At 65.0% G+C, this 54,769-nt stretch carries 44 protein-coding genes (1 of these 44 running past the window's edge); 18 read left to right on the forward strand and 26 right to left on the reverse strand.

Features of this window, described 5'->3' with window-relative positions; all coding sequences use genetic code 11:
* Window positions 1–2,712: the 3' portion of a translocation/assembly module TamB domain-containing protein gene (locus tag AAV94_RS04300; protein ID WP_046741101.1), read on the forward strand. 1,698 nt of this gene lie to the left of the window's left edge; the window shows 2,712 of its 4,410 coding nt (coding positions 1,699–4,410); its start codon lies beyond the left edge, outside the window; its stop codon occupies window positions 2,710–2,712.
* On the opposite strand, the gene mnmD is transcribed toward AAV94_RS04300, so the two are convergent.
* From mnmD to AAV94_RS04370, 14 genes are all read right to left on the reverse strand, one after another.
* The gene (mnmD, locus tag AAV94_RS04305; RefSeq protein ID WP_046741102.1) at window positions 2,703–4,685 is read right to left on the reverse strand and encodes a tRNA (5-methylaminomethyl-2-thiouridine)(34)-methyltransferase MnmD; all 1,983 of its coding nucleotides are present in this window, start codon (window positions 4,683–4,685) and stop codon (window positions 2,703–2,705) included. The genes AAV94_RS04300 and mnmD overlap by 10 nt on opposite strands.
* Before the next feature lie 20 nt (window positions 4,686–4,705).
* Window positions 4,706–5,062, reverse strand: coding sequence for a gamma-glutamylcyclotransferase family protein (locus AAV94_RS04310; RefSeq protein ID WP_046741103.1), 357 nt, complete (start codon window positions 5,060–5,062; stop codon window positions 4,706–4,708).
* 54 nt (window positions 5,063–5,116) lie between these two features.
* Window positions 5,117–5,941 carry an N-formylglutamate deformylase gene (hutG, locus tag AAV94_RS04315; RefSeq protein ID WP_046741104.1) on the reverse strand — a complete coding sequence of 275 codons (825 nt, stop codon included), beginning with the start codon at window positions 5,939–5,941 and terminating at the stop codon, window positions 5,117–5,119.
* 17 nt (window positions 5,942–5,958) lie between these two features.
* Window positions 5,959–7,362, reverse strand: a complete 1,404-nt coding sequence (locus AAV94_RS04320; RefSeq protein WP_046741105.1) for a formimidoylglutamate deiminase — start codon at window positions 7,360–7,362, stop codon at window positions 5,959–5,961.
* On the reverse strand, window positions 7,359–8,507 hold the full coding sequence (locus tag AAV94_RS04325; RefSeq protein ID WP_046741106.1) for a histidinol-phosphate transaminase: 1,149 nt from the start codon (window positions 8,505–8,507) through the stop codon (window positions 7,359–7,361). The genes AAV94_RS04320 and AAV94_RS04325 overlap by 4 nt, the downstream gene beginning before the upstream one ends.
* Window position 8,508: 1 nt before the next feature.
* Window positions 8,509–9,897 (reverse strand): FAD-binding oxidoreductase, encoded by a 1,389-nt coding sequence (locus tag AAV94_RS04330; RefSeq protein WP_046741107.1) that lies wholly within the window; start codon window positions 9,895–9,897, stop codon window positions 8,509–8,511.
* Window positions 9,894–11,171: an imidazolonepropionase gene (hutI, locus tag AAV94_RS04335; RefSeq protein ID WP_046741108.1), complete on the reverse strand. Its 1,278-nt coding sequence runs from the start codon at window positions 11,169–11,171 to the stop codon at window positions 9,894–9,896. Before hutI ends, AAV94_RS04330 begins: the two co-directional genes overlap by 4 nt.
* Entirely contained in the window at window positions 11,168–11,818 is a 651-nt protein-coding gene (locus tag AAV94_RS04340; RefSeq protein ID WP_046741109.1) for a HutD/Ves family protein, read from the reverse strand. Before AAV94_RS04340 ends, hutI begins: the two co-directional genes overlap by 4 nt.
* Window positions 11,815–13,527, reverse strand: coding sequence for a urocanate hydratase (gene hutU / locus AAV94_RS04345; protein ID WP_046741110.1), 1,713 nt, complete (start codon window positions 13,525–13,527; stop codon window positions 11,815–11,817). The genes AAV94_RS04340 and hutU overlap by 4 nt, the downstream gene beginning before the upstream one ends.
* Window positions 13,528–13,574: 47 nt before the next feature.
* Window positions 13,575–15,131: a histidine ammonia-lyase gene (gene hutH / locus AAV94_RS04350; RefSeq protein ID WP_046741111.1), complete on the reverse strand. Its 1,557-nt coding sequence runs from the start codon at window positions 15,129–15,131 to the stop codon at window positions 13,575–13,577.
* 59 nt (window positions 15,132–15,190) lie between these two features.
* Window positions 15,191–15,970 (reverse strand): histidine utilization repressor, encoded by a 780-nt coding sequence (gene hutC / locus AAV94_RS04355; protein WP_197408004.1) that lies wholly within the window; start codon window positions 15,968–15,970, stop codon window positions 15,191–15,193.
* Window positions 15,971–15,991: 21 nt separating this feature from the next.
* A complete protein-coding gene (locus AAV94_RS04360) occupies window positions 15,992–16,771 on the reverse strand; it encodes an ABC transporter ATP-binding protein (RefSeq protein ID WP_046741112.1) in 780 nt (259 codons plus the stop codon).
* Window positions 16,771–17,598 (reverse strand): ABC transporter permease, encoded by an 828-nt coding sequence (locus tag AAV94_RS04365; RefSeq protein ID WP_046741113.1) that lies wholly within the window; start codon window positions 17,596–17,598, stop codon window positions 16,771–16,773. Before AAV94_RS04365 ends, AAV94_RS04360 begins: the two co-directional genes overlap by 1 nt.
* Before the next feature lie 101 nt (window positions 17,599–17,699).
* A complete protein-coding gene (locus AAV94_RS04370) occupies window positions 17,700–18,599 on the reverse strand; it encodes an ABC transporter substrate-binding protein (RefSeq protein ID WP_231731230.1) in 900 nt (299 codons plus the stop codon).
* An 835-nt stretch (window positions 18,600–19,434) separates the two neighbouring features.
* Between AAV94_RS04370 and AAV94_RS04375 the strand changes: the two genes are divergently transcribed.
* The gene (locus AAV94_RS04375) at window positions 19,435–19,701 is read left to right on the forward strand and encodes an ATP-binding protein (RefSeq protein WP_046741114.1); all 267 of its coding nucleotides are present in this window, start codon (window positions 19,435–19,437) and stop codon (window positions 19,699–19,701) included.
* A 95-nt stretch (window positions 19,702–19,796) separates the two neighbouring features.
* On the opposite strand, the gene AAV94_RS04380 is transcribed toward AAV94_RS04375, so the two are convergent.
* Both AAV94_RS04380 and dcd read right to left on the reverse strand, forming a co-directional pair.
* On the reverse strand, window positions 19,797–20,219 hold the full coding sequence (locus tag AAV94_RS04380) for a hypothetical protein (RefSeq protein WP_046741115.1): 423 nt from the start codon (window positions 20,217–20,219) through the stop codon (window positions 19,797–19,799).
* Between the two features lie 48 nt (window positions 20,220–20,267).
* Entirely contained in the window at window positions 20,268–20,834 is a 567-nt protein-coding gene (gene dcd, locus AAV94_RS04385; protein WP_046741116.1) for a dCTP deaminase, read from the reverse strand.
* A 214-nt stretch (window positions 20,835–21,048) separates the two neighbouring features.
* Here dcd and AAV94_RS04390 point away from each other — a divergent pair, with 214 nt between their 5' ends.
* Genes AAV94_RS04390 through AAV94_RS04405 form a run of 4 tightly spaced genes read left to right on the forward strand, consistent with a single transcriptional unit; the run spans window position 21,049 to window position 24,352 of the window.
* Window positions 21,049–21,690 (forward strand): L-threonylcarbamoyladenylate synthase, encoded by a 642-nt coding sequence (locus AAV94_RS04390; RefSeq protein WP_046741117.1) that lies wholly within the window; start codon window positions 21,049–21,051, stop codon window positions 21,688–21,690.
* Window positions 21,691–21,720: 30 nt separating this feature from the next.
* Window positions 21,721–22,380 carry a site-2 protease family protein gene (locus tag AAV94_RS04395; protein WP_046741118.1) on the forward strand — a complete coding sequence of 220 codons (660 nt, stop codon included), beginning with the start codon at window positions 21,721–21,723 and terminating at the stop codon, window positions 22,378–22,380.
* Between the two features lie 39 nt (window positions 22,381–22,419).
* Window positions 22,420–23,730, forward strand: coding sequence for a tryptophan--tRNA ligase (locus tag AAV94_RS04400; protein ID WP_046741119.1), 1,311 nt, complete (start codon window positions 22,420–22,422; stop codon window positions 23,728–23,730).
* 13 nt (window positions 23,731–23,743) lie between these two features.
* A complete protein-coding gene (locus tag AAV94_RS04405) occupies window positions 23,744–24,352 on the forward strand; it encodes a flavin reductase family protein (protein WP_046741120.1) in 609 nt (202 codons plus the stop codon).
* A gap of 62 nt (window positions 24,353–24,414) precedes the next feature.
* Here the strand turns inward: AAV94_RS04405 and AAV94_RS04410 are convergent, their stop codons facing one another.
* From AAV94_RS04410 to AAV94_RS04420, 3 genes are all read right to left on the reverse strand, one after another.
* Window positions 24,415–24,951, reverse strand: coding sequence for a GDYXXLXY domain-containing protein (locus tag AAV94_RS04410; RefSeq protein WP_052754906.1), 537 nt, complete (start codon window positions 24,949–24,951; stop codon window positions 24,415–24,417).
* Window positions 24,948–26,900 (reverse strand): DUF2157 domain-containing protein, encoded by a 1,953-nt coding sequence (locus AAV94_RS04415; RefSeq protein ID WP_084824735.1) that lies wholly within the window; start codon window positions 26,898–26,900, stop codon window positions 24,948–24,950. Before AAV94_RS04415 ends, AAV94_RS04410 begins: the two co-directional genes overlap by 4 nt.
* A gap of 152 nt (window positions 26,901–27,052) precedes the next feature.
* Window positions 27,053–29,467 (reverse strand): penicillin-binding protein 1A, encoded by a 2,415-nt coding sequence (locus tag AAV94_RS04420; protein WP_084824736.1) that lies wholly within the window; start codon window positions 29,465–29,467, stop codon window positions 27,053–27,055.
* A gap of 244 nt (window positions 29,468–29,711) precedes the next feature.
* On the opposite strand from AAV94_RS04420, the gene AAV94_RS04425 reads away from it, so the two are divergent.
* The 9 genes from AAV94_RS04425 (at window position 29,712) to AAV94_RS04465 (ending at window position 39,363) form a co-directional block, all read left to right on the forward strand.
* A complete protein-coding gene (locus AAV94_RS04425) occupies window positions 29,712–30,794 on the forward strand; it encodes a pilus assembly protein PilM (protein WP_046741123.1) in 1,083 nt (360 codons plus the stop codon).
* Window positions 30,791–31,375 carry a PilN domain-containing protein gene (locus tag AAV94_RS04430; protein ID WP_046741124.1) on the forward strand — a complete coding sequence of 195 codons (585 nt, stop codon included), beginning with the start codon at window positions 30,791–30,793 and terminating at the stop codon, window positions 31,373–31,375. Before AAV94_RS04425 ends, AAV94_RS04430 begins: the two co-directional genes overlap by 4 nt.
* Window positions 31,376–31,399: 24 nt before the next feature.
* Window positions 31,400–32,038 carry a type IV pilus inner membrane component PilO gene (locus tag AAV94_RS04435; RefSeq protein ID WP_046741125.1) on the forward strand — a complete coding sequence of 213 codons (639 nt, stop codon included), beginning with the start codon at window positions 31,400–31,402 and terminating at the stop codon, window positions 32,036–32,038.
* A gap of 1 nt (window position 32,039) precedes the next feature.
* Window positions 32,040–32,573, forward strand: a complete 534-nt coding sequence (locus tag AAV94_RS04440) for a pilus assembly protein PilP (protein ID WP_046741126.1) — start codon at window positions 32,040–32,042, stop codon at window positions 32,571–32,573.
* 11 nt (window positions 32,574–32,584) lie between these two features.
* The gene (gene pilQ, locus AAV94_RS04445) at window positions 32,585–34,678 is read left to right on the forward strand and encodes a type IV pilus secretin PilQ family protein (RefSeq protein WP_046741146.1); all 2,094 of its coding nucleotides are present in this window, start codon (window positions 32,585–32,587) and stop codon (window positions 34,676–34,678) included.
* A 220-nt stretch (window positions 34,679–34,898) separates the two neighbouring features.
* The gene (argG, locus tag AAV94_RS04450) at window positions 34,899–36,263 is read left to right on the forward strand and encodes an argininosuccinate synthase (RefSeq protein WP_046741127.1); all 1,365 of its coding nucleotides are present in this window, start codon (window positions 34,899–34,901) and stop codon (window positions 36,261–36,263) included.
* A 92-nt stretch (window positions 36,264–36,355) separates the two neighbouring features.
* Complete coding sequence (gene gluQRS, locus AAV94_RS04455; RefSeq protein WP_046741128.1) at window positions 36,356–37,294, forward strand: tRNA glutamyl-Q(34) synthetase GluQRS; 939 nt, start codon at window positions 36,356–36,358, stop codon at window positions 37,292–37,294.
* A 145-nt stretch (window positions 37,295–37,439) separates the two neighbouring features.
* Complete coding sequence (gene trmB, locus AAV94_RS04460) at window positions 37,440–38,219, forward strand: tRNA (guanosine(46)-N7)-methyltransferase TrmB (RefSeq protein ID WP_046741129.1); 780 nt, start codon at window positions 37,440–37,442, stop codon at window positions 38,217–38,219.
* Between the two features lie 22 nt (window positions 38,220–38,241).
* A complete protein-coding gene (locus tag AAV94_RS04465; protein ID WP_052754907.1) occupies window positions 38,242–39,363 on the forward strand; it encodes a GGDEF domain-containing protein in 1,122 nt (373 codons plus the stop codon).
* 48 nt (window positions 39,364–39,411) lie between these two features.
* Here the strand turns inward: AAV94_RS04465 and AAV94_RS04470 are convergent, their stop codons facing one another.
* The 6 genes from AAV94_RS04470 to prpC form a co-directional block, all read right to left on the reverse strand.
* A complete protein-coding gene (locus AAV94_RS04470; protein WP_046741130.1) occupies window positions 39,412–40,923 on the reverse strand; it encodes an ABC transporter substrate-binding protein in 1,512 nt (503 codons plus the stop codon).
* Between the two features lie 97 nt (window positions 40,924–41,020).
* Window positions 41,021–42,478: a bifunctional 2-methylcitrate dehydratase/aconitate hydratase gene (locus AAV94_RS04475; protein WP_046741131.1), complete on the reverse strand. Its 1,458-nt coding sequence runs from the start codon at window positions 42,476–42,478 to the stop codon at window positions 41,021–41,023.
* A 263-nt stretch (window positions 42,479–42,741) separates the two neighbouring features.
* Window positions 42,742–43,602, reverse strand: a complete 861-nt coding sequence (locus AAV94_RS04480) for an isocitrate lyase/PEP mutase family protein (RefSeq protein ID WP_046741132.1) — start codon at window positions 43,600–43,602, stop codon at window positions 42,742–42,744.
* A 30-nt stretch (window positions 43,603–43,632) separates the two neighbouring features.
* On the reverse strand, window positions 43,633–44,832 hold the full coding sequence (gene prpF, locus AAV94_RS04485) for a 2-methylaconitate cis-trans isomerase PrpF (protein WP_046741133.1): 1,200 nt from the start codon (window positions 44,830–44,832) through the stop codon (window positions 43,633–43,635).
* 78 nt (window positions 44,833–44,910) lie between these two features.
* A complete protein-coding gene (gene acnD, locus AAV94_RS04490; protein ID WP_046741148.1) occupies window positions 44,911–47,529 on the reverse strand; it encodes a Fe/S-dependent 2-methylisocitrate dehydratase AcnD in 2,619 nt (872 codons plus the stop codon).
* A 104-nt stretch (window positions 47,530–47,633) separates the two neighbouring features.
* The gene (prpC, locus tag AAV94_RS04495; protein WP_046741134.1) at window positions 47,634–48,803 is read right to left on the reverse strand and encodes a bifunctional 2-methylcitrate synthase/citrate synthase; all 1,170 of its coding nucleotides are present in this window, start codon (window positions 48,801–48,803) and stop codon (window positions 47,634–47,636) included.
* Between the two features lie 493 nt (window positions 48,804–49,296).
* Here prpC and AAV94_RS04500 point away from each other — a divergent pair, with 493 nt between their 5' ends.
* The 3 genes from AAV94_RS04500 to AAV94_RS04510 all read left to right on the forward strand — a co-directional run bounded on the left by AAV94_RS04500 (window position 49,297) and on the right by AAV94_RS04510 (window position 53,635).
* Window positions 49,297–51,537, forward strand: coding sequence for a TonB-dependent hemoglobin/transferrin/lactoferrin family receptor (locus AAV94_RS04500; RefSeq protein WP_052754908.1), 2,241 nt, complete (start codon window positions 49,297–49,299; stop codon window positions 51,535–51,537).
* Between the two features lie 78 nt (window positions 51,538–51,615).
* On the forward strand, window positions 51,616–52,821 hold the full coding sequence (locus AAV94_RS04505; RefSeq protein WP_084824738.1) for a ChuX/HutX family heme-like substrate-binding protein: 1,206 nt from the start codon (window positions 51,616–51,618) through the stop codon (window positions 52,819–52,821).
* Window positions 52,822–53,011: 190 nt separating this feature from the next.
* Window positions 53,012–53,635, forward strand: a complete 624-nt coding sequence (locus AAV94_RS04510; protein WP_231731233.1) for a class I SAM-dependent methyltransferase — start codon at window positions 53,012–53,014, stop codon at window positions 53,633–53,635.
* 299 nt (window positions 53,636–53,934) lie between these two features.
* Here the strand turns inward: AAV94_RS04510 and AAV94_RS14580 are convergent.
* Window positions 53,935–54,727, reverse strand: a protein-coding gene (locus AAV94_RS14580) for an IS5 family transposase (protein WP_156454342.1) whose coding sequence is annotated in 2 segments (ribosomal slippage) — window positions 53,935–54,469 and window positions 54,468–54,727 — 795 coding nt in all. Because the reading frame shifts where the segments join, the coding sequence is not laid out codon by codon here.
* Window positions 54,728–54,769: the final 42 nt, after the last annotated feature.

Genomic DNA, 54,769 nt, shown 5'->3' on the forward strand with positions numbered 1-54,769 from the left:
GCCGCAGGCCAGCTCGGCAGCTCTGTGGCCTTCGACGTGGACATCGCCAGCCAGGGCGTGACGGGCAATGCCGCGGGCCGCCGACGCGGTCAGTGGGATGTACGCGCCATCCAGACCAAGGGCCAGTGGACGCCGCAGCAGTTGCAGATCGAGCGCGTGCATCTGGACGCATTCCAGGCGAGGGTCGACTCCAGTGGCGTGCGCGTGGCCCTGCCAGATGCCGCGGAGATCGAAGCTGCATGGACCGCGCAGGCACCGGGGCTGCAGATGCAGGCCGACACCCGCATGCACAAGACCGACGGCAGTGGACGGCTGGAGTTGGACATTGCTTCCGCAGAGCAGTTCGTTGCGTGGCTGCATGACCTGCCAATGGCAGCACAAATGGTACCTGCGTTGCAGGCGCAGGGCGCAACCAGCATCCGCGCCGACTGGCAGGGCGGCTGGCAACAGTGGCTCGAAGGGCTGCAGCGCCCCGCCGCACAGCCGCAGTTGCGCATGCACCTGCAGGCGCAGAGCGATGGACTGCAGCTTGTCATGCCGGCAGCCGAAGGCGCACAGGCTGGCGGCACCGCGATCGACGTACGGTCGCTGGATGTGAACCTGCAAGGCAATCTGGCTGCGGCCACGCTGGCCGCCCGGCTAGATGCCACCGCCAACGGCATTCAGGCCAACGCCCAGGCACAGGCGGCGTTGCGGCAGCAGGGTGGTAGCAGCCAGCCGCAGTGGCAGATCGCGATCGAACGCCTGGCGGGTGCGGCCACATTGCCGCAGCACGCGCAGCCGTGGCAGCTACAGGTTGATGAGGGCCTGCAGGTTACGGTGCAAACGGGCAACCGGTTGCAGCTGACGACAAGTGCAGGCCAGGCACGCCTGATGCCTCCAGCGGAAGTGGCGGCGCGAGGCGAGGCGCTGACACTGCGCTGGGAACCGCTGCGCTTTGCCCAGGCGCCAGGAGGTGCGATCACGCTGCAGACGCGTGGACAGTTGCAGGGACTGGTGCCGGCCTGGATTGACGGGCTGCTTGCCGACAATCCACCGCTGCGCAACGCAGGTGTGCGCTCCACGCTGGTGCTGGACGGCAGCTGGGATGTAGAGCTGGCCGACACCCTGCAATTGCAGGCCGTGCTGCAACGCAGCCAGGGCGATATATGGCTGACCGACGTGCAGCAACCAGCGGGCAGCACCGCCGATGGCCAGCCACCGGGCCTGGCAGCAGGCATCCGCGCAATGCAGCTGCGTGCGCAGTCGCAGGGGCAGGATGTCGAGGTCGCGCTGACCTGGGACACAGCCCGTGCCGGTGTCATCAACGGGCAGGCACGGACCACGCTGGCGCGCCAGGGCGGCAGCTGGAGCCTGCCGCCGCAGGCGCCACTGTCTGGCCGCGTCCAGGCGCAGCTGCCGGACCTGAGTCTGTGGGGGGCCCTGGCACCACCGGGCTGGCGTATCACGGGCGCACTGTCTGCCGACGTTGCACTGGCCGGCACGGTGCAGGCGCCGCAATTGCAGGGCCCCATCCGCGCCGATAGCCTCAACCTGCGTTCCGTACTGGATGGTGTTGACCTGCACGAGGGACAATTGCGCGCAGACCTGCAGGGCAATCGCCTGCTGATCGAGTCGCTGACGTTTCAGGGCGGCACTGGCAGCAACGCCTACGTGCGAGGCCTGAGTGGCAACCGCACGCCAGCGCCTACCGAGCGTGGCAGCATGACGGCCAGCGGCACCATCGACTGGAGCGGCGTGGCCAACGCCGCGCCGGGGCAGACCGGCATTGCCATGGATGTGCGCGCGCAGCTCGATGCCATGCAGGTGCTCGTGCGCAACGACCGGCAGGTCAGCATCAGCGGCGAGCTTGCCGCGGGCCTGAGCGATGGCGCGCTGCGGGTGCGTGGCAATGTGAACGTAGACCGTGCGTCGATCACGCTGCCGGAGTCCGGGGCGCCGACGCTGGGCAGCGATGTCGTGGTGGTTCGCGGCGAGACGGCGGAAAACGAGGTGCCGCTGCCACGCGGGCAGCTCACGACTGCGCAACCGATGGACATGGCCATCACCCTCAACCTGGGGCGGGACTTTGCGCTGCAGGGCTATGGCATCACCACGCGGCTGGAAGGTGAGCTCACCATCCGCAGTGCCACCAGCGGTAATGATCCGGTCAGCATCGTCGGCGAAATCCGCACGGACGAAGGGCGTTACCGGGCTTTCGGGCAGGCGCTGGATGTCGAGACCGGCCTGGTGCTGTTCAGCGGGCCGATGACCAACCCGTCGCTGAACCTGCTGGCATTGCGTCCCAACCTGCCGGACAACATCCGTGCGGGGGTACGTGTCACGGGCACCGCGCTGGCGCCACGTGTGCAGCTGTATTCAGAGCCCACGTTGCCGGAATCGGAGACGCTGTCGTGGGTGGTACTGGGGCGCGCTCCCGGCGCTGGCAGCGATGGCAATGCCATGCAGCAGGCGGCGCTGGGCTTGCTCGCAGGCAGTGTCGGCAACAGTCTTGCGCAGGGGCTGGGTTTCGACGAAGTGGGCCTGAGCGAAAGCGGTGTGTCCATCGGCAAGCGCCTGTCGGATCAGCTGTATGTGACCTATGAGGCCGGTCTTTCGGGCGCCGCCAGCACGCTGTATGTGTTCTATGACATTACGCGTCGTCTGACGGCGCGGGGCGAAACGGGCGAGCAGACGGCCGTGGACCTGATCTACACGCTGACCTACGATTGATGCGGTTTGGAATGCGGCGCGTCTGCAAAGCGCAGACTGCCGATCCGCCGTGCCAGATCTGCCGCCACCGGCAGCGGCTGCGCATGCAGCTGGGCGGTGAGGACTTCCGCGCACAGCCAGGCCAGTGTCAGGCCGCGTGCGCCCAGACCGGCCGCTACCAGCAGGGTGGGATCATTGACCAGTACCGGCCCATACACCGGCGTGCGGTCCGGGACCGTGCAGCGCACGCCGCCCCAGGTCGAGACGGGCGTCGCAAACAGCATGTCAGCCAGCGATTGGCCAGTGGCAGGCATCAGTTTCGCCAGCCTGGCGCGGTTGGCGGCCATTGCCGCGATGATGGCCGCTTCGTCCGGCGCTTCCGTGGGGGCCGCGCGTTCGAACGTGCCGCCACTGATCCACAACCGTTTGGCGTCGTGTAGGCCGCCGGTGGGCACACACACGAACGAACCTTTGCCGTTGACGGGCCGCGCGGGCAGCGGCAACGCTGCATCGGCCGGGCAATGGCCCCAGGCCACCTGGCCGCGCACCGCGTTGAGCGGCAGCGTCAGCCCATCGCAGTGGCCGGCCAGGCTGGTGCGTAGCAGCGTCAGCGCATCGAATGCGGTGGCGATGACCACCACATCTGCCTGCGCCAGCAGCAGGCCATTGTCGCCCTCAAGCTGCCATCGCCCCGATGGATGTGCACCAGCGCGTGTCACCTGCCGCACCGCGCATCCCGTCTGCAGCCGGATGGCCGGGTGGGCGAGGCAGGCCTGTACCAATGCCGCAGGCCTGAGCCAGCCGGCCAGCGTGTGCAGCACGGCGGCAGTGGCCGCTTCAGGTGGCAGCCCGCAGGCCTGAACCTCCTCCTGCAAGGCAGGGCGCGACGAGGGAGGGCCGATCTGGCGATCGGCCGCCGGCAGGCCGAGCTTTTTGCCGATGCGATGTTCCAGCACACCGCTGTCCTGCCAGTCGATGCCGTGGCGCAGCAGTTGTGAGGCAGCATGCCGCATTGCGCGCACCCCGGCGCGGCTCAGGCGCGAAAGTGGCGCATCGTCTGGCGAGATGTGCGGGGCGAACAGCCCGGCCGGCAGGGCAGATGCGCCGCTGGCCGGTTGTGGGCCGCGCTCAAGCACGGTTACGTGCCAACCATGCTCGGCCATGTTGCGTGCCATGCAGGCGCCGGCAATGCCGCTGCCGATCACCACGCAGTGGCGCTGCGGGCCGTTGCGTAACGCAGCCGGCAATGCCAGTGGAGGCCCGTCGCTGCCGGGCCTCTTGCGTACAGGCCACGCGGGCGCGTAACGTGCACGCAAATTATGTTTCTTCGGTGGCGTGCCGGGCACGCGTTCGACCTGGAAGCCGCACTGCGCCAGCGCGTCGCGCACGCTGCGCGCCACGCACCAGGTAGCCAGCTGGGTGTGGCCGGGCACGCTGCAGCGTGCCACGGCCTTGAGCGTGTCTGCGCTCCAGATGTCCGGATTCTTGGCGGGATTGAAGCCATCAAGGTAAATGCTGTCGGCCTGCCAGCCTTCGCTGCGCAGCCACTGGCGTGCATCGCCAATGGCCAGCGTCAGCAGCACGCGCCCGCCATCGAAGCGCAGCCGGTGCACGTCCTGGCGCAGGTCCAGCTCGGCATACTGTGCGGCCAGCTGCTGCGCCAGCGGCAGCAGCGCCGGGTAGCGTTGCCGGGCTGCGCTCAGCAGCGCTGACGCACTGACGGGATATGCCTCTGTGGAGATGAAGTGCAGGCACGTGCAGCGCTGCAGGTCCGCGCGCCAGGCGTGCCAGGTCACGAGAAAATTCAGCCCCAGACCAAAACCGGTCTCCAGCACGCGCCACTGCGACTGGCTCTGCCACGCCCGCGGCAGCCCGCAGCCGTTTAGAAAGCTGCTGCGCGACTGCGTCAGACCGCCGTCCTGATGGCTGTGGTAACGGTCTTCAAATCGGGGCGAGTACGGGCTGCCGTCGGCCAGCCAGTCGAGTTCGGACATGGTGCAGCGGGGAAGGTGATTCAGGCGGCTGCGTCCTGCGTATCCACATACACCCAGGCCTTGCGGCCTGACTGCAGGGGCAGGTAGACACGCCGGTAGGCCGGGCCTTCGTAGGCGTCGGCGCGCAGCAACTCTGCCTCGCTGAGGGTGTAGACCACGCCTGCAATGGGCTGGGCCTGCGGGCCCAGGTAACGCAGTATCGGGTAGCAGGTCTGACCAGTGATGGCGCAAGCCTCATCGGCGATGTCGACGTGCGCTAGTGCGTAGCCTTCGAGCACATCCGGCTGACCTTGCAGCCGGCGGCCGAACAGGTGTTGCTGGATGTCGGCACGTTGCAGCGTGCCATAGGTAAACAGGGAGTGGGTGGCGTCGGTCATGCGATGCAGTGCAGGAGTGGCCGGGGTTGCGACCAACCTGCATTGTGCCGCCAGTCATGCGCCGGCTGGAGCGCGGCGGGCAAAACCCAGCACGGCATGCAGCATCTTCTCCAGGGTTGGCTGGATCTGCGCGGCACGCTCTGGCAGGTAGTCGAAGGGCAGGCTCTCCTGCATGTAGCAGGCCTGCGTCATCTCCAGCTGTACGGCGTGGAAACCCTGGTCCGGGTGGCCGTAGTGGCGCGTGATGTGGCCTCCCTTGAAGCGGCCGTTGAGCACGCTGTCATGGCCCGGGGCCTGACGCGCGATGGCCAGCAACTGCTCGGCCAGCGCGGGCGCGCAGCTGGCGCCATCGGCGGTGCCGATGTTCAGGTCGGGCAGCTTGCCTCTGAAAAAGCGCGGCAGCACCGAGCGGATGGAATGCGCATCCCAGAGTATGGCGATGCCGTGGCGGGCCTTGATGCGATCAAGCTCCTCGCGCAGTCTGGCATGGTAGGGCTGCCAGATGGCGGTGCGCCGTGCGGCGATCTCGGCCTCATCCGGCTGGTCCTCGGCACGTGCGTAGAGCGGCGTGTCGTCGAAGCTGTCGATCGGGCACAGGCCGGTGACGCTCTGGCCGGGGTAGAGGCTGGCGCCATCCGGTGGGCGGTTGAGGTCGATCACGTAACGCGAGTGCGTCGCGATCAGGATCGAGGCATCAAGCTGCCGGGCAAAGGCATACAGCTGCGGCAGGTGCCAGTCGGTATCGGGCAGCTGGCGCGCTTCTTCCGTTAGCCGCGCCAGGATCTGCGGCGGCACGTAGGTGCCCGAATGGGGCATGGAAATCAGCAGCGGGCTGCTGCCCCGGTGGAACACATAGGCGGGTTCGGTGGTGATCGTCATGGCGTGGCAATGCGGTGTCAGTGGGTGATCGCCAGCAACTGGCGGCGCGCGTTGATGAAGGCGTGTTGCAGGTCGTCGTGCAGCGCATGGCGGCCTGCCTGCACCCGCAGGCGGCCGGCACACCAGACGTTGGCGATGGCGCTGCTGCGCTGGCTGCCAAACACATGGCCCGCGTAGGCCAGTTCGGCCGGCAGGCCCGCCAGTGCCACATGCTGCGCATCCAGCGCGACCATGTCTGCCTGCTGTCCTACTGCCAGTCCGGTGATGGAGCGCCCGCTGGCCCGCGCGCCGCCGGCGACGGCCTGCAGTGTCATCGCCGTGGCGACGTGCGGCTGCGTTGGCGTGGCCAGCACGTTGCGCTGCCGCAGCGCCAGACGCTGGCTGTACTCCAGCATCTGCAGTTCCTCGGCGGCATTGACGCAGACGTGGCTGTCCGAGCCGATGCCCCAGCGGCCGCCATGCGCCACCCACAGCGGTGCATCGAAGATGCCATCGCCCAGGTTGGCCTCGGTCATCGGGCACAGGCCAGCGACGGCGCCGCTGCGCGCGGCTGCCTCGTATTCGGCTGGCGTCATGTGCGTGGCGTGCACCAGACACCAGCGGGCATCGACGGGCATGTGCGCCAGCAGCCATTGCACCGGGCGCAGGCCGCTCCAGGCCAGGCAGTCCTCGACTTCCTGCTGCTGCTCGGCAATGTGGATGTGCACCGGCGCATCGGGCAGGAGTGCATGCAGCCCTTCGATGGCCGCGCGCAGGCTCGCAGGTGGCACGGCTCGCAGGGAATGCGGCGCCAGCCCCAGTTGCGCGCCCAGCTCTGCGGCCAGCGGTTGCAGGCCTTGCAGCAGGGCCAGCATGTTGTCGGTGCTGCGCAGAAAGCGCGCCTGATCGCTGCGGGCGGGCTGCCCGCCAAAGCCACTGGTCTGGTAGAGCACCGGCAGCAGCGTCATGCCCATGCCCACGCGTGCGGCCGCGCGAAGCAGCACCTGCGAAAGCAGCGCGTCATCGGCGTAGGGCGCGCCGTCCTGATCGTGGTGGACATAGTGGAACTCGCACACCGACGTGTACCCCGCCTGCAGCATTTCGAGGTACAGCCAGCTGGCGATGGCTTCCAGCTGTTCGGGCGTGAGGCGGTTGGCAAATCCGTACATCAGGGTGCGCCAGCTCCAGAAACTGTCCTGTGCCTGCGTGCGGTGCTCCGTCAGTCCGGCAAAGGCGCGCTGGAAGGCGTGCGAGTGCAGATTCGGCATGCCGGGAATCACCGGGCCGGTGGCACGTGGCACCTCTGGTGGGCAGGTGGCACCGGGTTCGATCTGTGTGAATTCGCCCTGGGCGTTCCAGCGCAACAGTACGTTGCGGGCCCAGCCGCCGGGCAGCAGGGCATCGGCGGCGAACAGGGCGTGGCTGGCATCGGTGCGCGTCATGCTTGCTCCTGTCCAAATGCCTGCACCAGTGCATGCACGAATGCCGCATTGTCGGTGGCTTGGCCGATGGAGACGCGCAGGCACTGGGTGTAGCCGTCTTCCTTCCACGGTTTGACGATGATGCCCTGCGCCAGCAGAGCCTGGGCGATTGGCGCAGCGGGGCGGCCCAGGTCGAGAAACAGGAAGTTCGCCACCGAGGGGGCGATGCGCAGCCCCGCCAGCGGCGCGCCGGCAGCTGCCAGTGTCTGCAGGCGCTGGGCCAGCGCCTCGCGCAGCTGTACGGTCTGCACGACGCTGCGCTGCATGTGCGGGGCATCCTGCCAGGCCGCCAGTGCGGCGTGCTGCGCGGCGCTGTTGAGGTTGAACGGGGTTCTGACCCTGTCGATCAGCGCTGCCAGTTCGGCGCTGCTGGCCAGTCCGTAGCCCACCCGCAGCCCGGCCAGCGCCCACGCCTTGGAGAAGGTGCGCAGCACCATCCACGGCCCCTTGCGCGTGGCCAGCTGCGCCAACACGTCCGGATAGCCATCGGCCAGGCGGGCGTATTCGTAATACGCCTCGTCGATGACCAGCAGGGTGGTCTCGGGCGCGGCCGCCAGCAGACGCGCCATCGCATCGGCGTCGACCATGCAGCCCACCGGATTGGACGGGTTGGGCAGAAACGCCAGCTTGGGCCCGGCGCGCAAGGCCTCGCACCAGGCAGGTACGTCAAAGCCCAGTGCGGCGGTCAGATTCAGCAGCTGCACCTTCGCGCCCATCATCTCCGGGTAAATCTGATGCAGGCCAAACACGGGCCGCTGTGTGACCACGACATCGCCAGGTTGCAGGAAGATTTCGCACAGCAGCTTGATCAGCTCCTCCGAGCCGTTGCCAAAGACCAGGCGTTCTTCGGCCATGCCGGTGCCTTCGGCCAGCGCCTGGCGCAGCTGCGTGGCGTGGGCGTCCGGATAGTCGCCCACATGGGCGGCCAGTGCGGTCAGCGCCTGCGCCACCCTGGGGCTGGGGCCGAACGGGTTTTCATTGCTGCCCAGGCGGATGGTGCGCGCCACACCGTAGCGGGCGCGCACCGCGGCATCGGACAGGCCGGCGTTGTAGACGGGAAGCGGCGCGATTTCCGGCCGCACCAGCGCGTTGAGAAGGGAGGTCATGTCAGTTGAACACCTTGCCGGGATTCATGAGATGCAGGGGATCGAGCGCCTGCTTGATGGCGCGCATGGCCGCGATTTCCTGCGGGCTGCGGCTGGCGCGCAGATAGGGTTTCTTGTGCAGGCCAATGCCGTGCTCGGCCGAGACGCTGCCGCCGAAGGCTTCCACCAGGGCGTAGACCTCGGCCTCCAGCGCCGCTTCCTCGTGGTGCACGCTGGCGCCGTCGGTGGTGATGTGCAGGTTGCCATCGCCGACGTGGCCGAAGTAGAGCGTGGCGTGGCCGGGCCAGCGCTCGTCCAGGCGCTGCTGGCATTGCGCGGCAAACCGGCCAATCTCCGGCAGCGGCAGGCTGACGTCGAAGTTGATGGGCGGATGCAGCTGCGTGGGAAACTCCGCCGGCGCCTCACGCATGCGCCAGAGCTGGCGTGCCTGCGCTTGCGACTGCGCCAGCACGGCATCCGCAACTTCCTGCGCCTCAAGGGCCAGTGCCAGCTGCTCCTGCACCGCTTCCTGCAGCGGGGCGTCGGCATCGCCTTCAATGTCGATCAGCGCCAGCAGCGGGTACGTCTGTGCGAAAGGGGAGGCGCCACCCTGCCAGCGCAGTGCGCAGGTGACAAAGCGCTCCCACATCAACTCGAACGCCGCCACCCGGGCGGGAAACGCCCCTTGCAACCGCTGCAGCAGCGCCAGTGCCTGCTCGAAGGCGGAAAATGCCGCCAGCAGGGTGGTGCGCGCCGCCGGCCGCGGATGCAGGCGCAGCAGTACGCGCGTGATCAGCCCCAGTGTGCCTTCGGCACCGATGAAGAAGTGCTTGAGGTCGTAGCCGGTGTTGTTCTTGAGCATGGGCCGCAGCATCGGCAGCACGGTGCCATCGGCCAGCACGACCTCCAGGCCCAGCACCTGCTCGCGCATCATGCCGAACTGCAGCACGCCATTGCCGCCGGCATTGGTGGCGACGTTGCCGCCGATCTGGCAGCTGCCGCGCGCGCCCAGATCGACGCCAAAGCGCAGGCCGGCCTGTTCGGCGGCCTGCTGGATGGACTGCAGCGTCGCGCCCGCCTGTGCCTGCAGCGTGCCGCTGCGCGGATCGACGGCTTCGATGGCGGCCATGCGCTGCAGGGACAGGGCAATGCCCCCTGCATGCGGCACGGCAGCGCCGGCCAGCCCGGTCAGACCGCCCTGCGGCACGACCGGAATGTGGTGCGCATGGCACAGCCGCAGCACCGCGCAGGCCTCGTCGATGCTGGCAGGGCGCACCAGCGCCAGCGGCCGGACCGGGGGCGTGCCGCTCCAGTCGCTCTGGCAGGCTGCGGGGATGGACTCGCCACGCAGCACGGCATCGGCGCCGACGGCGCCCTGCAAGGCAGCAAGGAAATCGGTGTGGGTGTTCATGCAACATGCTCCGATACAGGTCGCGCGGTACGCGCGATGCGGCCCTGCCGCACGATGGTGCAGTCAGGCTTGCAGCCAAACCAGTAGGCGAGTTCGGCCACTTCCTGCACCGGCCAGAGGACGAAGTTGGCAGGCCGGCCGCGCGCGATCAGGCCGTGGCTGTGCTGCAGCCCCAATGCCTGCGCGGCGTGGCAGGTGATGCCCGCCAGCGCCTCGGGCACGGTCAGGCGAAACAGCGTGCAGGCCATGTTGGCCATCAGCAGCAGGCTGAGCGCGGGCGAGGTGCCGGGATTGTGGTCGGTGGAGACGGCCATCGGCACGCCCGCTGCGCGCAGCGCCTCGATGGGCGGCACCTGCGTATCACGCAGCGTGTAGAAGGCGCCGGGCAGCAGCACCGCGACGGTGCCGGCTGCGCGCATCGCCGCAATGCCGGTGGCGGAAAGATGCTCTATGTGGTCGCACGAGAGTGCGCCATAGCGCGCGGCCAGTGCCGCGCCTTCCATGTTGGAGAGCTGCTCGGCATGGAGCTTGACGGGCAGGCCCAGCCGGGTGGCGGCCTCGAAAACCCGTTCTGTCTCGGCCAGCGAAAAGGCAATGCGCTCGCAAAATACATCCACGGCGTCGATCAGGCCCTCGTTGGCCAGCGCCGGCAGCATCTGCTGGCACACCAGGTCGATGTAGGCGCTGCTCTGGCCGGCGTATCCGGCCGGCAGTGCATGCGCTCCCAGAAAGGTCGTGCGTACCGTGACGCCGCCCAGCGTGGCCAGCCTGCGGGCGGCGCGCAGCTGCTTGCGCTCGTGCGCCAGTGCCAGGCCGTAGCCGGACTTGATCTCGATGGCGCAGACGCCCTCGTCCAGCAGCTGTTGCAGGCGCGGCAGGGCCAGTTCCACCAGTGCGTCCTCGCTGGCGGCGCGCGTGGCGCTGACGCTGGAGACGATGCCACCGCCGGCACGGGCGACTTCCTCATAGCTGGCGCCGGCCAGCCGCATGGCGAACTCCCCCGCACGGTGGCCGCCGTAGACGAGGTGGGTGTGGCAGTCGATCAACCCGGGGGTAGCCAGCATGCCTTGCCCGTCGTGGGTGGGCAGTGCGGCCAAGCGTTCGGGCAGTTGCGCCTCGGCGCCGACCCAGGCAATCTGGCCGTCGACGACGGCGATGCAGGCTCGCGCACCGGGGGCCACGGGCTGCGCGGTCTGCGCCAGATCGGCAGCCAGGCGCAGGTTGCGCCAGCAACCATCGGCGCTGGGCAGGGTGGAAAGGGAGGGTAGGGTCATCGTGGTGGGGCTCCATCGGAATTGGAACGCTGGCGCGCATTGTCCGCCGCTGGCACAAGCACCACCCAGACCAGCCGGGCAGGCGCTGCCATCGGGGTCACGGTCAGCGCGTGGTCGAGGGCATGCCACCACAGGCCCTGATGGCGCTGCAGGGGCCGCCCGCCATCAGGCTGCCAGCTGCCCTCCATGGCCATGCACAGGCCGGTGCTGCCAGCCGGTGCGGTGCAGGCCTGCGCCGCCACCTCGACGCTGGCGCGCCACTGGTCCCGGCGCACCATGACGTTGAAGTCGCGGCAGGCACCTTCCAGCAGCGTGCACTGCAGCGGCGCATCGCCTGCAAAGGCAAAGGGCGCGCCGCGCGGCTCCAGTCGGTGGTCGATGCCCCATTGCGGACTGCACAGGCGCATGCCCGCACCTTCCAGCAGCAGGATGTGGCGGTCCATGCCGCTGAAGGCGGAAAACGGCCCATCGCGGACGACATCGGCCACGCTGATGCGAAAGCCGAAGTTCTCCATGGCACTGCCTGGCGGCCAGCAGACGATCTCGCGGGTCTGGCCGCCGCCGTTCTTCCAGGCACTGGGCGCAAGCGCCGCAAGGTTGAACGGCTGGCACACGGCGGGCCCGCGGTGTGGGCGGGGCTGCGTCATGGCAACATCGGCAGCTTCAGGCCCATTTCGCGGGCCTTGGCCTGCGCGGATGCATAGCCAGCGTCGGCATGGCGCATCACGCCGGTGGCGGGGTCGTTCCACAGCACGCGCGAGAGGCGTGCAGCGGCTTCATCGGTGCCGTCGGCCACGATCACCACGCCGGCGTGCTGCGAGTAGCCCATGCCGACGCCACCGCCATGGTGCAGGCTGACCCAGGTGGCGCCGCCTGCGGTGTTGAGCAGGGCGTTGAGCAGCGGCCAGTCGGAGACGGCATCGGTGCCGTCCAGCATCGCCTCGGTCTCGCGGTTGGGGCTGGCCACCGAGCCGGTGTCCAGGTGGTCACGGCCGATCACGATGGGCGCCTTGAGCTCGCCGCGGCGGACCATTTCGTTGAAGGCCAGACCCGCCTTGTCGCGCTCGCCCAGGCCCAGCCAACAGATGCGCGCTGGCAGCCCCTGGAAGGCGATGCGCTCGCGCGCCATGTCGAGCCAGCGCACCATGTGGGTGTTCTCGGGAAAGAGCTCCTTGAGCTTGGCGTCGGTCTTGTAGATGTCCTCGGGGTCGCCCGACAGCGCCACCCAGCGAAACGGCCCCTTGCCCTCGCAGAACAGCGGGCGGATGTAGGCGGGCACGAAGCCGGGAAAGTCGAAGGCATTCGCCACGCCCTGGTCGAATGCGACCTGGCGGATGTTGTTGCCGTAGTCCACGGTGGGAACGCCCATGGCGTGGAACTCCAGCATGGCCCGCACATGCGCGGCGCAGCTTTCGGCTGCGGCCTGCTTCAGGCGCGCATGCTGGGCGGGGTCGGCCGCCGCCGCGCGCCATTGCGCGACAGTCCAGCCCACCGGCAGGTAGCCGTTGATGAGATCGTGCGCGGAGGTCTGGTCGGTGACGATGTCGGGCCGGAGGCCGCCCGCCCTGGCGCGGCGCGCCAGCTCGGGCAGGATCTCGGCGGCATTGCCCAGCAGGGCGATGGAGACGGCCTCCTTGCGTTGCGTGTGGTGCTGCAGCAGCGCCAGCGCATCGTCCAAATCCCTGGCCTGCTTGTCCACGTAGCGGGTGCGCAGGCGAAAGTCGATCGAGCTTTGCTGGCATTCGATGGCCAGCACGCAGGCCCCGGCCAGGACGCCGGCCAGCGGCTGTGCGCCGCCCATGCCGCCCAGGCCCGCCGTCAGAATCCATTTGCCGCGCAGGTCGTTGCCGTAATGCTGGCGGCCGGCTTCGACGAAGGTCTCGAAGGTGCCCTGCACGATGCCCTGCGCGCCGATGTAAATCCAGCTGCCGGCGGTCATCTGCCCGTACATGAACAGGCCTTTGCGGTCCAGCTCGTTGAAGTGTTCCCAGGTAGCCCACTTGGGCACGAGGTTGGAGTTGGCGATCAGCACGCGCGGGGCGTTCTCGTGCGTCCTGAACACGCCGACGGGCTTGCCCGACTGCACCAGCAGGGATTCGTCGGGTTTGAGTGTGCGCAGGCTTTCGAGAATCTGGTCGTAGCACTGCCAGTTGCGCGCGGCGCGGCCAATGCCGCCGTAGACCACCAGGTCCTGCGGCCGTTCGGCCACGTCCGGATCGAGGTTGTTCTGGAGCATGCGGTAGGCCGCCTCGATCAGCCAGTTCTTGCAGTGCAGCGTGGTGCCAGTGGGGGCGTGGATGACGCGGCTGGGATCGTGCCGGAGGTCTTGGTTGACGGTGGGGTCCTTGGCATTCATGGTATTTCTCCTGGGAAAAGGGGCAGAGGGCTTCAGGCGCGCGGCGTTCACGCTGCGTGGCTGGGCAGGTGGCGGGCGATGGCTGCGGGCCAGTCGCCCTGCAGCGCCCACTGCTGCATGGCCTCGATGTCCGGAGCGAGGTAGCGGTCCTGCTCCAGATAGGGCACGCGGCTGCGAATCAGTGCGTACTGCTGTTCGATGAGGGGCGAGCTCTTGAGGCTGCGGTCGAAATCCATGCCTTGCGCGGCCGCCATGGCCTCGATGCCGACGATGACGGCCGTGTTGCGTGCCATGCCTGCCAGGCGGCGCGCGCCATAGGTGGCCATGGAAACGTGGTCCTCCTGATTGGCCGAGGTGGGCAGGCTGGTGACACTGCTGGGATGGGCCAGGCACTGGTTTTCCGCAGCCAGTGCGGCAGCCGTGACCTGGGCGATCATGAAGCCGGAATTGACGCCGCTGTCGCGCACCAGAAAGGCGGGCAGGCGCGACAGGCTGGTATCCAGCAGCAGCGCCAGACGGCGCTCCGAGATGGCGCCGATCTCGGCCACGGCCAGAGCGATGATGTCGGCGGCGAAGGCCACCGGCTCGGCGTGGAAGTTGCCGCCGGAGATCACGTCGCCGTTGTCGAACACCAGCGGATTGTCGGAGGCGGCGTTGGCTTCGATGCACAGCACCCGCGCGGCGTGCTGGAGGTTGTCCAGGCAGGCGCCCATGACCTGCGGCACGCAGCGGATGGAATAGGGGTCCTGCACCCGGCCGCAGTCGGGGTGGGAGGGATCGATCTCGCTGCCGTCGAGCAGCGCGCGCACGGCCTGGGCCACGGCGATCTGGCCGGCCTGGCCGCGCGCGGCATGGATGCGGGCATCGAATGGCTTGACCGACCCCTTGATGGCTTCGAGCGTCAGGCAGCCGGCGATCAGCCCGGCGGCGAACACGCTCTCGGCCTGGAACAGCCCGGCCAGCGCCAGTGCGGTCGAGACCTGGGTGCCATTGAGCAGGGCCAGCCCTTCCTTGGGCTCCAGCACGAACGGCGACAGGCCTACAGTAGCCAGGGCCTCGCGCCCGGAGACGAGCTGGCCATTGACCTTGGCCTGGCCTTCGCCGATCAGCACACAGGCCAGATGTGCCAGCGGAGCCAAGTCGCCCGAAGCCCCGACCGAGCCTTGCGATGGGATGTGCGGCACGACATCGGCATTGGCCAGCGCCAGCAACGCCTGCGCCAGCGCCGGGCGGGCGCCGGAGTGGCCGCGCGCCAGACTGATGGCCTTGGTGGCCAGCACCAGCCGCACGACCGCGTCGGGCAGCGGCTCGCCGGTGCCGACGGCGTGCGAGAGCACCAGATTGCGCTGCAGGTCGGTCAGCCGCTCGGGCGCGATTTTGGTCGAGGCGAGCTTGCCAAAGCCGGTGTTGATGCCGTAGACGACCTGGTCCTGCGCCACGATGGTCTGCACGTGCTGCAGTGCGGCCTCCATGTCCGCGACGGCGCTGGGAGGCAACGCCAGCTGCGCGCCGCCTTGCCAGATGCGGCGCAGCTGCGCGAGGCTGACGTGACCGGGTTCAAGCACAAGGGGGACGGCAGGAGCAGGGGAGGATGGCGGATTCATGTCTATGCCTGTCTATACATGTGAAACGGGTGGAAGGGGTTGCCGTGGCGGTGTGTGCCTTAACTGCTCTGCGCCGCACCGTCTGTGCGGAAGCGGCAGCCGAGCCGATAGCGCATGCCAGGGTGCATGCAGTGCACCCAGGTGACAGGCACATCGCGCTGCCAGGTGCGGCGCGTGAGCAGCAGGCACGGCTGGTCGGCCTGCATCTGCAGCCACTGCGCCTGCTGCGCCGTGGGCAGCACGGCATCGACGACGTGTTCCATCTGGTCGAACGGAACGTTGCGTACCAGGTAGTCCGAGGGCTGCACGCAGGAGAAATCCTGCTCCATGAAATGGGGCACGACCTTGGGATTGACGTAGCGGTCCTCCAGTTGCACGGGCACGTCGTTTTCGTAGTGCACGCCGATCAGGTGAAAGACCGAGCTGCCGATCATGGTCTGCAGCGCCGCAGCCACCTCGGCGGAAGCCGACTCGCGCCGCACCTGCAGCAGGGCGAAGCGGTGGTCATGGCCGCGCTGGCGGATTTCCTCGGCGATGTTGGCGATCTGCAGCAGCGTCGATTGCGGCTTTTCTTCTGCGACGAAGGAGCCCACGCCCGCAACGCGCACGATCAGGCCCTGCTCGGCCAGCTCGCGCAGTGCGCGGTTGGCGGTCATGCGAGCAACGCCAAACAAAGTCACCAGCTCCTGCTCCGATGGCACGCGCGCGCCCGGCGGCAATGCCCCGCTGGCAATCCTGTGCACCACGTAGTTCTTGACACGCTGGTACAGCGCCAGCGGCCGCTCGTGCGGCTTGGCAGGCGGATGCGGCGCGGGGGCAGCGTGCAGGGAGTCGAGCATGGTGGCGTTGTGAATGGACCTTCAGTGCGCGGCGGCAGCCAGTGCCTCGGCGCGGATTTCCTCGGTCAAGCGCGCCTTGAGCGCCATGAATTCCGGCGAGGTCTTGACCGTGTAATGGCGCGGGTGGGGCAGCTCGACGGCGATGTCGGACTTGATGCGGCCGGGGCGGGCGCTGAAGACCGCGACGCGGTTGGCCATGAAGATGGCCTCGTCGATGTCGTGCGTGACGAACAGCACGGTCTTGCGCTCGGCCTCCCAGATGCCCAGCAGCAATTCCTGCATCAGCACGCGCGTCTGGTTGTCCAGCGCGCCAAAGGGCTCGTCCATCAGCAGGATCTTGGGATCATTGGCCAGCGCGCGCGCGATCGCGGTGCGCTGCTGCATGCCGCCCGAGAGTTGCTTGGGGTAATGCTGCTCGAAGCCGCGCAGCCCGACCTTGGCGATGAAGTAGTCGCTGCGCTCCTTTTGCTGCGCCGGTGGCATGCCTCGCTCGCGCAGGCCAAAGCGGATGTTCTGCTCGATCGTCAGCCATGGAAACAGGGTGTAGCTCTGGAACACCATGCCACGGTCGGCACCGGGGCCCTGCACCGCCTGGCCTTCCAGCAGCACCTGCCCGCTGGAGGGAAAGTCCAGCCCGGCCACGATGCGCAGCATGGTCGACTTGCCGCAGCCAGAAGGCCCGAGAATGGTGACGAAGTCGTTTTCCTGCACCTCGAAATCCACCGGCAACAGGGCCTGGGTAGCAAGTCCCTTGGGGCTGATGAAGGTGCGCGAGACGCCTTGGATGGACAGCAGGCTCATTACAGGGCACTCCAGGCAAACAGACGGTGGTTGATGGTCTTGAAGAGAAAGTCGGAGAACAGGCCGATGATGCCGATCACGATGATGCCGAAGATGATCTGCCCGGTGTTGAGCAGCGCCTGGCTGTCGGTGATCATGTGGCCGATACCGGAGGAGGCACCGATCAGCTCGGCGACGATGACGTAGGTCCAGGCCCAGCCCAGCACCAGCCGCAGGCTCTCGGCGATACCGGGCGCTGCCCCGGGAATGAGCACGCGCCGCACGATGCCGGTGTTGCCAGCGCCCAGCGTGTAGGCGGCCTCGACCAGATCCCGGCGGGCGCCGCCCACCGTGACGGCGACCATCAGCGTGATCTGGAACACCGAGCCAATGAAGATCACCAGCAGCTTCTGCAGCTCGCCCACGCCGGCCCACAGAATCAGCAGGGGGATGAAGGCGGAGGCGGGCAGATAGCGGCAGAACGACACGAAGGGCTCGCAGAAGGCCTCCACCGGCTTCCACGCGCCCATGGCGATGCCCAGTGGCACTGCAACGGCGGCGGCCAGCACGAAGCCGCCCATCACGCGCCAGACCGTCATGGCCACATCATGCGCAAAACCGTACTCGGTAAACAGCAGCACGCCCTCGCGCAGCATCGTGATGGGACTGGCCAGAAAGGTCGGCGAAACGAAACCGCCCAGCGTGGCCAGCGCCCAGACCGCAACGAATAGCACGAAAAATGCCGTGCCCAACAGCCATTTGAGCTGCGGCCTGACAGGCTCCAGCGGCACCATCAGGCGGCGTCGGGTGCGAGCGGGGGCAGCAGCGGGAGGGGACTGGACGGGCATGTCTTTGCGTGTTGCAGCGAGAAGGGAAGTGGGCGCTGAGGTGGTGGCCATGGGTGTCAGCAGGTAGCGGCAGAAAACGGCCTGGGCTGTGTGTCGACGCGTCAGTTGACGATGCTGGCGTCATACATCACGTCGTAGTTCTCCGGCATGCGGCGGATCACGCCGGCCTCATGCAGGATGGCGGCGGCATCCTGCATGAAAGGCACGAGCTCTTCGGCGAAGAACTTCTGGTTGGTAGCCTTGTCGGCCCAGCGCAGGTAGGCAGCGGACTGCGCGAACTGCTCGCCAGTCTGCTTGACGGCAGCGCCCATGATTTCATACGCCTTGGCCTGGTCGGTGGCGATCATCTCCAGCGCGTCGAAGTACGACTGCGCCAGTGCGTGGGCGGCGTCGCGGTTCTCTGCCAGCCACTTGGGATCGCACCCCACCGTGTCCATGATCATCGGGTACTCGATGGTGGTGGCGAGAATCTTGCCAGCCTCGGGGTTGGCGCGCACGGTCGAGAGGTAGGGCTCGTACGTCATGGCGGCATCGTGCTGCCCCGCAACGAAGGATTGCGCGGCCGCCTGCGGCTCCAGCGAGACGGTCCTGACGTCCTTCATCGTCATGCCATTTTTGTTGAGCATCCAGGCCAGGCTGAAGTAGGGCGCCGTACCCGGGGCACTGACCGCCACGGTCTTGCCCTTGAGGTCAGCGAAGCTGTTGATGGTGTTGCGCACGGCGATGCCGTCGGCACCGTAGGACTTGTCCAGCTGAAAGATCTGCACGATGGGCACACCGTTGGTGTTCCACGCCACATGCGTCTCGACCGTGGTGGCGGCGCACTGGATGGCGCCGGAGGCCAGCGCCAGATGGCGGTCCTTCTGCGGGATCATCTTGAGATCCACATCCAGCCCGTTCTTCTCGAACAGCCCTGCCTCGGCCGCCAGCGTCAGCGGCGCAAAGCCCGTCCATCCCGACATGCCCAGGGCGATCTTGGTCTCCTCGGCTTGCGCCGCCATGTGCGTGGTGCTCGCCAGGGTGAGACTGGCGGCAGCCAGAATGCGAAGCGAAGTGCGGAAGCGGAAAGAAGACTCAGGCATGGGGCTCTCCAGTTGCTGGTGGATGACGGTCAGGGAATGCAATCGCGGCGGGTGGGCATGTCTATACAGACGGCGGCGACAGAACAGCGCACATGCCCGGTCGATCCAGCCCGTGCAACGCAGCGCATTGCGCGCAGGCCCTCCCGGGGAAGAACTGCTGATTACCGCGGATGGCACTGCGCCGGATCGACAGCACTTCTCCAGCAAGCCTCATGCCAATTGCCGCATCCACCTGGCCTGTCTATACAGATAGCTTCGCACTGGATTGCATATGCCGCATGCATGCACTGCACGGGTGCAGCTGCGCACTCAAGTGCGCCATTGTTGTGCGCAAAGCAGGCAAAGGATGGTGTTGCGCCCGGCCTGCCAGGATGTGCACGACCTTGGGAAGGCGCGGCTTGCGCGCAGGCTCAGCTGCAGGTCCCGGCATTCCGCGTTGTAGTTTGTCGCGGCGTTTGTCCACTGCGCGCTGGGTACCCTTGCACGATCCTTTCCTGTGTCGCGTTGACCCACCAGGCGATGGAGAGGCAAGCTATAAGCCGTGCTGGGTGCGCAACCCATGAAAAGATCGTAAACAGGTTCTGAGAGCTGGCGTAGAGCTCCCGGCGTGCGCCGCATTGCTCCGTCAGCGGCGTGCTGCTGCGCCGCAAGTGCCCCTCGTTGGGTGGCCCCGCCTGCGGTGCGCATCACGTTTCCTGGCGGAAAAGGTTGAAGGGCAAGATACTTTGCAGGTGCACGGAATTAGATCGTGCGTATGGTGTCAAATCACAAGTACGGGGGGATTATCCCGGGGCTGACGCGTTTTCTGGAAGAGGCGTTGACGAATGTGCTCAAGCACAGCCATGCCGCGCACCTGCAGGTGGTGATGGGCGCTACCGAAGATGGCGCGCTGTCATTGGTGGTGCGTGATGATGGGCGAGGCTTCAATGCAGAGGAATGGCTTGAGTATCGGCATGGACAGCATGCGGCGCCGAGTGGAGCGCATTGGTGGTGTACTGGCGGTCCGCTCAAGGCCCGGTGAGACGCTGTTGGAGGTTCAGCTGCCGGGCGGCGGCCTCGCTGCGGACGTGGCCGGCGCCGCAGGCGCGGGGCAATCCGCTGACACGCTGGCGCAGCCTACGGGCAGGGCTGGGGTGGCTCGCTAGCGGCCTCGGGCCGACCCAGTTGCCAGTGTTTCAGGCGTCCGGCCACGAAGGTGGCGTCGACCCAGGCACCACCGGGGTCGCGCCAGCGGTAGGTTTCGGTATCGCCGCAGGCGTGCAGCAGGTCACCCAGCGCACGCGTTTGCTGAATGACCTGCAGCATGGTGCGGCCTTCGCGCAGTTGCGCATTGAGCATGACGGCACTGCCGATGCAGCCTTTTGGGGTGTCGGCCGCAGCACGCAGCGTGCGCGTGATGCGCATCACATACAGCAATGTGAGAAACACGATGGCGCCGAGCACCAGCAGCAGCCCGCCGATGCCGCGATTGGCGTAGCCGACGACCAGCAGGACGGCGGCAGTGGCCAGCAGCGCGAAGGCTTTGAGGTGGGGCGTCATGCGCGCAGGGGGCTGTTTCGGCGAACAGGTGCTGTCAGGGCCTCAGTGTCAGGTGCGCGGCAGCGTAACGCCCTGCTGGCCCTGGTATTTGCCGCCACGGTCCTTGTAGCTGATCTCAGGCGGCTCGTCGCCTTCAAAGAACAGCACCTGCGCGCAGCCCTCGCCCGCATAAATCTTGGCCGGCAGGGGCGTGGTGTTGGAGAACTCCAGCGTTACGTAGCCTTCCCATTCCGGCTCGAATGGGGTGACGTTGACGATGATGCCGCAGCGCGCGTAGGTGCTTTTGCCCAGACAGACCGTCAATACGTTGCGCGGAATGCGGAAGTACTCGACCGTGCGCGCCAGGGCAAAGCTATTGGGGGGAATGATGCAGTAGTCGTCCTCGAAGTCGACGAAGCTCTTTTCGTCGAAGTTTTTCGGATCGACGACGGTGCTGTGGATGTTGGTGAAGACCTTGAATTCCCGTGCGCAGCGGATGTCGTAGCCATAGCTGCTGGTGCCGTAGCTGATGATTTTCTTGCCGTCGATGGCGCGGATCTGGCCGGGCTCGAACGGCTCGATCATGCCGTGCTGTTCGGCCATGCGGCGGATCCACTTGTCGCTCTTGATGCTCATGGCTGTTCGCCTGGTGGGTAGGGGAGGTTCTCGAATCACGCGATTCTAGGGCCTGTTGCCGCGTCGCTGGATTGGCGCGCCCGCGTGGAATGGGTGAATACGGCACAGGCGCTGGCCACACCGGCGCTTCACACTGGGGCACAATCACGACTGGAAAAAGCCGACGGCTGCGGACAGCGCGTCGGCGCATTTTTTTCTCCACGAGGTGGTTGGCATGGCGCAGTATTTCGAAGTTCATCCCCAAAATCCGCAGCCGCGCCTGCTCAGGCAGGCTGCGGCGTTGCTGCAGCAAGGTCGGGTACTGGCGATCCCGACTGACTCAAGCTATGCGCTGGTGTGCCGGCTTGACGACAAGGCGGCCGCCGAGCATCTGCGGCGCATTCGCGGGGTGGACGACAAGCACTTGCTGACGCTGCTGTGCAAGGACCTCTCGGAGCTGGCCAGCTATGCCCGGGTGGACAACCGCCAGTTCCGCCTGATGAAGGCGGCAACGCCCGGCCCCTACACCTTTGTGCTGGAAGCCAGCAAGGAGGTGCCGCGCCGTGTCAGCCATCCCCAGCGCAAGACCATTGGCCTGCGCGTGCCCGATCACGCCGTGGTGCGCGAGCTGCTGACCATTCTGGAAGCGCCGTTGCTTGCGAGCACGCTGATCCTCCCGGGCGAGCAAGAGCCGCTGAGCGATGCGCAGGACATCCGCACGCGGCTGGAAAAAGGTGTCGCGGCGGTGATCGATGCGGGGCCCGTAGCGATTCGTCCGACCACGGTGCTGGACCTGACGGCCATGGAGGGCGGCGGTGAGCCCGAAGTGCTGCGTGCCGGGCAGGGCGATCTGGCGCGATTGGGCCTGCGGGCCTGAGGTGGTGCGCTTTCTGCGAGAATCGACGGCGTGAATCCAGACTCTCTTATCCAATCCATCGCCATGATGGCGATTCCGGTGCTGTTTGCCATCACCATCCATGAGGCAGCGCACGGCTATGCCGCCCGGCACTTTGGCGACCGCACCGCCGAGATGCTCGGGCGCATCACGCTCAATCCGCTCAAGCATATCGACCCGATCGGCACCATCGTGATCCCGCTGGTGATCTTTCTGGCCACCAGCGGTAACTTCATGTTCGGCTATGCAAAACCGGTGCCGATCAACACACGTAATCTGAAGAATCCACGCAGCGACATGGTCTGGATTGCGCTGGCGGGGCCCGTGTCCAATCTGGTGCAGGCGGTGCTGTGGGCCATCGTGCTGGGGCTGCTGTTTGCCGCGGGGATGTATGAGCGGTTTTTCATCGGCATGGCGCAGATGGGCGTGATGGTGAATCTGGTGCTGGCCGTGTTGAACCTGTTGCCGCTGCCGCCGCTCGATGGCGGCCGCGTGGCGGTGGGACTGTTGCCCTACAAGCCGGCCGTAATGCTGTCGCGGCTGGAGCCGTTTGGCTTCCTGATCGTGCTGGGCCTGCTGCTGGTCGGTGTGCTCGAGCGCTTCTGGCTCTCGCCACTGGTGGGGGCGCTGGCAGCCGTCATCCTCGCGCCGCTGCACTGGCTGCTGGGCTGATGCGCGTGGGCAACCGGCGGTGTTCCAAATGAGACTGCAATGACTATCCGTTATCTGACTGGCATCACGCCATCGGGCGTGCCGCACCTGGGCAACTATGCCGGGGCGATTCGGCCTTCCGTGCGCTCACAAGGCAAGGCTGATGTCGATAATTTCTACTTCCTGGCCGATCTGCACAGCCTGATCAAGTCGCAGGATCCGGTGCGTACCCAGCGCTCGACGCTGGAGATCGCTGCGACCTGGATTGCCTGCGGACTGGATCCGGAGCAGGTGACGTTCTATCGTCAGAGTGACATCCCGGAGATCCCGCAGCTGACCTGGCTGTTGACGGTGGTCACCGGCAAGGGCCTGCTCAATCGCGCGCACGCCTACAAGGCTGCGGTCGACAAGAACCTGGAAGGAGGGCTTGATCCCGACGCCGACATCACCGCAGGGCTGTTCATGTATCCGGTGCTGATGGCTGCGGACATCATGCTGTTCAGCGCCCACAAGGTGCCGGTCGGGCGCGATCAGGTGCAGCACATTGAGATGGCGCGCGACATGGCTGCGAGCTTCAACCACATCTACGGGCAGGGTCGCACGCTGCTGGTGCCGCCGGAAGCGGTTATCGATCAGAACGTGGCCACGTTGCCGGGGCTGGACGGACGCAAGATGAGCAAGAGCTACGGCAATACCATCCCGCTGTTCACGCCGCGTGAGCAGTTGCGTAAGCTCATCATGGGTATTGCCACCGATTCTCGCGCGCCGGGCGAGCCCAAGGAGACCGAAGGCTCGGCCATCTTCCAGCTCTACCAGGCTTTCGCCAGCGAGCAGGAGGCGCAGGCCATGCGCCAGGCGTTTGCCGATGGCATTGCTTGGGCAGAGGCCAAGCAGCAGCTGTTCGAGCGGATTGATGCGGAGATTGCCCCCATGCGGGCGCATTTTGACGCGCTCATGGCCGATCCTGCGAGGATTGAGACGATCTTGCGCCGCGGGGCCGAGAAAGCCCGCGCAGTGGCGACGCCGTTTCTGGCCGAGCTTCGCCATGCCGTGGGCCTGCGGGACCTGCGCGATGTGCCCGCGCAGGCAGCGCCTGCCATCAAGGCGAAGGTGGAATTGCCGCAGATCAAGCAGTACCGCGAGCAGGACGGGCTTTTCTACTTCAAGCTCACCAACGCCAAGGGTGATGTCCTGCTGCAGAGCAAAGGCTACGCCAGCGGGCGCGAGGCGGGCGCTGCCGTGCGGCAACTCAAGGAGCAGGGCGCAGCCGCTCTGACTGCGTTGGCGCCCGTGTTGGAGGATGCCGATTTGCAGGCGCCGTCGCTGCTGCAGGCGCTGCAGGCGCTGGTGACGGCACACACCGCCGAGTAAGCGAGGAGACGCCGTGAGTGATGCTGCCGATCGGTTGTTGAGTGCCTTCAGCCAGCGCCATTTCCGTGATGCACTGGGCAGCTTTGCCACGGGGGTCACCATCGTGACCACGCTGGACGCCTCCGGCGCCCCTGTGGGGTTGACCGTCAACTCCTTCGCATCCGTGTCGTTGCAGCCTCCGCTTGTGCTGTGGAGTCTGGTGCACACGGCATCCACGCGTCAAACCTTTCTGGCGAGCAGCCACTTTGCAATCAACGTGCTCGCGGCCGACCAGTTGATGCTGGCCCAACGCTTTGCCACGCGCGGCATTGACCGCTTTGCCAATCTTGCCACTGTTGCTGCGCCAAGCGGCGCACCCTTGCTGCCTGGCGCGCTGGCGTGGTTTGACTGCCGTAGATATGCAGAGCATGAGGCAGGCGACCATACGATTTTCATCGGCGAGGTCGAGCACCTGGGCTACCGGGGTGCCAACCCGCGCGAGCTGCCAGCTGCCGCACCACAGCAGCGGCCGCAGGCACTGGCTCCATTGATTTACCACCGCGGCGTCCTGCATCAGGACGGGATGCTGCAGTCGGCGCAGACCGCAGCGCCGCCTCCCGATTCGGGCCAACAGGACGGCTGAAGGTTGTTGTGCAGGCCTGGCGTGCCATCGCGCCATGACGTGGCCATGGCATAAACAGGTTCCTAGAAGTGGTTGTAGCCCAGCGGCTTGAGGTCCTCATCTGTCAGCGCCACCAGCAGGGCATCGCCATCAGGGGCCACGCGCAGCATGGCCCACGCAGCGGCTGCGTAGCGGTCGGCCGTGCCTTCCTGGAAGAAAAAGGCGTTCGGGCCGAGCGTAGGTTGCCCATTGCGGTAGCGAATGCGCAACGCCAGCAAGCCAGCGGCGACTTGGGACGTCTCACCCCAGCCAACGAGGGTTGCGCGGCGTCGGGTGTCGAGGCGGAAATACGCAAATTGCGGCATATTGGCGGCGGGCATTAGCGGATCGCGCGCGTAGTACAGCGTGATGGCCAGCGATTCCTCCTCGGTGTAGCGCAATGCCATATAGTCTCCCTGCATCAGCGCCCGCGGATCTGCCGCGTTCAGCTGACGGTAGACGATCTGTCCCTGCGAAAGGGTGCGCTCATGCTGGCGGACAGTCCAGCCCGCCAGCGCGAGGACCGCGCAGACTGCGGCCATCAATGCGATTTGCCAGTGACGACGACGGATGGTGATCATGCGCCAGCCTCCGGCGACCTGTGTCGCCTCGCCAGCAGCGCCGCGACACCCACGGCGATACCGCCGACCAACAGCATGCTGACCGCACGAGTGCGTAGCGAAAGGTGCATGTTGTAGTAGTAAAGCGCAACAATCCCCACTTGTGCCAGCGTGGTCAGTGCCAGCCATACCCTTTGGCCGCGTGCGAACACTACCAGCGCCAACGCGTGCGCCAGAAGTAGTGCCGGCATCGCATAGCTCAGGGTGGCTGCCACCGCCGAGGCCAGGCCGAGCAGCCATCGGCTGGGCCTGTAGGGCCTTGCCAGCAGCCACGCTGTCACAATCCACACCAGCGCAGTTAATGCGTGCAGTACGGCTGCTAACTGGGGAGAGACGGCAAACGTCACTGGAGAATCAAATGGCGTTTCGCCGATCGCTACCAGGCCAGTAGCGAGCAGGCTGCAAAGCGTCATGGCATGCTGCAGTGCTTTCGCCCATGCTGCAGGATGCGGCACTCGCAGCCAGAGCACAAGCGTCGCAAGCGTCATGCACAGGGCAAGGGGAAGCAAAGCAGCGCCTTGCAGCACCAACCAGACCAGCGCGAGCAGGATGGCCGTGACCAGGCACAGCAAGCGATGCGCGAACATGCCACCAAGTAAAGCGCAGAGCAGCGCAATACAGGCGAATGCCAGCAGTAGCTCTTCGCCGGGGTGAGATTGCAGCAATACCGTCACACACAGGCAAAGCTGGCCGGAGAGTGAGCAGGCAAACCCAATCTGGCGAATGAAGCTGCCGCGGATTGCATGGGTACTTTGCATCATCAGCAAGCCGCAAGCGATGGCGATGATGCCCAGTAGCGTCGCGACGGCCGGCTCTGTCCGCTGAAACAGGATGAAGAACGCAGCGACGCACAGCAGCGCCGAGGTCCAGGCTGCGACGGCCATCAGTGCTGAAAGCCACCAGGGCGTCGATGGCTCAGGAGCGGGGTCGGTCTGCGCGCGGCACGTAACATGCGCCGCTGCGTGAGGGCGTAGGCGCCACACGCGTGTAACGTGATAAACCGCTGCGCTGCTCGCCAGCAGGAGCATGCCAGCCGCCGCCAGAAGCCAATTGGGTGGCAGGCGCTCGACGAGCAGGACCAGCCCCACCGTGATTGCGGCGAGGTAAGCAATGGCCAGGGCCAGAGCATCCCGTGCGCGCCATGCCAAGAGCCAGGCCGGAGCCACCAATGCTGAGAACAATGCGACGTACCAGAGTGTGTCGCGCTGCGATTGTGCGGCGGCGACTGCCCCTGCACCCAGTGCCAGAGCGTACAGACTGATCTGCAGGACACGTGGGTGCTGCGTTGAAAACGCTCTGGGCCAGAGTCGCACCAGCAGCCAAAGTGCTGCGCATAGCAATGCAACGGCGGCCATGGCCGTTGCATCGGCGCCTCTTGGCGGCATCCAAAGGTCCGCTGCAATGTGGTGCGCTGCTTGCCAGGTATGGAGGGCCACGCTGCACACGACAACCCACAATGCCCAGCAGGCACGTGAGCGCGCCAGTGCCGCAACTGGCAGCATGGTAGCGGCCCAGGTTGCAAACAGCTGCCAGCGGTCCGCGCCGGTCTGGTAGATCTGTCCGACCAGCGCGAGCAGGGCACCAATGCACAGGGCAGTGACGAGGCAGCCGACGCGCCATCCGATGCCATGCGGGCGCTGCACGGCCGTTGCCGCTGCGACAGATAGAAGAACGCTCGCAGCCACGCCAAGTCGGACAAGCCGGTGCAGGTCCTCCCAGTTGTAGGCGACCATGAAGATCAGCCCGCTGGCGCAGAGTAGGCCGCCGCCTGACAGTAACGATGCGAAGATAAAGGCGCGCCACTCACGAAGGCTTGGGATAGGTGAAGGCGTTCGCAGCCAAAGCCGCCCCGGCATCGGCTCTGCCGTAACCGAGCTTTCGGAACAAGGAGGCGGCGGCAGAGCAGGCATAGGGAAGGCAATGGCAGCAATTGCACTGAACGAGAAGCTTTGCTGCCGAATCTAGCGCGGGTGGACCTCGTGTTGTGTCAGGAAATACGCAGTGCCACCTTCTGCGCCCAGGCGGTAGCGAGTTGCGCTACCGGCCGGGTTCCTTCACAGCCTCAGTTGCGAAAGAGCTCGAGAATCTGCGCACGCTCCTGCGGCGTCGGGGCGGTGAAGCCGCCGCTCATCGACGGGGCGTACAGCGTTTCCATGCCAAGGCTGGCAATGCCGCGCCCGCCCGAAAATTCCGTGTAGGCCCAGTCGCTGCCGTCGCGGGTCACCCTGCTGGGCGCCTTGATCTCCTGCACCGGCACATCCTGCAGGGCATGCCGCATGAACTGCGTCCAGATCGGCAGGCTCAGACCGCCACCCGTTTCTCTGCTTCCCAGGTTACGCGGGGTGTCGTAGCCGACCCAGGCGACGGCAACCAGCGATGGCTGAAAGCCCGCAAACCATGCGTCGTGGGCGTCGTTGGTGGTGCCGGTCTTGCCGTAGAGGTCGGGGCGTTTGAGGGTCTGGCGCGCCCGCGCGCCGGTTCCCGCGCGCATCACGTCCTGCAGCATAGTGCTGACGATGAACGCGTTGCGCGCGTCGATGGCCTGCGGCATCTGCTCCAGCGGCTTGGGGGTGGTGCGTGAGAGCTCGCGGCCGCGGTGATCGGTCACGCGTTCGATCAGCCATGGATCGACCAGCCTGCCACCGTTGGCAAATACGCCGTAGGCCGCAGCCATCTGCAGCGGTGTGACTTCTCCCGCTCCGAGCGCCATCGGCAGCACAGGGGCAATACGACGGGTGTCAAAGCCGAAGCGACCCACCCATTGCTGTGCGGTCTTGGGCCCGATGGCCTGGATGATGCGTACAGTCGGAATGTTCTTTGAGCGCATGAGCGCGGTACGCATGGTGATCGCGCCATCGAATTTGCGATCGTAATTGCGCGGCTCCCATGCTTGACTGCCCGTCACGGATGCGTCGAAGTACATGGGCGAGTCGGCGATCAGCGTCGCGGGCATGAAGCCCTGCTCCAGCGCCGCCGAATAGATGAACGGTTTGAAGGCAGAACCCGCCTGACGCACGGCCTGCGTGACGTGGTTGAACTTGTTCTTGTTGTAGTCGAACCCTCCTACCAGCGCGCGGATGGCCCCGGTTTTGGGGTCCATGGCGACGAAGGCGCCTTCCACTTCCGGAAGTTGCGTGAGTTCCCAGGTGCCCTTGGCGGTCTGCAGTACGCGCACTACCGCACCCGGGCGGATCCGGATGTTGGCCGGTGCCTTGTCCGCCAGGCCCGATTGCACCGGCTGCAGGCCCGCGCCGGTGATTTCCATCTGCTGCCCATCGGCGCGCACGACGACCACCTTCTGGCGCGAAGCCTCCAGCACCACTGCCGCAAGCAGCTCGCCATTGTCGGGGTGTGCTGCCAAAGCCTTGTCGATGACGTCCTCCAGCTCCTGCGGATCCTGCGGCAGCGTCACGAAAGCCTCCGGCCCCCGATAATGCTGGCGGCGTTCATAGTTCATGAGTCCGGCACGCAGCGCGCGGTGGGCCGCCTCCTGGTTGGAGAGCTCGATGGTGGTGTAGACGTTCAGGCCGCGCGTGTAGGCTTCATCGCCAAAACGTTCGTACATGGCCTGGCGCACCATCTCTGCGACAAACTCTGCCCGCACGGGGAAATTGTTGATGCGTGGGCGCGGCCGCCAGTCCTCGGCGCGGGCCTGCTCCGCCTGCTCGGGCGTGATGAAGCCGTTCTCGACCATGCGGTTGATGATGTGCAACTGCCGGGCCCGGGCGCGTTCGGGGCGGCGAATCGGGTTGTACAGCGAAGGCGCAACGGGCAGTCCCGCCAGCATCGCAGCCTCCGCAATCGTGATTTGCTCCAGCGGCTTGCCGTAGTAGGTTTCCGCTGCCGCGGCAAAACCATAGGCACGGTTGCCCAGAAAGATCTGGTTCATGTAGATCTCGAGGATCTCGTTCTTCGAGAGCATGTGCTCAAGCTTGAGCGTCAGCAGCACCTCGTAGATCTTGCGCGTGAAGGTACGCTCTGACGACAGGTACATGTTGCGCGCCACCTGCATGGAGATGGTCGAGGCGCCCTGGCTGCGCAGGTCACGCAGGTTGGCGAGAATGGCGCGCGCAATGCCGCGATAGTCCACTCCGCTGTGCTCGAAGAAGCGCGCATCCTCGGCGGCGAGGATGGCGTGCTGCATGACCAGCGGGATGTCCTCGATGGGCGTGAGCCGGCGGCGCTCCTCGCCAAACTCGCCGATCAGCGCCCCTTCGGCCGAGAATACGCGCAATGGCAGCTTAGGCCGGTAGTCAGCCAGATCCGAGACATCGGGCAGTTTGGGATAAATGGTGGCCACCACCACCACGCCGATGGCAGCCACGGCCAGCACGCCTGCGGCGATCAAGCCTGCAAGCCACAACAGCACGGTGACGACGAGCGGACGTTTGGAGGCAGCCGAGCTGCCAGACGATGAGGCCGGAGAGTGACCGGGCCTCTGGCGACCAGCGCCATTGCGGGAGTTGTCTGAAGGCATGATGGGCAGATTGTGCCAAAGCCTGTAAAAAGGCAGAATGTTAAATGTTGTTACCAATGTGCGCGGTTGCTATCCGTTGACAACAACGGCCCGCAAGCTCTGAAAGAATAACGACTATGCCGTCGGATTTTGACAACAGGGCAGCGTCCGTGCGGGCGAGTTGGTTTGCAGCATCTTGCGGGGCTGCTAGGATACGTGTCAACTTGTACATTTTGTTGCTCTATTTAACAGAAAAGGGGAGCGTGTGGTCGCCGCAAGATCTTTGTTCGGTGCCAAGCAAGCGCCTTTGCTGGGCATCGACATCAGCGCATCCAGCGTGAAGCTGGTCGAGCTCAGTGGAGGGCGCCGCGACGGCAAGATCACGCTGGAGCGTGCCGCAATAGAGCGTCTCGAAAAAGGCTGGGTGTCGGAAGGCAATATTGAAAATTTCGACGAGGTGGCAGAAGCACTGCGGCGACTGATCAAGAAAAGTGGCACCCGCACCCGCAATGCGGCTCTGGCGCTGCCGTCGTCGGCAGTCATAACCCGCAAGATTGTTCTTCCTTCGGGGCTGTCGGAAGAGGAGCTGGAGATCCAGGTGGAATCCGAGGCGAGCCACTACATCCCTTTCTCCCTGGATGAGGTGAGCCTGGACTTTTGTGTCGTCGGGCCCTCCAAGAGTTCCAGTGACGACGTTGAGGTGCTCATCGCTGCATCCCGCAAGGACCGGGTACAGGATCGACAGGGCCTGGCCGAGGCTGCGGGCCTGAAGGCGGTGATACTGGATATCGAATCGTACGCCTCGCACCTGGCGGTGACCCGTCTTGCGCAGGCCTGGCCCAAGTCGGCCGAGGCGCCCATCGTCGCGGTGTTCGAGATCGGTGCCACCAGCAGCACCATGCTGGTGGTGCAGGGCGATGACCTGCTTTTCGAGCGCGAGCAGGCCTTTGGTGGCGCACAGCTGACGCAGGCCATCAGCCGCCATTACGGCATTTCGGTGGAAGAGGCCGAAAACAAGAAGCGCGCCGGAGAGATGCCGGACGACTACGCGGCCGCCGTGCTGCGGCCTTTCGTGAACAATCTCACCCAGGAAGTGGTGCGGGCCTTGCAGTTGTTTTTCACCAGCACGCCATACAACGCGGTGGACAGAATTCTGCTCGCGGGGGGCACCGCCATCGTCAACGGGCTGGCCGCTGCGGTGACCCAGGCCACGGAGACAGTATGCCAGGTGGCAAGTCCGTTCGAAGGTATGGAAATGGGTGGTAGCGTGCGCATGAAGTCCGTGATGCGGGAGGCGCCCAGCTATCTCACCGCCTGCGGTCTGGCGCTCAGGAGGTTTGATCAATGATCCGCATCAACCTGTTGCCGCACCGGGAGGCGGCCAAGAAGGCCCGGAAGGAATCCTTCATGGCTTCCTGTGTGCTGGCAGGCATCGTTGGAATACTGCTGGCTGGCGGCGTCTACCTGTACTTTCAGAGCCTCATTTCCGATCAGCTCAGTGCCAACAGCCTGATTGAGCAGGAGAACGCCCGCATCAAGGCGCAGATCCGGGAAGTGGCCGAGATCGAGGCCGAAATTGCCGCGCTGAAGGCGCGCCAGGCAGCGGTGGAGAACCTTCAGTCGGAGCGCAATTTGCCGGTCGAGCTGATGAATCAGATCATTCGCGAGGTGCCCAACGGCTCGTACGTCACGTCACTCAACCGTGCGGAAAGTGTCGTATCGCTGTCTGGCTTTGCGCAATCGAACCAAACGGTGTCGCAGCTGCTGCGAAACATCTCCGAGAACATGCCCTGGAACACCCAGCCGCAGCTGATCGAGACCAAGGTCGCTACGGTGAACGTGGGCGGGGACACGCCCCGTCAGGTATACGGCTATTCCCTGAACTTCCGGCTGGACAAGCCTGAGCAAGAGCAAGAACAGCCGCGTTGACCGCCGAATGGGGAATCGAAGCTTATGAAAAACATCCTGTCGCAGTTCCAGCAGACCAGTGGACGAGACCCCTGGCTGTGGCCGATTGCACCCAAAGCATGCGTCTACGTCTTCATTGCCGCTGGCGTGCTGGTGCTGCTGTGGTTCCTGTGGTTATCCGGCTATCGCGATCAGCTGGAGTCGGCGCGCGCGCGTGAGGCCAGCCTGCGCACCGAATTCAGCCGTGACTACGCCAAGGCGGTCAATCTTGAAGCGCTCAAGAGCCAGAAGGAGCAGGCGATCCAGTACGTCAACCTGCTTGAGAAGCAATTGCCCAACGAAGCGGAAATGGCGGCGCTGCTGTCCGACATCAACCAGGCTGGCATCGGGCGTGGCCTGCAGTTCCAGCTGTTCAAGCCCGGTGCACAGCAGGTGCGTGACTATTACGTCGAGCAACCCATCGAGCTGGTGGTCGATGGAACCTACGATGCGATCGGCGAGTTCGTCTCCGACATTGCGCACCTTTCGCGCATCGTAACCATCGGGAACATGGAGATCCGGGGGGCCGCTGACCGCGCCAGCGATCGGCTGACCATGCGGGCGATCGCACGCACGTACCGTTACCTCAGTCCGGAGGAGGCAAGCCAGGCGGCCGCCAACGCCAAGAAAGGCGGGAGGAATTAGCATGAAGGGCCGCTACTTTTCATGGACTGCGGCGCTGGCGGTCGCAGCGCTGCTGGCAGGCTGCGCCGACTCCCGGCAGGAGGCTGTCTCACAGTGGATGGCGCAGGAGAAATCGCGGGCGGTGCCCAGAGTGCAACCACTCGATGAACCTTCGGTGTTTCATCCCACCGCCTATGAGCGTGGTGATGCACAGGACCCGTTCGCCTTCCAGAAGCTCGCCAGTGTCTTTGCGACCGGTCAAGCCCGGGAGGACACCCGACTGATCGAACGCCATCGCAACCGTCGCAAGGAACCGCTGGAAGCCTATCCACTGGATTCGATCGAGATGGTCGGTTTCATGCAGCGCGGTGGTGCACCCACGGCGTTGGTGCGCGTCGACGGACACCTCTACCAGGTCGGCACCGGGGCTTTCCTGGGGCAGAACAATGGCGAGATCGTCGCCATTACCGAGACGCAGATTCAGCTTTCCGAAGTGGTCCAGGACGCAACCGGGGACTGGGTGGCGCGCAGCACAGTGCTTGAGCTGCAGCAATGATGGAGAAAAACATGGCGAGAATTTATTTGAACAGCGTTGCGCGTCGAGCCCACTGCCTGTTTGCGGCCTGCCTGCTGGGGGCGAGCTTTTCGGCACTGGCCGCGGACATCGTCTCGGTCAGCGGCTCTCAGCGCGATGGGCGCGAGATTGTCGAGATCCAGCTCAGCGAGCCCATCAACTTCGATCCGGTCGGCTTTGTCGTGCATACCCCCGCACGCATTTCTCTGGACTTTCCGGGGGTGGGGGTTGCGGATGGGCGGCAGAACGTCGAAGTCAATCAGGGTAATCTGCGAGCCATTCAGGCGGTCGAGGCCGGTGAGCGCTCGCGTGTGGTGCTGAACCTGCGCGAAGCCACGCCCTATCAGGTGCAGCGCGCAGGCAGCACGGTGCTGGTGCAGCTTGGAGCTCCGGCGATGGTGACTGCGCGCGCCCCGGCCTCGGTAGTGCCCTCGGCACACGCTCCGATGGCGGCTGCCGGCACGCTGCAGGGGCTGGATTTCCGGCGCGGCGTTGATGGTGCGGCGCGTATCGTGTTGGACCTGCCGACCAATGGGGTCAGCGTCGATCTGCGCGAGGAGGGCCGCAAGCTGGTGCTGGAGCTGCCCAACGTGGCGCTGCCCGATGCGCTGAGAAACCGGCTTGACGTGACCGATTTCGGCACGCCCGTCACGTTCGTGCAGGCAATCCAGACGGGCAATTCCACGCGTGTGGAGGCCGAGCTGGAGGGGGACTGGACACACAGCGCCTACCAGGCCGATGGCCAATATGTGCTGGAGGTACGGCGCATCGAACCCGACCCTACGGCGCTGACGCAGGGCGTCGGGTTCACCGGTGAGAAGCTGTCACTGAACTTCCAGAACATCGAGATCCGTGCGCTGCTGCAGGTCATTGCCGATTTCACGAACTTCAACATCGTCACCTCCGACACCGTGCAGGGCGCGCTGACCCTGCGGTTGCAGGATGTGCCGTGGGACCAGGCGCTGCAGATCATTCTCGACGCCAAGGATCTGGGCTATGAGCGCAATGGCAACGTGCTGTGGGTTGCGCCCAAGGAAGAGCTCAACGCGCGCCGGCAACGCGACTATGAGGCGCAGATTGCGCTGGAGCAACTGGAGCCGCTGCGCACGCAGATCTTCCAGCTCAACTATGCGCGTTCGGAGGTGATTGCCGACCAGCTCATCTCGTCGGGCAACAGCTCGGTGGGCGAGGGGCGCAGCAACCGCTTCCTGACCAATCGCGGCTCAGCCATTGCGGAGCCACGCACCAACCAGTTGTTCGTTACGGATACGCCCTCCAAGCTCGAAGAGGTCAGTCGCCTTGTCGCCAGCTGGGACGTGCCGGTGCGGCAGGTGCTGATTGAGGCGCGCATCGTCGAGGCATCGGATAGCTTCGGGCGCAACCTGGGTGTGCGGCTGAGCAGCGGCAATCTGAGTGCCAACATCGGTGGCAGCGACAGCAACCGGATCGGCTTCGGCAATTCCTATTCCGGCGACAACCCCGGCTCCGGCTCGCTGTACGACCTGGGAGCCAGCGGCTTTGGCGAGAATGAGTCCGCCGCGTCATTTGCCCTGTCCATCTTCAATTCGGCGGCCAACCGTTTCCTCAATCTGGAACTGTCGGCGCTGGAGTCCACTGGCGATGGCCGGGTGATCTCGAACCCGCGGATCGTCACGGCCGATCAGGTCGAAGCCTTCATCGAGCAGGGTACCGAGATTCCCTACGCCTCCACCGCGCCGAACGGGGCGACCACGGTGGAGTTCAAGAAGGCCGTCATGCGCCTGGGCGTCACGCCCCAGATCACGCCGGAGGGCAACGTCATCCTGGATCTGGAGGTCAACAAGGACAGCCCGAGCGTGGCCGGACAGGGTGCGGTCGATACGAAGAAGATTACGACACAGGTGCTGGTCGAAAACGGCGGCACGGTTGTCATCGGCGGCATTTTCGAGCTGACGGAGCAGACCAACGTGACCAAGGTGCCGTTCCTGGGCGATCTGCCGGTGGCCGGCTACCTGTTCCGTCGCACCGAGCGCTCGTCGCAGAAGAACGAGTTGCTGGTGTTCATCACGCCCAAGATTCTGACCGAGCAGAACACCATGCGCCGCTGACGGCCTGAGGACAGCCCCCAAGCAGTTGACAAGCGGGGCTGATGGCGCGCGCGAAGAACGCAAGCAGATTCTGAAAGAGCCACGAGAGGCGTCGTCATCATCGGGTCGGCTTCTCATGCAGGGCTGCTTGCGCTCGTAAAATTAGCGCCTTGGCAAAAGGCGCACGCGCCACCCCGTCATTGCCTGCGACGCATTCCTCTGGCTACCGAGTAAACCTCTCATGTCCAACACCATTCTCCAATCCATCCCCGCCGGCCAGAAGGTCGGCATTGCTTTTTCTGGCGGCCTGGACACCAGTGCTGCGCTACTGTGGATGAAGCAGAAAGGGGCGCTGCCCTACGCGTATACCGCCAACCTCGGTCAGCCCGACGAGACCGATTACGAGGCCATCCCCAAAAAGGCGCTGGCCTACGGCGCGGAGAAGGCCCGTTTGATCGACTGTCGCAAGCAGCTGGTGCACGAGGGCATCGCCGCCATCCAGGCTGGTGCCTTTCACATCAGCACGGGCGGCGTCACCTACTTCAACACCACCCCACTGGGGCGGGCGGTGACCGGCACCATGCTGGTGGCGGCGATGAAGGAAGACGATGTGCACATCTGGGGCGATGGCTCGACCTTCAAGGGCAACGACATTGAGCGGTTCTACCGCTACGGCCTGCTGACCAACCCGCAGCTGAAGATCTACAAGCCTTGGCTGGACCAGCAGTTCATCGACGAGCTGGGCGGCCGCAAGGAGATGAGCGAGTTCCTCATCGCCAACGGCTTTGACTACCGGATGTCGACAGAGAAGGCCTACAGCACCGATTCCAACCTGCTGGGAGCCACCCACGAGGCCAAGGACCTGGAGTTTCTGAGCAGCGGCATCCGCATCGTCGAGCCCATCATGGGGGTGGCATTCTGGAAGCCCGAAGTGGAGGTCAAGGCCGAGGAGGTGACCATCCGCTTCGAGGAGGGCCTGCCCGTTGCTCTCAACGGCCGAACCTTTGCCGACAGCGTGGAGCTGTTCCTGGAAGCCAATCGCATCGGCGGGCGCCATGGCCTGGGCATGAGTGACCAGATCGAGAACCGCATCATCGAGGCCAAGAGCCGCGGCATCTACGAAGCTCCGGGCATGGCGCTGTTGCATGCGGCCTACGAGCGGCTGGTCACCGGCATCCACAACGAAGACACGATTGAGCAATACCGTATCAATGGACTCCGGCTGGGGCGCCTGCTGTACCAGGGACGCTGGTTCGATCCGCAGGCCATCATGCTGCGCGAGACGGCCGAGCGCTGGGTGGCGCGGGCGGTGACTGGCGAAGTCACGCTGGAACTGCGCCGCGGCAACGATTACTCCATCCTCAACACCGAATCGCCAAATCTGACCTATGCGCCGCAGCGGCTGTCGATGGAGAAGGTCGAGGATGCGCCATTCAGCCCGGCCGATCGCATCGGTCAGCTTACCATGCGCAACCTGGACATCGTGGATACGCGCGACAAACTCGGCATTTACGCCAAGGCCGGGCTGCTGCTGCCTGGCCAGGATGGCGCCGCCACCCTGCTGAGCAACGTTCAACCCGACGCGCAGGCCGGCGAGGACTCCTGACTGTGCGGGTGCCGGGCAGGCAGAAACCTGCCGAGTCCGGCGCCTGTGCACAACAGGCGCTGAGGCCCTGAGGTGCAGAACGGCTGCTTGCGATGCAATTGCGAATCAACAGTCCCGAGCGGCTAGAGAAACGCTATGTGGGCCGCTTTGCGCCCTCGCCGACCGGGCCACTGCACCTGGGCTCGGTAGTGGCGGCACTGGCCAGCTGGCTGGATGCCCGCGCGGCCAAGGCACAGGGCTGGGACAGTCAGTGGCTGGTACGCATCGAGGATTTGGACGCGCAGCGGTGCAGTCCGCAGGCGGGCGAAGCCATCCTGCGGCAGCTGCAGTCGCTGGGCCTGCAGGCTGATGCGCCGGTGCAGTGGCAGAGTTGCCGCACCGCGCGGTACCAGCACGCGCTGCAGCAGCTCGTGGCTAGCGGGCAGGCTTACCCGTGCGCTTGCACCCGCAAGGACATTGCCCGAGCGTGGCAGGCCAAGGGGGTTGCACGTGCACGGTTTGAAACCCTGATCTATCCCGGCACCTGTCGTCACGCGCAAGGTGGGGTCGCGCCGCGTGTCTGGCGTTTTGCGGTGCCAGACTGTGGCCCGGTGCAATGGCATGATCGGCGCCTGGGCGATCAGGTCCAGGATGTGGCCAGGCAAGTGGGAGATTTCGCCTTGCGCCGTGGCGACGGCATGTGGAGCTACCAGCTCGGCTGCGTGGTCGATGACGGTGCCCAGGGCGTCACCCATATCGTGCGCGGTGAGGACCTTGTCGACAACACGCCCCGCCAGCTACTGCTGCAGGCAGCCCTGGGCCTGCCGCCACCGACTTATCTGCACGTGCCGCTGGCACGTGATGCGCGTGGAGAGAAGCTCTCCAAGGGCAACCACGCCCCCAGCGTCGATGGTCAGGACCCGGTGGCGGTATTGCATGCCGCCGCGCAGATCCTGGAGCTGCCGCTGCCAAAGCCCGCCTCCAATGCTGCGCCAGCGGCGGTTCTGGCGCAGTGCGTGCCCCTGTGGGCACAGCGCTATCCGTTGCGCTGACCGACGGTGGGCGGCGTTCTCACGCGCCGCGTTGCCGCGCCTGCGGTGCCCGTATCCGATGCCGCCAATCCGGCAATGTCCTCGCTTGCATGCATTGCGGCACAATTGGCGTTTTTTTCGCACCTTTTGTCGCGTCACTTTTTGCATGGTTACTGATTCGCAAACTTCTTCTCGCGCAACGGTGCACGAGGGGCACGCATCGACTGCACCCGCATCACGTACGCATTTTTCGCGCGTGCGCAGTTTCGTCGTGCGGGCGGGGCGCACCACTACCGGCCAGCAGCATGCCATTGCGCAATTCGGTCCACGCTATGTGCTGCCATTTCGGAGCGCTGCACTCGACAGTGACGCCGCGTTTGGCCGCAGTGCGCCACTGATTCTGGAGATCGGATTTGGCATGGGGGATGCCACGGCGGAGATCGCCAAGGCCCGGCGGCAGGATAACTTCCTGTGCTGCGAGGTGCACACGCCTGGCGTTGGCGCCCTGCTCAAGCGCATCGGCGAGGAAGGCATCGAGAACATCCGCATCATCCAGCACGACGCCGTGGAAGTGATCGAGCACATGCTGCAGCCCGGCATGCTGGCCGGTGTGCATATCTTCTTCCCCGATCCATGGCACAAGAAGCGCCATCACAAGCGCCGCCTGATCCAGGCTCCATTCGTGCAGGCACTGGTCGAGCGGCTGGCACCGGGTGGGTACGTGCACTGCGCGACCGACTGGCAGGAATATGCCGAGCAGATGGTGGCGCAGTTCAGCGCTCATCCCCTGCTGCGCAATCAGGGAACACTGGACGGCGGCTATGCCAGCAGGCCGTGGTACCGGCCCGAGACGAAATTTGAGCGGCGTGGTCTGCGGCTGGGCCATGGTGTATGGGATGTGGTGTTCGTGCGGCAGGAGGGTGGCGCGCCACCTGATGGCCCATGAAGACGCGTGCGGTAGGTCCGTCATGAGCGACGAATACACCCCGAAACGGTTGCAGCCCATTTTGCAAGGGCTGGCGCAGATGACGGGCCAGCGCAGTCACGCGCGCCTGGAGCGCTCGGTGATCACCACACTGGCCAGGCTGGAGGGGGTGGTGTCCGTCGGCATGATGGACTTGGTGCGTCTGAGCGAGGCCGATTACGTTCTGTTCAAGCATGGCGATGGCGCGTTCTGTCGAGTCTGCGAGACAGGGTGCGGTGCGGAGATTGCCGGCCTCAGGCCACTGGCCGAGTACCCTGAGCTGGGCAGGGCCATTGCGCACGGGAAGCGACAGGCCAGTGCGATTTTGTCGACGGCCGATGGCGATGTGCATGTCACCTGGCTGATCTTCTGGCACCGGCAGCAGGCGCTGCAATGCGTGGAGCTGCGGCAGAACAGGCCTTTTACGGCCGAGCGGCTGGAGTTGATTGCCGCCGTGTTTCAGGTCTATCAGAATTACCACGATCTGCTTGACGACAGCGAGCGGGATGCGCTGACCGGGCTGTACAACCGCAAGACCTTCGACGAGCTGCGCTTTCGCCGCGCCAGCGACATTCCCCACACCCCGCAGGGGCAGGCGGCGCTGCAGCGCCGCCGTGGGCAGGGTGATCACCCGGAGTTCTCGCACGGCGCGGGCACGCCAGGGCAGCCTGATGCGGACGAGTCCGACTGGCTGGCGGTCATCGATATTGATAACTTCAAGCAGATCAACGACCGGTTCGGCCATTTGTACGGTGATGAGGTATTGCTGCTGGTGGCCAATCTGCTCAAGCAAGGTTTTCGCAGTACCGATCGGGTGTTTCGCTATGGTGGCGAGGAGTTCGTGGTGCTGCTGCGGGCAGCCGATCTGGCCACCACCGAGCACGTGCTTGAGCGGCTTCGTCAAGCCATTGCGGCGCACCGGTTTCCCCAGGTGGGCCAGGTTACCGTCAGCATCGGCTTTTCGCGCGCGGGCGATGCGACGCTGTCAACGCTGATCGAACAGGCCGACCGCGCCTTGTACTACGTCAAGCGCAATGGCAAGAACCAGCTGGCGCACTATGAGTCCCTGCTGGAAAGGGGACTGGTGCAGGCACCCGTGCAGAACCAGGAAGTGGATCTGTTCTGAGAACCTGTTTACGACCTTTTCTAAACAGGTTCTGAGCCGATCGGCCTGCTAGCTGATCCAGCGCAGGCCCGAGAGGTCGTTGACGAACACCGGCATGTCGCGCCACAGTCCGCGCACATCCCGATGGGCGACGGTGACCCATTGCGGCTGATACAGGAACACGTTGGCGGCATCCTCGGCCAGCATGCGCTGGGCGTTGCCCAGCAGGCGTGCACGTTCGGTGGGTCGCGTGGCGGTCTTGATCTGCGCCCAGAGTGCGCGAAACGCCTCGGAGTCGTAGCCCCAGTAGTAGTTCGGATTGGCATAGTTGCCCAGATCGAACGGCTCGACATGCGAGATCAGGGTTAGGTCGAAGTTGTGCTGGCCCATGACGTTGCTCAGCCACTGCGCCCACTCCACATTCTGCAGCTCCACCTCGATGCCGACGTGGCGCAGCATGGCGGCAATGACAATGCCGCCTTGGCGCGCATAAGGTGGCGGCGGCAGGGCCATGCGCAGCTTCAGCGGCGTTTGCACGCCCGCCTCCTTGAGCAGGCCAATGGCGCGATCCGGGTCATAGGGATTGATGCCGGTTGTGTCGAGGTAGCCGAACATGCCGGGCACGTAGTGGCTGCCGATGGGCGTACCTAGCCCGTCTCCGGCAGCATCGATCACGATTTCGCGGTCGATGGCCGCGGCCATGGCGCGGCGCACGCGCACGTCGCCGAGCGGCTCGCGGCGGTGGTTGACGGCGAGGATGGTCTTGGCGCGCGATCCACTGACGACGACCTGATACTGCGGGTTCGACTCGAACTGACTGACGCTGCGCGGCGACACGCGCGGGAACACGTCGACATCGCCGGCCAGCAAGGCGGCCATCTGCGCGGCAGGATCGGAGATGAAGCGGAAGGTCGCCGTCTCGATGCGCAGCTGGCCCAATCGCGGATACTCCTCCCAGCGCTTGAGCGTCAGGGACGTGCCGCGGCTCCAGCGCTGCAACCGGTAGGGGCCAGTTCCCGTGGGGGCACTGGTGTTCCTGGCCACGCTGCGTGGCTCGACGATGATGGCCGTGGCCTGGCCGAGGATGAACAGCAGCTCAGGCTCGATCTCCTCATTGGTGATGCGTACCGTATGGGCATCCACGACCTCGGTATGCAGCTTGGCGAAGATCGCCTTGTCTTTGTTGGTGCTCTTGCTGGACTTGGCCCGATCGAAGCTGTATTTGACCGCTTCGGCGTTGAATGGTTCGCCGTTGTGGAACTTGACGCCCTGGCGCAGGCGAAAGGTGTAGCTGGACAGGTCGGGTGAGACCTCCCAGCTTTCGGCCAGCAATGGGGAGACGCTGCCATCGGCGTTGATCTTGGTCAGTGTCTCGTAGATGTTGTAGAGCGTGATTTCTGCCACTGCGGAGGCGGCGGAGACGGTAGGGTCCAGCCCCGGCGGCTCCAGCGCCATGCCGATGGTGATGGTGTTTCTGGTGTCCGCTGCCGTGTTGCGGGCCTGCACCTGCGAAGACAATGCCAGTCCGTTTGCCGCCAGCAATGCCGCACTGCAAGCCAGAATGCTGCGCCTGTTCAACATCGTGAGAAACTCTCCGTGAATGCGTGGGTACGGCATTATTCCACGCAGCGCTATTGCAGGTTGCCAGCCCGGATGCAACCGGCGCGGTACGCGCAGCCTAGGCGGCAATCACGTAGAGATCGACATACGCATGCACGGGCATCTGCTCCAGGCGCTGCTGGTCGAGCGAGACGGCGAGGATGGCGCGCTGCTGCCTGGTCGGAAACTTGCGTGCCAGATTGGTGCGGAATTTCGCTTCCAGCAACGGAATGCCTTCGGCGCGGCGGCGCTTGTGGCCGATGGGGTATTCGACGACGACCTCGTCCAGCACCGTGCCGTCACTCAGTTCGACGGTCAGGGCATTGGCAATGCTGCGCTTGTCCGGGTCGTGATAGTCGCGTGTGAATCCGGGATCCTCCACGCAGGAAATTTTCTCGCGCAGCGCATCGATGCGGGGATCGGCGGCCACGGCGTCCTCGTAGTCGGCTGCGGTCAGGCGCCCGAAGATCAGTGGCACCGCGACCATGTACTGGATGCAGTGGTCGCGGTCTGCAGGGTTGTTGAGCGGTCCCTTCTTGTCGATGATGCGCATGCAGGCCGCGTGCGTGCGGATGGTGACCTTGCGGATGTCCTGCGCGCTCTTGCCCATGCCCTTGAGCGTCTCGTGCAGTGCCATGGCTGCCTCAATGGCGGTTTGGCTGTGGAACTCAGCCGGATAGCTGATCTTGAACAGCACGTTCTCCATCACATAGCTGCCATACGGGCGCTGAAACTTGAACGGCTGACCCTTGAACAGCACGTCGTAAAAGCCCCAGACCGGTGCCGTGAGGGCCGTGGGATAGCCCATTTCCCCCGTGCCAGCCATCAGTGCCAGCCGCACGGCGCGGCTGGTGGCGTCGCCTGCGGCCCAGCTCTTGCGGCTGCCGGTATTGGGGGTGTGGCGGTAGGTGCGCAGGCTCTGGCCATCGACCCAGGCCAGCGAGATGGCGTTGAGAATTTCCTCGCGGCTGAGCCCCAGCATCTGTGCAACCACGGCAGTGGAGGCAACCTTCACGAGCACGACGTGGTCCAGTCCCACCCTGTTGAAGCTGTTTTCCAGTGCAATACAGCCCTGAATCTCATGCGCCTTGATCATGCCGGTGAGCACGTCTCGCATGGTGAGCGGCTTGCGCCCGGCCGCGACGTTGGTGCGACTGAGCCAGTCGGCGACGGCGAGGATGCCGCCCAGATTGTCCGAGGGGTGCCCCCACTCGGCGGCCAGCCACGTGTCGTTGAAATCCAGCCAGCGGATCATCGCGCCGATGTTGAAGGCCGCCTGCACCGGATCGAGCTGCAGCGCGGTGCCAGGCACCCGGGCGCCGTGCGGCACTATCGTGCCAGGGACGACGGGGCCGAGCAGCTTGGTACACGCCGGATACTGCAGGGCCTCCAACCCGCAGCCCAATGTATCGATCAGGCAGTTGCGGGCCGTGTCATAGGCCAGCTGGGAGTCGATCCGGTAATCGAGCACATAGTCGGCGATATCGACCATGACCTGATCGAACGCGGGGCGGGAATTGGTAGAGGGGGTAGACATGGCAGCACTCCAGATTGTGGCGGTTGCGGAAACGATGGCTGCGGCAGGCCATTGGCCTGCTGCAGCGACACACGCGCAATCCCTTGAGCCTGGCTGGCCTCACGCACACCACCGTCTCAGGTGGGGCGTGGTGGCATCTTCACGTCGCTGGGGAGGGATCGTGATCTGTGCGGCTTCCGGACCACCGGGCAGCCGCGACAAATTCGATGTAGGCCCGATTGCGGGCCGGATGCATTTTCTGTGGATTGCGATCCTTGTTGCAATCAGCTGTATTTCTTCTCCAGTTCGTCCCAGAACGGTTTGCCGACCAGACGTTGGCGTTCGGCAAATGGCGCCACCAGGCCGCTGGATTCGAGTACCTGCTTCTCATCGCGCAGGGTGGTCAGGGCTTTTTGCATGCCCATGACGGCGCCTTGCAATGCGGCATTGGCATACAGCACCAGTCCATAGCCGAGCTGGGCCAGCTCCTCGGCACCGAAGATCGGCGTCTTGCCGCCGATGACCATGTTCATCAGCTGTGGCGGCGCAAGCCGCTGGGGCAGGGCGCGCACTTCCTCTTCCTTGGTGACCGCCTCGACGAAGAGGATGTCGGCACCGGCGTCGGCGAATTGCTGCGCACGCTCTATGGCTGCCTCGAAACCATGCACGGCCGCCGCATCGGTGCGGGCCATGATGAGAAAGTCCGGATCGCGGCGTGCATCCACGGCAGCCTTGATCTTGCCGACGGCCTCTTCGGTGGAGATGACGGCCTTGCCGCTGAAGTGGCCACAGCGCTTGGGTGCGACCTGGTCTTCCAGCTGGATGCAGTCGGCGCCTGCGCGCTCAAGTACGCGCACGGTGTGGTAGACGTTCAGGGCATTGCCAAAGCCGGTGTCGGCATCCACCAGCAGTGGCACCTCCACCGCATCACGAATGCGTGCGGTGTGGTCGGCGATTTCGGCCAGGCCCATAAAGCCCTGATCGGGCATGCCGAACCACATGTTGGTCACGCCGGCGCCAGTGACATAGATGGCCTCGAAGCCCAGGTCGGCAATGACGCGCGCAGACAGGGCATTGAACGCGCCGGGGACAATGACGCCGCGCCGCGCATTGGCGAGCGCACGGAGTTTCTTTCGGGTGGACATGGTGGCGGGACTCCTTGAAAGTACTGCTTGTTAGAAGCAATCAGCGGGAACGTGCACGCATCCACTCATCAGAATGCGCGCGCTTCGGCTCATGACGGCCTTGGTCACGCGCCACTGCGGACCGTTTGCGCCGTTCACCAGTTTGGCTTCGGCGCCGACGCGCAATGTGCCCGACGGGTGACCAAAACGCACGGTCTGACGTGCGCCACCGCCCGCCGCCAGATTGACGAGCGTGCCGGGAATGGCTGCCGCAGTGGCGATGGCGACCGATGCCGTGCCCATCATGGCGTGATGCAGTTTGCCCATCGAGAGCGCGCGCACGCGCAGGTCGATGTCGCTGGCCTGGACCGTCCTCCCGCTGGAGGCGGTGTAGTCGGCAGGTGGCGCGACGAAGGCGATCTTGGGCGTATGTTGGCGTTTGGCGGCTTCGCCGACGTCGCGCAGCAGGCCCATTCGCACGGCGCCATGCGCGCGGATGGCCTCAAAGCGCGCCAGTGCCTTGGCGTCGCCGTTGATGGCCTCCTGCAGTTCGCTGCCGGTGTAGCCGATGTCCGCTGCGTTGACGAAGATGGTCGGAATGCCGGCGTTGATCATCGTGGCCTTGAACGTGCCTACGCCTGGAACGTCAAGGTCGTCGATCAGGTTGCCGGTCGGAAACAGTGCGCCACCGTCCTCTCCGTCGTCGGCAGGGTCGATGAATTCCAGCACGATTTCGGCTGCCGGGAAGGTCACGCCGTCGAGTTCGAAGTCTCCGGTTTCCTGCACCTGTCCGTTGGTGACGGGAATGTGCGCAATGATGGTCTTGCCAATGTTGGCCTGCCAGATGCGCACGGTGCAGACGCCGTTGGCCGGAATGCGCGTGGCGTCCACGTACCCGGCATGGAGTGCGAACGCGCCGGCAGCCGTGGAGAGATTGCCGCAGTTGCCCGACCAGTCGACGAAGTCGGCATCGATGCTGACCTGGCCGTACAGATAATCGACGTCATGGTCCGCATGGCTGCTGGGCGCGAGGATGACGCACTTGCTGGTACTGGATGTTGCGCCGCCCATGCCATCGATCTGCTTGCCATAGGCGTCGGGGCTGCCGATGACGCGCTGCAGCAACCGGTCGCGCGCGGGGCCTGGCACGCGCGCGGGCTCGGGCAGGTCTTCCAGACGAAAGAAGACGCCCTTGCTGGTGCCGCCACGCATGTAGGTGGCGGGAATCTTGAGTTGTGCAGGGAAAATCATGCGGATTGCGGCTGGTAGGTTTTGAGGGGCGCTGCCTGCCGACCTTCGGCGGAGTCAGGGCAGCGCAGCGGATGGTCTTCAGGCCATGGCCTTGTTGGCCTCAAGAAAGTCCTGCGCAAAGCGCTGCAGCACACCGCCTGCCTCATAGACGCTGACTTCCTCATCGGAATCCAGGCGGCAGGTCACCGGCACGTCAATGGCCTCTCCGCTGCGGCGATGGATGCGCAGGGTCAGCGTTGCCCCGGGGGCGCGCGTGCCCACTACATCGAAGGTTTCGCTGCCGTCGATGCCCAGCGTCTTGCGCGTGGTGCCGGGCTTGAACTGCAGCGGCAGCACGCCCATGCCGATCAGGTTGGTGCGGTGGATGCGCTCGAACCCTTCGGCGACGATGGCCTCCACCCCGGCCAGGCGCACGCCCTTGGCGGCCCAGTCACGCGAGCTGCCCTGGCCGTAGTCGGCCCCGGCAATGATGATCAGTGGCTGCTTGCGCTGCATGTAGGTCTCGATCACCTCCCACATGCGCATGACCTTGCCTTCCGGCTCCAGACGCGCCAGCGAGCCCTGCTTGACCTCGCCATCGACCACGGCCATCTCGTTGATGAGCTTCGGGTTGGCAAAGGTGGCGCGCTGCGCGGTCAGGTGGTCGCCGCGGTGGGTGGCGTAGGAGTTGAAGTCCTCCGGCGGCAGGCCCATCTTCGCCAGGTATTCGCCGGCGGCACTGTCTGGCAGGATGGCGTTCGATGGCGAGAGGTGATCGGTGGTGATGTTGTCGCCCAGCACCGCCAGCGCGCGCATGCCGCGCAGCGTACGTTCACCGGCCAATGCACCTTCCCAATATGGCGGTCGGCGGATGTAGGTGGACTGTGGGCGCCATGCATAGCGCGGGCTGACCTTCTCGCCCGTTTCGACGCGGGCGGCAAACATCGGTTCATAGACCTTGCGGAACTGCTCGGGTTTGACAGCCTTGGCGACGATGGCGTCGATTTCCTCATCGCTGGGCCAGATGTCCCTGAGGCGCACTTGCTGCCCGTCGCCGTCGATGCCGAGCACATCCTGCTCGATATCGAAACGGATCGTGCCCGCAATGGCATAGGCCACGACCAGCGGCGGGCTGGCCAGAAAGGCCTGCTTGGCGTAGGGGTGGATACGGCCATCGAAGTTGCGGTTGCCCGACAGCACGGCGACCGTATACAGATCACGGTCGATGATTTCCTGCTGGATGGCAGGATGGAGTGCGCCGCTCATGCCGTTGCAGGTGGTACAGGCGAACGCGACGATGCCGAAACCGAGCTTTTGCAGCTCGCCCAGCAGATCGGCCTGCTGCAGGTACAGCTCCACCGCCTTGGAGCCCGGCGCCAGCGAGGTCTTGACCCAGGGTTTGCGCGTCAGCCCCCGGGCGTTGGCGTTGCGCGCCAGCAGCGCCGCGGCAATGACATTGCGCGGGTTGCTGGTGTTGGTGCAGCTGGTGATGGCGGCAATGATGACCGCACCATCAGGCATCTGACCCTGGGCCTCCTGCGCCCGCGCCTGCTCCAGCAGCGCAGCATCGGCAATGCCGCGCTCACGCAGCGCATGCACGGGCAGGCGCCGGTGCGGGTTGGAGGGCCCGGCCATGTTGCGCACCACGCTGGATAGATCAAATTCCAGCACCCGCTCATACTGTGCCGATTGAAGGGAATCGGCCCAGAATCCGGCGGTCTTGGCGTAGGTCTCGACCAGCCTGACCTGTGCCTCGTCGCGCCCGGTCAGCCTGAGGTAATCAATGGTCTGGTTGTCGATGTAGAACAGCGCCGCGGTGGCACCGTATTCCGGGCACATGTTGGAGATCGTGGCGCGATCGCCGATCGACAGGCTTTCGGCGCCTTCTCCGAAGAATTCGACATAGGCGCCGACCACCCGTTCCTTGCGTAGAAACTCGGTCAACGCCAGCACGATGTCGGTGGCGGTGATGCCGGGCTGACGGCGGCCTGTCAGGCGCACGCCCACAATTTCCGGTAGCCGCATCCACGAGGCGCGACCCAGCATCACGTTCTCGGCTTCAAGCCCGCCCACGCCGACGGCGATCACGCCGAGCGCGTCCACGTGCGGGGTGTGGCTGTCGGTGCCGACGCAGGTGTCGGGAAACGCTACGCCGTCGTGCACGTAGACCACGGGCGACATTTTCTCCAGATTGATCTGGTGCATGATGCCGTTGCCGGCCGGAATGACATCGACGTTGTCAAATGCGCGCCTGGTCCATTCGATGAAGTGAAAGCGGTCTTCGTTGCGGCGGTCCTCGATCGCACGGTTTTTGCGAAAGGCGTCGGGGTCATCACCGCCGCATTCGACGGCCAGTGAATGATCGACGATCAGCTGCACCGGCACGACCGGATTCACCGCAGCGGGATCGCCACCTTGCTCGGCAATGGCATCGCGCAGGCCGGCCAGGTCGACCAGCGCTGTCTGCCCCAGGATGTCATGGCACACCACCCGCACCGGAAACCAGGGAAAATCCATGTCGCGACGGTTCTCTACCAGCTGGCGCAGATAGTCCTGCAGCTTTTCCGGTTCTGCGCGGCGCACGAGATTTTCGGCGTGCACGCGGGCGGTGTAGGAGAGGCGGTCCCACGCACCCGGCGCAATGGCGTTGACGGCAGCGCGCGCGTCGAAGTAGTCCAGCCCGGTGCCGGGAAGCGGCTTGCGGTAGTCGGTATTCATCGTGGTCATTCTCAGTGGAGGCAGCGGGGATACAGACGACAGGCCAGGCCCGGTAGTCGCACCGGTGTGCAACGCTCGGGCCGACAGCCGTGCGACGAGCGCTCTCAGGGGCGCTGATCCAGCGGCACGAAGGGCTGGTCCTCCGGGCCGGTGTAGTTTGCGCTGGGGCGGATGATCTTGCCGTCGATGCGCTGCTCGATCACATGGGCGCTCCAGCCCGCGGTGCGGGCGATCACGAACAACGGGGTGAACTGGGAGGTCGGCACGCCCATCATGTGGTAGCTCACGGCACTGAACCAGTCCAGGTTCGGGAACATCTTCTTGACGTCCCACATCACCGATTCAAGCCGCTCGGCAATGTCATACATCTTGGTGGAACCGGCCTCATCCGAGAGTTGCTTGGCCACCTTCTTGATGACGACGTTGCGTGGGTCACTGATGGTGTAGACCGGATGGCCAAAGCCGATCACGACCTCCTTGCGGGCTACGCGCTCGCGAATGTCGGCTTCCGCTTCGTCCGGGCTGTCGTAACGCTTCTGGATCTCGAACGCGACTTCGTTGGCGCCGCCGTGCTTGGGGCCGCGCAGAGCGCCAATGCCACCAGCGATGGCCGAGTAGATGTCCGATCCGGTGCCGGTAATGACGCGACAGGTAAACGTCGAGGCATTGAACTCGTGCTCGGCGTAAAGAATCAGGCTGATGTGCATGGCCTTCACCCAGGATTCGGGTGGGCGCTTGCCGTGCAGCAGGTGCAAGTAGTGACCGCCGATGGAGTCGTCATCCGTCTCAACATTGATGCGGCGGCCATTGTGGCTGAAGTGGTACCAGTACAGCAGTGCCGATCCCAACGAGGCCATCAGCCGGTCGGCAATGTCGCGCGCGCCAGGCAGGTTGTGATCGTCCTTTTCCGGCTGCACCGTGCCCAACATGGAAACGTAAGTGCGCATCACGTCCATTGGGTGGGCCGCTGCGGGAATAGCCTCCAGCACCGTTTTTACCTGGGCGGGCAGTCCGCGAAGGCTTTGCAGCTTGGTCTTGTAGGCGCGCAGCTCGGCCACGTTGGGCAGCTTGCCGTGCACGAGCAGATAGGCCACTTCCTCGAATTCGCACTTTTCTGCAATGTCGAGAATGTCGTAGCCGCGATAGTGCAGGTCATTGCCGCTGCGGCCCACGGTGCACAGCGCCGTATTGCCGGCAGCGACGCCGGAGAGGGCGACGGATTTTTTCGGCTTTGGGCCGCTGGTGTTGGCTGCCTGAGGGGAAGTGCTCGTCATGGGATGTGCCTCCTTGGTATGCGGCCCGCAGTGCACATCGCGGCACTACTCTGGCCTGCTATGGGGATGCAGCCATTGTAGGAAAACGCCCAGAAACTGCATCAGCCAGTTTGCTGGATTTTGCGAATCGACAGGTGTTCACTTGCAAAGTTTGCAAATGGAACGCTGGCTGCAGTAGCTATCTAGCTTTTTTGCGTTTAGATATGCAAACAGTAGTGATTCGCGCTAAAATTTACGGTTTTGCGTAGTTAGGTGCTCTTGGGCACCAACGGACGTGAATTCAAGAGTCTCCATTTAGCCAGCCGACGCGCATTGATGGCGTTGCGACGCAACCAGCGCCATGCCAGCCACGATCCAAACCGTCTTTTCTAGAGGGCTATTCATGGCTGAGCGATCTGTTGTTCCTTGCGTCATCCCGGGCTCCGCACCCGCTTCATTGCAGCACTCGCCCGTAGTGCGCGCGGCTTGCAGACCATTGCCTCTGGCGGCCTGTATGGCCGTTGCCGGGCTGATGGGCCTGGCCATTCCAGCGTGGGCGCAAACGCAGAACACGCAGTCGCAGACTTTGCCAGAGGTGCTCGTTCGCGGCGAGGCCGAGCCCGATGACGCGCGTGGCACCGTGCGGCGCCTGGATGCGGCGCAACTGGCCAACCAGGGGGCGTCGAGCATGGCGGATATCGTGCGCTACCAGCCATTGGTCAGTGCGCCGGGCGTGGCCAGCGGCTCCAACAATATCTGGGATGGATCGGGTACGACCGGCTACAACATCCGCGGGGTTGATGGCAATCGCGTGGCCATCGACGTCGATGGCATCGAGCTGCCGCCGGCGGAGAACCTGCCGGACGGTGGCAAGAACAACAGCTTCTCCACCAGTCGGGACACCATCGAGCCCGAGCTATACCAGTTTGTCGAGATCGAAAGCGGTGCTACGGCGTCCGGCCGCAGTGGCAGTCTGGGACAGGGCGGCCGGGTGCGCTTCGTGACCAAGAGTCCGGAGGACTTTCTCTCCGATGGGCGCACCTGGTTTGGCGGCTACAAGCTGGGCTACCAGTCCGCAGACCGCAGCTGGCTGCACGCCTTGACGGGCGCTGCGCAGATCGGCCAGGTACAGGCGCTGGGCATCTATGCGCGCCGTGACGGTGAGCACACCCGCAGCAAGGGCAATGCGCCCATCAACGCGCAGAACTGGGACAGCAATGCGCTGCTGACCAAGTTCGTCTGGGGAGCGGGCACGGGCAGCAGGCTGGGGTTGTCGCTGGAGCATTTCCAGCGGGACACCGAGATCGACCAGATCAACCGCGTGAGTACCTCGTTACCCGAAGGCGCCAAGCAGGACGGCAGGAACCGCCGCACGCGTGTCAGCCTGGAGCACCGCCTGGCACCGGGCGGTGGTGTGGCGGCCTTCGACGTGCTGGAAAGCCGTGTCTACTACCAGCGCAGTGAAGCGCGCAATGACACCTTTGTGCCGGAGGTTGCGGCGAATCCGCGCGCACCGCGTCCCTACTCGCGTGCTATTTACGCCAACAGTGAGTACGACACCTGGGGCGGCACGCTGGATGCCCGCAAGCAGAGCGGCCAGCATGGGATCTTCTACGGGCTGGCGCTGACACATACGGCCAGCAAGCGGCCTTGGGAGGAGGTGCGCACCTACCTTGACAATGGCGAGGTACAGCCGCCGACCATTCGCGACCGTGCAGCCTCGGCCGATGACACGCGCGTGACCTTGTATGCGCGCGATGAGATCAAGTTGCCCATTGGGCCCCACGGTGCACGCGTGACGCCGGGGCTGACCGTGCAGCACTACCGCATCAAGCCCAAGGATCTGGAGCGCTATGCGCAAGGCTCCGAAGGCTCGGCGGGCGAGGCGCGGCGGGGTTCAGGCACGCTCTGGTTGCCCAGCCTGAATTTCTCGATCGGCCTTTCCCCGACGTTTGATGCCTATGCCCAGTACAGCCGCGGCGCGCGGGTGCCGACGGTCAGTGAGTTGACCGGCTCCTTCGAAAATCCTGGCACGGGGTACGCCATCGTCGGCAATCCGGATTTGAAAAAGGAAACCAGCGACAACGTGGAGCTGGGTCTGCGCGGCGCCCCTGTGCAGGGCGTGACCTTGAGCGCTGCGGCGTTTTACAGCCGTTACCGCGACTTTATTGAATACAGCAATATTGGCCGTGATCCGGACCTGCCGCAGTTTCCCCTGTTCGTCTACCGCACGGTCAACATTGGCAAGGCCCGCATCTGGGGTGCCGAGTTGAGCAGTCGGTTCGAGCTGGGCCAGTGGGCACCGGCAGTGCGCGGTTTGAGCGTGTCTCTGGCAGGGGGGTGGTCGCGCGGTCGCGCCACCAATGCGGAAACAGGCGCATCAGGCGATCTGAGCTCCGTGTTGCCAGCCAAGCTGGTGGCCGGTCTTGCCTATGACGACCCAGGACGGCGTTTTGGCGCGGCACTGCATGCGAGCTGGACCCGCTCGCGCCAGGCCGATGCCATCGACGTGATGAACAACACGGCCGCTGATGGAGAGAAGTTCCGCGTGCCCAGCGCCACGGTGCTGGATCTGACGGGGTACTGGAACGTCGCACGCAATGTGACGTGGCGGGTCGGCATCTACAACCTGACTGATCGCAAGTACTGGGATTACGCCTCGGTGCGTGACTTAGGCGCTGCAGACACGGTGGATATCGAGCGGCAGGCCAGGCCAGGCCGCAGCTTGGGCACCTCCCTGGAAGTGAAGTTCTGACAGCAGGCGGTGCCTTTCTCTCCAGGTGCTGCGCCACGTACTGACCGTGGCGCAGCACCGTAAGTACGGAATACGACCATGCCTTCATTAGCTTTTACACTCTCGCGGGTGCGGCTGTTGCGCACCCAGGTGGCGCTGATCGCGGCCACCGCCCTCACTGGTTGTGCGGGGCAGGCGGCCATGTCGTCTGCGGTGCAGCCCTCCGCCGCGTCAGGCATTGCCGCCATTCCCACTGCGCGGTGCGTGGCGGATGAGGCGGCGCTTGTGCACTGGGATGCACTGGTGGGCCAGATCGGCCATGGTGTCACGCGGCTGCGCGCCGATGGGGAGCAGACCGCACCCGACATCATGACTGCGGTGCTGGATCTGGGGCAGGTGCAGGTGCGCACGGCCAAGCCCACCGCATCGATCGCCCGGATCGGCTCGCCCAACAGGCTGCCGCAGCAATGGCGCGCGCCAACCGGTGATGCGCAGAAGGACCGCGAGCAGGCCGCGCGCAATCGCGCCAACGCTAACGGCTACTTTGGCGGGGCGATCGATCTGCGCTTTCGCTTCAGTCAGTGGGCCCATGCGCTGGCGGTGCAGCGCGTGGCGCAGGCGGGCTGCCCGGCGCAGCGCAGCTTGGTCTTTTTCAACGCGCAGGGCCAGCCAATCCAGAGCGTGACGCTGGCCAACTCCAGCGCAGTCGCTGCGTTCGATGCCCTGGTGCAGCAGTTCCGACATCCCGAGCAGGTGGCACCAGCGCTGCAGGCGCAGCCAGAAAACATGCCAGAGCAGCCGCGCGTCGCCGATGACGAGGTGGATCTGGAGGCCTATCACCGGGCATGGCTGGAGATGACAGACGTACACCAGTTCAATCGCGTCATGCGCGAGTTTGGCCTGGAGCGCGAGCAGGCGCTGCGCCTGGCACCGCCGGGCAAGGCACGCGCGCTGGCGCCACAGGCACTGCATGCCGTACTGATGCAGGCTTCCGCGCAGCAGTTGCCCATCATGGTGTTCGTCAGCAACGGTGCCGCCACGCAAGTGTTCGCCGATCGTGTGCACACTGTGCGAGAGGAGGGTGGGTGGCTGATCGTCGATGATCCGACCAGCTACATTGCGTTGCACGCGTCTGCGGTGGCCAGCGCCTGGCACATCGAGCGCGGCGGGATTCATTCGCTGGATTTCTATGACGCGCAGGGCCAGCTCATCACCTCGCTGTTTGGCGTGCGAGACCGGGAGCATCCCGTACCCCACGCGTGGATCGAGCTGGTGCAGGCATTGCCTGGCCGCACAGGCGGATGACAGCCCGCTTGGCCATGCGCGGCGCAGGCAGGCATGGCCGTGGCGCACCGAGTTCGCCGGTTTCCTTATACTCACCGGTTTTTGCGACTGATTGCCTGACGAGGTTGGCCGGCATGCGCTGCACGGGCGACGCGCGGCAGTGCCATTGCCGAAGGCAGGTGCCCAGACGCGGACGGGGGCAGATTTGAAAGTGACTGCAAAGGACGTGCGTGATCGCTATGACACGTACGCCAACATCTACGACAAGCTGTTTGGCATGGTGCTCGAGCCAGGGCGCAAGGCGCTGGCTGCCTCGCTGCGGCAGCAGCCGGTATCCAACATTTTGGAGATTGGCGTGGGCACAGGGTTGCTGCTGCCCCAGTATCCGCCGCAGGTCCCGGTAACAGGCGTTGATCTGTCGCCTGGCATGCTGCGCAAGGCGCGCGAAAAGGTCGATCCGCAGCGTCCCGCGCCGGTGACGCTGCTGGTTGCCGATGGTGAGCGCCTGCCCTTTGCCGACGGGGCCTTTGACTGCGTGACCTTGCCCTATACCTACTCCGTGACGCCGGATCCCCGAGCGTTCATGCGCGAGGTGCGCCGCGTGTGCAAGCCCGGTGGGCTGATCGTTATTCTCAATCACTTCTCCAATGCGGGTCCGGTCTGGAACGTCCTCGAGGCGCTGGCCAAGCCGTTCGTGCGCAAGCTGGGATTCGATTCGGCTTTTTCGTATGCCGAACATGTCGAGCAGGTGGACTGGCAGATCGAGTCGGTGCGCAAGGTCAATGCGTTCAACCTCTCGCGCCTGGTGCTGATCCGCAACGCCCCGCGCAGTTGAGGTGGCAAGGCCCAAGGCTGAGAACTTGTTCACGATCTTTTCATGCACCGCGTTGGCTCACCAGACGATGCGATGCAAGGCGCAAACCGCAGTCGCTCTGGTGGCCCGACGAGAATTTGCAACACCGCAGCGTGCGTCTGGTGCACCAACCCGAAGGGCAGCCAGGCAAAAGCACACCGGGCGGCGTTGCCCGCCTTGCGCAGACGCCCAGTCTGGGCTGCGGCAGGCGCCTTGCCCGCCGCACTTTTGCCTGACTGCGCGGTGCATGAAAAGATCGTGAACAGGTTCTTAGAACCTGTTCAAAGTCTTTTGAGCAGCAAAGCCAAGAATGCCAGGTGAATGAACTGTAAGCTGGTGTTGAGCAGGCGCTCGCAGTTCTTCCATAGTCGTCTGCTCTTGCCCAGCCAGGCGAAGCTGCGCTCGACCACCCAGCGCTTGGGCATGACCTTGAAGGTATGCAGTTCACTGCGTTTGGCAATCTGCACCGTCACATGCTCACCCAGGACCTCGCACACACCCCGTGTGAAGGGCTGACCCACATAGCCGCTGTCGCACAGTAGACTTTGCACCTGCCTGAGTCCAGGCCCGCAACGACGCAGCGCCTGCAACGCCCCTTTGCGGTCCGTCACCTCGGCCGTGGTCACCGCCACCGCGTGCGGCAGGCCCTGCGTGTCCACCGCAATGTGGCGCTTGATGCCCGAGACCTTCTTACCTGCGTCATAGCCCTTCTGGCCCGCCGTATCGCTGTTCTTGACGCTCTGCGCGTGCACGATCAAGAGCGTGCTGCAGGCGTTGCGCCCCAGTCTCTCTCGGGCCGCGCCAACCTGATTTTTTTAAAGCCTGCTCCAGCAGGCTGCCTCCTTCGCGTGGCTCGCTCCAGATCGCAAAGTACGAGTGCACCGTGCGCCACTTCGGAAACTCCTCGGGCAGCATGCGCCACTGGCAGCCGCTTCTGAGCAGGTACAGCACCGCGCAGAACACCTCATACAGGTCTACTCGCCTGGGGCTGGTCTTTTTGCGCGCGCTTTCCAACAACGGCTTGACAATCTCGAATTGTTCACGGCTGATGTCGCTCGGATAGCTCTTTCTCATCCCCAAAGCATCTCATAACTCCAGAGACTTTGAACAGGTTCT

It is taken from the genome of Lampropedia cohaerens, from assembly GCF_001005215.1.
In the GTDB taxonomy this organism is placed as follows: domain Bacteria; phylum Pseudomonadota; class Gammaproteobacteria; order Burkholderiales; family Burkholderiaceae_C; genus Lampropedia; species Lampropedia cohaerens.

Excerpts from the sequence above, each read along its gene's own strand:
- AAV94_RS04470 (WP_046741130.1), bottom strand. The coding sequence starts at position 40,923 with ATGTTGAACAGGCGCAGCATTCTGGCTTGCAGTGCGGCATTGCTGGCG.
- AAV94_RS04440 (WP_046741126.1), top strand. The coding sequence starts at position 32,040 with ATGAAGGGCCGCTACTTTTCATGGACTGCGGCGCTGGCGGTCGCAGCG.
- AAV94_RS04435 (WP_046741125.1), top strand. The coding sequence starts at position 31,400 with ATGAAAAACATCCTGTCGCAGTTCCAGCAGACCAGTGGACGAGACCCC.
- hutI (WP_046741108.1), bottom strand. The coding sequence starts at position 11,171 with ATGACCCTACCCTCCCTTTCCACCCTGCCCAGCGCCGATGGTTGCTGG.
- AAV94_RS04480 (WP_046741132.1), bottom strand. The coding sequence starts at position 43,602 with ATGTCCACCCGAAAGAAACTCCGTGCGCTCGCCAATGCGCGGCGCGGC.
- trmB (WP_046741129.1), top strand. The coding sequence starts at position 37,440 with ATGGTTACTGATTCGCAAACTTCTTCTCGCGCAACGGTGCACGAGGGG.
- argG (WP_046741127.1), top strand. The coding sequence starts at position 34,899 with ATGTCCAACACCATTCTCCAATCCATCCCCGCCGGCCAGAAGGTCGGC.
- AAV94_RS04310 (WP_046741103.1), bottom strand. The coding sequence starts at position 5,062 with ATGACCGACGCCACCCACTCCCTGTTTACCTATGGCACGCTGCAACGT.
- gluQRS (WP_046741128.1), top strand. The coding sequence starts at position 36,356 with ATGCAATTGCGAATCAACAGTCCCGAGCGGCTAGAGAAACGCTATGTG.
- AAV94_RS04505 (WP_084824738.1), top strand. The coding sequence starts at position 51,616 with ATGCCTTCATTAGCTTTTACACTCTCGCGGGTGCGGCTGTTGCGCACC.
- pilQ (WP_046741146.1), top strand. The coding sequence starts at position 32,585 with ATGGCGAGAATTTATTTGAACAGCGTTGCGCGTCGAGCCCACTGCCTG.
- hutU (WP_046741110.1), bottom strand. The coding sequence starts at position 13,527 with ATGAATGCCAAGGACCCCACCGTCAACCAAGACCTCCGGCACGATCCC.
- prpF (WP_046741133.1), bottom strand. The coding sequence starts at position 44,832 with ATGATTTTCCCTGCACAACTCAAGATTCCCGCCACCTACATGCGTGGC.
- AAV94_RS04390 (WP_046741117.1), top strand. The coding sequence starts at position 21,049 with ATGGCGCAGTATTTCGAAGTTCATCCCCAAAATCCGCAGCCGCGCCTG.
- AAV94_RS04360 (WP_046741112.1), bottom strand. The coding sequence starts at position 16,771 with ATGAGCCTGCTGTCCATCCAAGGCGTCTCGCGCACCTTCATCAGCCCC.
- AAV94_RS04415 (WP_084824735.1), bottom strand. The coding sequence starts at position 26,900 with ATGCCTGCTCTGCCGCCGCCTCCTTGTTCCGAAAGCTCGGTTACGGCA.
- AAV94_RS04320 (WP_046741105.1), bottom strand. The coding sequence starts at position 7,362 with ATGACGCGCACCGATGCCAGCCACGCCCTGTTCGCCGCCGATGCCCTG.
- prpC (WP_046741134.1), bottom strand. The coding sequence starts at position 48,803 with ATGACGAGCACTTCCCCTCAGGCAGCCAACACCAGCGGCCCAAAGCCG.
- acnD (WP_046741148.1), bottom strand. The coding sequence starts at position 47,529 with ATGAATACCGACTACCGCAAGCCGCTTCCCGGCACCGGGCTGGACTAC.
- AAV94_RS04325 (WP_046741106.1), bottom strand. The coding sequence starts at position 8,507 with ATGACCTCCCTTCTCAACGCGCTGGTGCGGCCGGAAATCGCGCCGCTT.
- hutC (WP_197408004.1), bottom strand. The coding sequence starts at position 15,970 with ATGCTCGACTCCCTGCACGCTGCCCCCGCGCCGCATCCGCCTGCCAAG.
- AAV94_RS04500 (WP_052754908.1), top strand. The coding sequence starts at position 49,297 with ATGGCCGTTGCCGGGCTGATGGGCCTGGCCATTCCAGCGTGGGCGCAA.
- AAV94_RS04420 (WP_084824736.1), bottom strand. The coding sequence starts at position 29,467 with ATGCCTTCAGACAACTCCCGCAATGGCGCTGGTCGCCAGAGGCCCGGT.
- AAV94_RS04330 (WP_046741107.1), bottom strand. The coding sequence starts at position 9,897 with ATGAACACCCACACCGATTTCCTTGCTGCCTTGCAGGGCGCCGTCGGC.
- AAV94_RS04380 (WP_046741115.1), bottom strand. The coding sequence starts at position 20,219 with ATGACGCCCCACCTCAAAGCCTTCGCGCTGCTGGCCACTGCCGCCGTC.
- AAV94_RS04400 (WP_046741119.1), top strand. The coding sequence starts at position 22,420 with ATGACTATCCGTTATCTGACTGGCATCACGCCATCGGGCGTGCCGCAC.
- AAV94_RS04340 (WP_046741109.1), bottom strand. The coding sequence starts at position 11,818 with ATGACGCAGCCCCGCCCACACCGCGGGCCCGCCGTGTGCCAGCCGTTC.
- hutH (WP_046741111.1), bottom strand. The coding sequence starts at position 15,131 with ATGAATCCGCCATCCTCCCCTGCTCCTGCCGTCCCCCTTGTGCTTGAA.
- hutG (WP_046741104.1), bottom strand. The coding sequence starts at position 5,941 with ATGACGATCACCACCGAACCCGCCTATGTGTTCCACCGGGGCAGCAGC.
- dcd (WP_046741116.1), bottom strand. The coding sequence starts at position 20,834 with ATGAGCATCAAGAGCGACAAGTGGATCCGCCGCATGGCCGAACAGCAC.
- AAV94_RS04475 (WP_046741131.1), bottom strand. The coding sequence starts at position 42,478 with ATGTCTACCCCCTCTACCAATTCCCGCCCCGCGTTCGATCAGGTCATG.
- AAV94_RS04465 (WP_052754907.1), top strand. The coding sequence starts at position 38,242 with ATGAGCGACGAATACACCCCGAAACGGTTGCAGCCCATTTTGCAAGGG.
- mnmD (WP_046741102.1), bottom strand. The coding sequence starts at position 4,685 with ATGTCCGAACTCGACTGGCTGGCCGACGGCAGCCCGTACTCGCCCCGA.
- AAV94_RS04370 (WP_231731230.1), bottom strand. The coding sequence starts at position 18,599 with ATGGCGGCGCAAGCCGAGGAGACCAAGATCGCCCTGGGCATGTCGGGA.
- AAV94_RS04365 (WP_046741113.1), bottom strand. The coding sequence starts at position 17,598 with ATGCCCGTCCAGTCCCCTCCCGCTGCTGCCCCCGCTCGCACCCGACGC.
- AAV94_RS04410 (WP_052754906.1), bottom strand. The coding sequence starts at position 24,951 with ATGATCACCATCCGTCGTCGTCACTGGCAAATCGCATTGATGGCCGCA.
- AAV94_RS04375 (WP_046741114.1), top strand. The coding sequence starts at position 19,435 with ATGGTGTCAAATCACAAGTACGGGGGGATTATCCCGGGGCTGACGCGT.
- AAV94_RS04430 (WP_046741124.1), top strand. The coding sequence starts at position 30,791 with ATGATCCGCATCAACCTGTTGCCGCACCGGGAGGCGGCCAAGAAGGCC.